Origin of the sequence: Flavobacterium sp. (assembly GCF_024642105.1) — a bacterium.
GTDB lineage: Bacteria > Bacteroidota > Bacteroidia > Flavobacteriales > Flavobacteriaceae > Flavobacterium.
The window spans coordinates 346,029-399,629 of the sequence record NZ_JAHEBT010000053.1; the positions used below are offsets into that span (position 1 = coordinate 346,029).

Sequence of the window (53,601 nt, forward strand, 5' to 3'; positions counted from 1 at the left end):
ATTTTAAATTAGCATACAAAATAAGAATCGATTCAAACCAACCTTTTACAATGTCAGAAGTATACATTGATGTTGTTGATGGAAGTGTGCTTAAAAGTATAAGTTTATTAAATGATATTGATACTCCTGCTACAGCTTCAACCATGTATAGCAATGCTCAAACTATAATAACAGACAGTTTCAATGGTGGTTATAGACTTAGAGATAATGGAAGAAAAATTGAGACATACAATGCTACAAATTCTTCAGCACTTACTCTTAATGGGTTTACTGGAGCTACAGATTTTACAAATTCCACAACTAATTGGGGAGGAACCCTTCAATTGAAGTCATTCACAATTGCATCAGCATCTCAAAGTTGGTGGTATACTCCAATTATTGATGAATTGCCTGAATTTTATATAAAAATCAAAAATGCCCAAGGAACGGTTGTATACACTTCCAATTATTTAAAAGATACTAATCCTACCATTACTTTTGACAATCTAAACATATTATTAGTAGAAACTCCATACACAGTAGAGCTTTGGGAATATGATGCTGTAGGGGGAGATGATTTTGGAGGTAACTTTTCTCTATCCAACTCTGTCGGTAACCAAAATTGGTCGATTGGTGGAAATAGTGGAAGTTATACTATAAATACACTAAACAATCCTGCATTGGATGTACACTGGGGAATGGAAAAAACCTATGATTTTTACCTTAATGTCTTTAATCGAAATAGTTTTGATGGAACAGGAGCATCAATAAAAAACTATTTAAACCCTCCACTGGATGTAATAAAATCTGCTAATAATAATGATACTGCGGGATTACCAAATAATGCATTTGCAGCACCGAGTCCGTATAATTTTATGGTATTTGGCTTGGGAGATGGAATTGTAATGAATCCTGTTGTTGGTCTTGATGTTGAAGGACATGAGTATTCTCATATGGTAATAGCCAATAGAAATCCTGCATTAGGAGGGCTTACTTATCAAGGAGAATCGGGGGCATTAAACGAATCCTTTGCAGATATTTTCGGCACATGTGTTGAATTTTATGCAAAACCAACCTCAGCAAACTGGAATATTGGAGAAGATGTTACTTTACCATCAGGTTCTTTTTTAAGGTCTATGTCAAATCCTAAATTAAGAGGACAACCTAATACTTATAATAGTTATAATGGATATTGGAAAAATCCCATTTGTGGTGACCCAAACCCAAAGAATGATAAGTGTGGTGTTCATACAAATAGTGGTGTTCAGAATTATTGGTTTTATTTGTTATCTCAAGGAGGAACTGGAACTAATGATTTAGGAAATGTATACTCTGTATCAGGAATTGGATTAAATAAGGCTCGCCAAATAGCTTACTTAAATTTAACCACTCATTTAGGTGGACAAAATGCAACTTATCAAGATGCTTACAATGGCTCTTTACTTGCAGCTCAACAGCTATTTGGAAATCCTTCTACTGAATACTCAGCGGTAAGACAAGCTTGGTATGCCGTTGGTATTGGTAATGACCCAAACAATTATTGTAGTGGTACTACAAAAGTTACCACGATTAATGGCACTATCTCTGATGGAAGTGGAACAGCGAATTATGGTAACAATGCCAATTGCAAATGGGTGATTGCTCCTGCTGGAGCAACAAAAATCACCTTAAACTTCACAGCATTTAATACTCAAGCTAATATTGATAAAGTATATGTATATAATGGTCCAGATGACACCTATCCATTATTAGTTACTTGGTGGGGTAATACTCTTCCTCCAACAATTAGTACAAGTGATGGTGTTGGTGCTATGTGTGTTAAATTTGTTTCAGATGCCTCAACTACTTCAAGTGGTTGGGCAGCAAATTATACTTCAACTATTACTACTCCAACTTGTAGTGGTATAACAACTTTATCAACACCAACAGGAACATTTGATGATGGTTCAGGTACTGCTAATTACACGAACAATCAACAATGCGCTTGGTATATTGCTCCTCCTTGTGCAACCAGTGTGACTTTGAATTTTTCAACCTTTAATACTGAATTGAATTATGACGGAATTGTTATATACGATAGTTTACAGGCAACTAATCAAATAGGAGTGTTTTCAGGAACAACTTTGCCTGCATCAATAACATCTAACACAGGCAAGATGTTGGTGGTGTTTGTTTCGGATTACGGAACAGTATCTCAAGGATTTACAGCAAACTACACATCAACGGGTTCTTCCTATTGTTCAGGAGTTACCACACTAAATACATCAGATTATGGAACAATAACCGATGGTAGTGGTGCAAACAACTACTGTAACAATATGAATTGTTCGTGGCTCATACAACCTCCACAAGCCAATACTGTAACGTTTAATTTTAAAGAGTTTAATTTAGAAAGTGCTTCTTCAGACGGAAAATCCATTTATGATGCGGTTGAAATTTATGATGGTTCAAACGATAGCGCACCCTTGTTAGGTAGATTTACTGGTTCATCTATACCAAATGCAGTTACCTCTACAGGAGGTAGTATGTACATTAAATTCTATTCTGATAATGAATTGAACTATTCAGGTTGGTCAGGGTATTATACTTCAACTCAAACTCCTTTTTGCAATGGAACTGCTACAATTCTAACCACTGCAACAGGAACTTTATCAGATGGTAGTGGTACTGACAAATATGCTAATAATTCCAATTGTGCTTGGCTCATCCAACCCACTAATGCCAAAACAGTTACTCTAAATTTCACTGCTTTTGATACAGAACTAAATTATGATGGGGTGATTATTTACGATGGAAGCAATAATACAGCTCCTATTTTAGGAAAATTCACAGGTACAACATTGCCTCCAGCAGTAACCTCTACAACAGGTAGTATGTATATTGAGTTTTTATCTGACGAGGCATTAAGATCGAATGGATGGTCAGCTAATTATACCTCAACAAAACCAAGCATTTATAATTTAGCTTCTACTAATTTCAAAATGCAGGTAGAATCAGCCAGTTGCATTGGTAAGAAAACTGGAAAAATATCCGCTACCATCACTAATACCAATTATGCGTATCAAGTAACCGTTACAGGGGTTAATAGCTACACCAATACTCAGACTGTTCCTGTCGGCACAAGTATTTGGAGCATTACAGGATTGGAGAAAGGGAAATATTCTATTTGCTTTGCCATAGCTTCCGAACCAACTCAAAAACAATGTTTTGATATTGAGGTTACCGAACCTGACCCTCTAAGCGTTTATGCCAAAGTAGATAACTCAACCGGGATTATCAATTTAGCTATGTTAGGAGCTAAAAATTACTCTGTAAATGTTAATGGCAAAACGACTACTGTAAGCGACAACAACTTTAGTACAGTACTTCCAATTGGGCTTAATACGATTAGTGTAACAACCGATAAAGACTGTCAAGGTATTTATCAGCAAGAAATTTTCATCTCAGAGAAAGCTTTTATTTATCCGAATCCAACCTTTGGAGTGTTGCATATTTTCGTTGGAGGAACAGAAGAAAATATTGCTATGAACTTAAATAATTTGTCAGGAGTAACAATCAAGAAAATGAACCTTACTGTTGGAGAAACAAGGGAAGTTACCGTTGATTTAGGTGGTGTTCCACAAGGAAGTTACATTATCACTATTAATTCTAAAACTGTAAGTCAATCCTTTAAAGTAATTAAGTTATGATGCAAAATAAACTAAAATATGGTTATTTGATTTTACTTTCTGCATTAGTACTTAGCTGTGGTGGTTCAGGCAACGAGCCTATTACTCCTGAGATTAAAGCACCTGATGTAGTGAGCTTAAATCTTCCATCAAACAATACAATTTGTGAAGATGGTACAAATATCACGACAACAACAAGCGATGTAGTTTTTACTTGGGCTGTAGCCAACAATACTGACAGTTATGAGTTAGCAATTACTAATTTAGTTACTAATGTCATTACTACCAAGACGGTTGCTGACCCAATAACAACAGCTACGGTTAATTTAACACGTGGACAGCCTTACAAATGGCAAATAACTTCAAAGAGTACAAAGACAACTAAAACAGGAGTTTCTTCTTCTAATAAGTTTTATTTAGCAGGAGCAGGTATTACCAGTTACCCTCCGTTTCCTGCAACGATAACTGCTCCAACATTCGGAGCAAGTGTTACACCTGTAAGCAACAAAATAACTTTATCGTGGACTGTTTCAGACCCTGATAGTTCGATTCTCACCTATGAAGTTTATATTGACACGGATGAGGCGAAAGTGAGAAGTTATACTACTCCAATTAGCTCATCAACAAACAGCTATAGCGCTACCGTAGAAAGCAATAAGACCTATTTTTGGTGTGTAAAGACCAGTGATGGTAGAAATATAAGTTACTCGTTGATTCACAACTTTAAAACTAATTAATTATGTTAACATTATTCGAAGGAGAGAAAATTGTTTCACAATCAAATGATAAATCTGTCACTCTAACAACTCATCGTATTTTATATAAAACAGCAGTATGGGGAAATACATATAATCAGAATATTGCATTAGAGCATATAACATCATGCGAAAACAAACATATTTCTTACGTTTTAATTATATTCTTAGCCATTGGAAGTATCTTATTTAGATTTAGTAATGGCTAATTAAATTGAAATATTTATAAATTTCATTTTATTAATTAATCTTATTTATTCCTTATAGTTCTATCATTATCCAATTTAATTAAGCCGATACAAATTATATTTTTTACTAATTATCCAACATTTATATAAACTATTTTATTTTTCAAATTCAGCACTTTTAATATCATCTTTGGCTAAACTATCGTAGTAGAGTTGTGTTAATTCAGACGTAAGAAAATCATCATTTAAAAGTTTTACAAATAGTTTTATTGAAACCTTTGTATCTAATTTAATTAATGTTTGGTCTTCATTATATCTAATTTTCCCTTGAAGCGCAGGATGTGTATTTGAAAAATGAATAATCTGCGCATTTGGAATATTATTTTGAATGACAGGAGAAAATTTAGCTATTTTTATAAGCTTTCTTGCAAAAGTAGTATTGTTGATTAATCCTACTAGGGAATCAATATTCTGCAAAATTGCTATTTCTCTGATTGCTTCAATACCCATAATAGCTTCTCTTTTTATTACATCTACAAAACCAAAAGATTTTTCAATAGTTTTTAAGTTTAGTATAATAACAGTATTATTTATCGATATTGCTTGAAATCCAGGGCTTATTCGTAAAAGATTATTGTTGAATTTTTCGAATCTTTCAGCTGACTTTATTAAAAAGAAGCTACCTCTACCTATAATTTCAACTGGAGATAGCTTTTTATATAGTGAAACTTGATGTTCTCCATTTCCTAGAACAATAATTAACGAATTAATGTGTATTATTGCTTCATCATTAAAATTGAACAGTTCAATATTATCATTACCTATAATTTCATTCAAATTTATCAACTCATCAGGCAATTCTAAATCATATTCATAAAAACATTTGCCTCGCTCGTCAGCAGTTGAAAGTGGTAATACAACATGTTCTCTCTCATTAACAATTAAGTTGGTAATACTATCCAAAAACATATTTTTAATACCTAATAAATCATTATCATCAATATCAAGTTTTCTAGGATTTTCATGGTTATTTAAAACTGCATATACAATCACTTGTATGTTAGCATTTGGCTGAAATAAAAAATTTAGATTATTGTTTAATTCTTGTTTATTCATTATTCACTTTTTTTGCGTAATAAATACGATCGTCTAATTTTATATATTTTATTTCATCAGAATTATCTAGTTTATCTAGAGTAATTAAAATTACATTGTTTCTTATATCATTGCGAACAAAACATCCTGATACCTTATATATTCTGAATTGTAGAATGGCTAATGACGGATTTGCATAAAACAAATCTGTTCTTATGTAGATAACACCCATAATAAAAAGCAGTATATAAAATACTATCAAATACCTTAAACTATTGAAATTGAAACAAATTAAAGGAACTATATATGTAGTTAAGAATGTAAGATGTTCATAATCTCTTTTCTCAATAGATATTATTTTAAAAGGTAACTCTGACGTACCTTTCACTTTATACAAAAAATCAAAGAATGAGATAGTTCCTATTATGATGAAAATAATACTCAGAAAAGCAACTATATTATTTTTGAATAAATTGCTAGTACCTATATATTCCCATTCTTTTTCAAAACAGAAAGGGATTTGAATGGTAATTATAAATGTCAAAAAAAACAATAACCAGAGAGACAAAAAATACAAACCAATTTTTCTTTTCATTTATTCAATAGTCTAAAATTCAAATTATATCAACAACAACAAAATTTATAAAACGAATTTAATTACTTAGTTCTAAACTAGTTTAATATAAATTCATATCTTAACAAATAAGGAGGATTTTGGATAAATAGTGTTAAATTATTATTGGGTACGAAGCTTAGAAAATAAAAACTAATTTGAAATTTAATATAATACCTCAAATTGGTACTTTTCCAAATTATTATTGCTACCTAAAAATAAAACTAATTTATTATTATTTTGTATTCTACAGTTTTATAGCCATTTAAAATGATAACATTTTAGGCGTTTTTCAAAGTTCTTAATCAACATCAACAATAATGACTATTTTTTTGAAGAATATTAAAAAAATTTTATGTGCAATTTTTTATTCTAGGTATCAAAAGAAAATCAGCAACATTACTACAATTTTTATATCGAGGACAAGTGATAAAAAAATTGATTTGAAATTTCATTTTTAGAAGCTCAATTTTGTATTATATTTCAGTGGCGATTAATCTATTATATATTGTTTAATTATTTAAAAAAATAATAATTTAACAACATATAATATAGATATTGTATTAAATAACAAAATTAATACACCAATAATATAAAACTTTCCAGGAATTTCTTTAAATAATGTTCCTTTCATTTTGTGTTTTTTAATTTCCTAGCTCTAATTGATTTTTTACCAAATTAAAATATTTCCCTTTTAAATTAATTAAATCATTATGTGTGCCTTTTTCTACAATACTTCCTTTTTCTAAAACAATAATTTGGTCTGAATTCATTACCGTACTCAAACGATGTGCAACCACTAATATAGTCTTCCCCTTAAAATATTTTTCGATATTTCCGACTATAATTTTTTCGTTTTCAGCATCTAATGAATTTGTTGCTTCATCAAAAAAAAGATAATCTGGATTTTTATAAATTGCCCTCGCAATCAATATTCTCTGTTTTTGTCCTTGACTAATTCCAATGCCTTCTTGTCCGATAAGCGTTTCATATTTCATAGGTAACTCTTCAATAAAAGATTTTATATTTGCATTTTCAACTGCCAAATGTAATTTATCTACATCATATTCTTCTTTTAACGAAATATTAAAAGCAATAGAATTAGAAAAAATAAAACTGTCTTGGAAAATTACCCCACATCTATTTCTCCAAATTTTATCTTCTATAGCCTCAATATTAATTTTATTCAAATTAACAAATCCTATTTGGGGCTTATAAAATTTTAAAAGTAATTTAATTAGGGTTGTTTTACCGCTTCCGCTTAAACCAACTATGGCAGTAGTAGTGCCTTTTTTAATTTTAAAATTTATATTATTTAATACATTTGTAACACCATTATAAGAAAACGACAAATCAATTAACTCAATATCACCATTATTAAAATTTCTTTCTTTTTCTTCTAAACTAGATTCTTCAGAAATATCATTAATTTCATTTAGCCGAGTTATACTAACCATTAATAATTGAAAATTTAAAACGCAGTTTATTAATTGTGCAATAGGAACATTTACGGCACCAATTACCAAAATTATTGACATCATTGCTCCTAACGATAAAACCCCATTTATTACAGACAAAGCAGAAAAAAATGTTATTAAAATTGAAGTAAAAAAAGATATAAATCGATAACTTTCATATCGCTGATTTAATTTGAGATTTTTTACATTAGTATTAAAAAGTTCTAATTGAATATTTTCCCATTCTTTTCTTTTTAAATCGTCTAGATTATTAAGTTTAATCTCTTGGAGTCCTGTTAATAATTCAATATTTTTAGTTTGTTCCTTTCCTAGTAATTTAAATTTTATTTTATCTAAAATTTTAATTCTTTCCAAAAAGTTAAAAATCCACATTAATTGCAATGTATTTCCAACAATGAATATAATAAAAATAGATTTAGAAAAGTATAAAAGAATTGAACTAAAAACAATTAGACTAAAAAAAGCAAATACACTTTTAAGCAAATCATCTGTCAAAAATTTTTCAATTCTTTTATGGTCATCGATTCTTTCAAGTAAATCTCCAATTGTTTTTGAGCAGAAAAATTGAATTGGCAAATTCATTAATTTCTTTAAGAAATCAGAGACTAAACTAAGACTTATTCTCGAGCTAATATATATAAACAACCATGACCTATAAAATTCATTAACTATTTTACTAACAAACAAAACTATTTGTCCCACTAAAATTAAATACAAAAAAGAAAAATTTTTAAATCGCACCCCCTTGTCTATAATTTTTTGTGTAAAAAAAGGGAAAACAAATTCAATTACAGACGATAATAAAAGAATAAATGTTAGCAAATAAACATGTTTTTTATAACTCAGTAAATACTGTAAAACATAAATGAAACTTTTTCTCCTCTTGAAAGTCTCTACTTCATGATGTTTGTAAAGTTCTTTTGTTGGTCTTAATAATAAAATTGCTCCTTTTCGTTTAAGACCTTTCCATCCATCCAAAAATTGTTTTTTGGTGTACACTAGCCTTCCGATACCTGGATCGCTCACGTATATTTTACTTCTAGTAATTTTATAAACAGTAATAAAGTGATTCTGACCCCAGAAAAATATAGCTGGTAAAATAACATTTCCTTCAATCTCGTCGAAATCAAGTTCAACAAATAAATTTTCAAATCCAATTTTTGACGAGAGCCTTTCTAATTCAGAAAACATTAATCCTTGTCTGGTAATATTACTTTCTTGGAAAATAATATTTCGACTCGAAATATTAACACCGTAATATTTACTGATTGTCCTAATACACGCAAGACCACAATCAGCACTATCTAATTGTTGAATAAAAGGGAATTTTTTAAATCTTAGTTTCATAATTAAATCTTCAAAGTTAACTGAAGGTTTTATTAGTTTAAAACTATTCTTTAACGTTAGAAAATAATTTATATTTATCATTTTTAAAAGACTCAAGTTTTGACGTATATTCAGGGTCAGTTATATCCGATAATTTTTTTTCAATAATTATTTTAGCATCTTCATAAGTTAATTTAGAAATCCCCGTTTCAATTTTCAATTCTATTGGCAAAGAATCAATTACAGCATTTTGGATATGTGTTATTAATCTTAATAAATCATCACAATATATTGTTGGATTGTTAAATCCATTTAATGAACTGTATCTGTGTGGCAAATAACCACCCCCACAAATTTCTTGAACAGGGCATGCTAAACATTTCCTTGGTAAATATTTTCCAGAATTATAATAGACGTCAATAAGTTCTGATTTGCTTATTTCATCTATTTCATGGGTATTTATATTAATACCATTTTTAGTAAATGAATCTCCACATGCTTTTAAAACGTCTACAGCTTCTAAATCTCCATTAGTTTCTAATACCAATACGTTGTTTTCACTTATCCCTAATGAATCTAAACTCTGGTTTTCCCCAATTATTTCCTTAATTATCATATCGAATAAACGAATTCTATAATTTTGCTTATCTTCAGAATACCATTTATTAAAAATTTCAATGTACCATTCTGCAGGGGATATGATATTATTAAAAACAGAGTCTTTAGTATCGTAGTTTGCATCTAATAGTAAAATCTCAACAGATTTTAAGTTTAAACTTTTAAAATGATTATAATATTCTATTGGATCTGATTGTAAATTCATAACTGACAGAATTCCAGTACTTAGATTGTTATTTTTTAAAACCTGTATACCATTGATAACCTTTTCATAAGTTCCATTTCCATTTTTATCAACCCTAAACTTATCATTTTCATTTTTTTCTCCATCTAAACTTACCCCAATATTTATATCGTATTTTTTAAACAATTTGCACCACTCATTATCAATAAGTATTGCATTAGTTTGAAGATAGAAAAAAACCTTAATTTTATTATCTTTTAAAATATTGAAATGATTTATGAAAATTTCAAACTCTGATTTATTCATCAGTAAGGGTTCTCCTCCGTGAATAATAATCCCTAGAGCATCTATTTTGTTTTCTAGTAAGTGTGAAAGTATTTTTTTTACAAAATTTTCTGTTGTTGTACTTTCAATAAATTTAGGTTGTAATTTGTAGGATAAGTCTCCAAGATTGTACATATAACAATAAGAGCAATTAATATTACAGCGACTTGCAATTTTTACTACAATTTTATCTATTTTCATTTATTTTCAGGATTTGTTTATGTAAAAAAATTAAACTAAAAAAAGAATTATTTTAATATAGAAACCGTCTAAAAATATTCTTCAGACGGTTTCAAATTAATTATTACGCTTGTGTCCAAATAGCCTTAGCGAAAGTTACCTGTGCAAAATCATCAGGGACGATACCCCCAGATAAAGACATATTAGCTACATCTAATGCAGCTTTTTTTAGCACCGGATTTTCAATTAAACTAATTGAATTTTCTAATGATTTTGAATCATTTTTGTTTAATTTAAATTTCATTTTATATTTATTTAAGATTAGTGACTATTCTTTTAGAGTCATAAAGTCAATATCGGACTCGCTTGCAAGCATTCTTTTAATATGTTTCACTCCTATTTAGTTCTTCTTTCTTCATCTTTATTACTAAATTCTCTTTTATCATCTTTAATTAACTTACCGAATTTATAAAGCACGGAAAACCTAATCTTTTGACTGTCGGGGTAGTCAAATTTTTCTTGTATAATATTATTTACATTATTACTAAAAACAATTGCACTAGTTTTAAAAATGTCACTTATGCTTATAGCTAGCTGTAATCGTTTGTCACACAATTCTTTTCTCAATCCAGCGTCAAATTTATAGTAAGCAGTTGTTTTATAGCTGTTTGATATAGATGCTGATTGGTAAATAAAATTGATTTCAGCTTTTAATGTTTTTAATTTGTTCAGATTAAAACTATTGAAACTTGAAAAATATACACTCCACATTTTAATCTGTGGAAGTGTTTCTTTCAAGATAGAATTTGTTTCAGAATAAGATATATCCAACCCATTATTACTTACCCATCCAGTAATTTTATTATAGGTAAAATTTTCAGATAATCCATAAGTCATATTTGAGAAAAAATTATACGGAATCGTATATTGATAATTTAACAAATTGTCAGTAATTGTTATTTGATCGATGCCTTTATTTATATAATTAAAGTACACTGAATTATATAAATTACCTTTTGTAAATGAGAACTCTAGATTGTTACTAAAATATGGTGATAGGTAAGGGTTTCCTACTGTATAATTTGTAGAGGTCGAGTAAATCCTGAACGGATTTAATAAATTATATGAAGGTCTTTCTATCCTTCTGCTGTAGTTCAATGAGAATACTGCTTCTTTTAAAGTATTATATGTCCAATAAAAAGTGGGAAATAATTCTGTATAATTATTCTTATAGACGCTATTTTGTTCTATTAATGTACTTGTATTATAAGTATTTTCTAATCTCAACCCTATTTGAATAGTCAACTTTTTTGACAATTCTTTACTTGCTGAAACATATAGTGCTTGATTATTTTCGTTGTAGAGAAAATGATTACTTTTATTGACATCCAACTTATATTGATTAGAAAGAATATCATAAAATAAGGTTTCATTATCATTTTTTGTAATAGATAACTTGCCCCCAAACGATAGCTTAGTCCAACTTAAAGGCACTGTAAAATCTATCTTTGATGAATAAATTTTAATATTTTGAATTCCGTTATTATAAGCTAGAAAAGAACGATTAGGCTTTAACTCTTCGTTTGAAAAAAAGGTATTTGTATTAAAATTGTTATTATTAGAATAATCATAATTAAAATAATCAAAATCGAAGGATAAATTTCTGCCCAAAGTATCAAGTTTAGTAACACTATGAAAATTCAATGAAGTTGTTATTCTATGAATATTTTTTAATGATGATGTTTTTATTATTGAATCCAAGTTGTTTTTAACACTAATTTTAGATTCATTAGTAGATTTTATATCAGATAAATTTTCGTTTCTATTATATTCTAAACCGACAATTGTATTAGATTTTATTTTATAATCTAATACAATTCTTTGTGAAATATTATCTCGTGAGTTTTTTACGTTATAAGTTTCATCCCATAAGTAATTAGGATAATAAATATTGTATTTCTGAATTGGAACAACAATTCCTTTTGAAAAATCAAAATTTGAAATAATTGTTAGTTTATTTTTTTGGTAATTTATAACTCCTCCAAAACCATTTGTTCCTTTTATTGCCTGAGTATATGATGTCTTTACATTTCCACTAAAATAATTTTTTTTTGCTTTTTTTAATACAATGTTTACCAAACCGCTATTTCCTTGGGCATCATATTTTGCAGGAGGAGAGCTAATAACTTCTATTTTAGAAATATTATCAAAAGAAATATTTTTAAGTAAATTAGTTAAATCTTCCCCTGATAGTTGAATTAATCTATCATCAATCATAACTCCAATTGTCGATTTACCAGCAATTGATATTGAATTCTCCTGTATTATTAAGCCTGGTGTTGCTTTCAATGCATCAATTGCATCACCACCAACTAGCGTGGAATATTCTGCATTAAAAACCAGCCTATCTACCTTTCTTTCTATGAGTTTCTTTTTACTTGTTACTACAACCTCATCTAATTGTTTTTTACTCACATCTGTTTTTAAAATACCTAAATCTAAATTTTTAGTCAAATTCATTTTTTGTCTCCATAAAATTTCCCCTAACTGTCTAACTTGTAAAATATATTCTCCTTTTTCTATAATTGATAAAAATTCACCATTGATATTAGTCAATTCACTTTTTACTGCAATAGAGTCTTTAGTTAAAACAAGTAGTTCAATAAGATTTAGAGGCTCATCTTTTTGATTCACAATTTTGCCTGTTAACTTTATTTGAGAAAACAAAGCAACTGGAATAAACATTAGTATTAGTATTACTAAACGAGAAATTTTATTCATCAATTATTGAATTTTAAATATATTTATATGAAAAGCTAATTTTGAGGTATTGTGTTTTTATAAAAAATCTATTAAATAATTAATAATATTATCTATAAATATTAGGTATAACTATACCTGGCATGAATAAATAAAAATTACTCATACCGAAAATATAAATAAGAAATTGATTACGTATACAGCAAAAACAACCTTTAACAAAAAAGGTTGTTTTTAAGTAAATCATGTTAAAATTTACTAGGTAAGTCTAAATAAATCCTTGCTTAATTGCTTCTTTTACCAGACTAGAGTCATCAGTAACCTCAAAAGTTTTTTTCATTCTGATGATACGCTTTTGGATTGCGCTTGTTGTCAGAAAGATAACCCCTTCTAACTCTTTTATTTTAAACCCTTTCGATAAATACAAAAGAATTTGTCGATTGTAATCTTCAACCATCAACTCTTTTTTCCATATTTCATTAATACAATTTTTTACAGTATTACTTAAATATGTGTTTCCATAAATTATCTCTATCACAGCTTGCTGTAATTTTTCAGGAGTAATATCGGTTTTTATTATAAACCCATCAGGCCTTACTTTCTTGTAAATTTCATATACAATAATAACTTCAGTATGAGCAGTAAGAATAATAACTTTACAATTAGGCATCTCTTTTCTAATAAAAATAGCCAAATCACTTCCAGACAGAATAGATTTTTCTTCGTAACTAGGTAACCCTTTATCGATTATAGCAATGTCAAAAAACTGTTTTTCTGAAATGCATCTTAAGATATTTTTGTAAGCTTCTTCACAATTATAAGCTTTAGTGAAAACAGGGTGATGTTCCCCGAAAGAGCCTCCAGTAAGAGAATTAACATATCCTTCTACAGTCATGGGGTGGTCATCTACAACAAATACATTCATTACAAACATTTTAACTTTAACAAAATATGTAGTTTTTCTACAAAAAAATAAATTAATTCTACTTTAAATTACAACTTATAATTCTTAGTAAAATGATATGCGTTTTTCTTTTCTCATTATTGACAATAATACCATAACTATTAAGAAAACTTTAGAACTATTCGAAAATTTTCCCAATTATTTTTGTGCTGGTGTTTTCAAAGATAATCAAACGGCCATAAATCAAATTATAAAATTAAAGCCGCAACTCATATTTATTGGAATTCCTTTTAAATCTAATGAAGGAGATTTATCCTTTACAACTATTACAGAGCTATTCCAATATGTAGACACAATGCCATATTTCATAGGATTAACATCATCTCCTAATTATGCACTTGAGGCAATCCAATCAGGATTTTCCGACTATATTCTAAAACCATTAAACCTACACCAATTAGGGAAAAGTCTATTTAAATTTGAAAAAAGAAACCCTTCTACATCTGTAGCTACTATTTGTATCAAATCTTATAGTGACTATCAATTTGTAGCATTACAGGACATCATTTACTTAAAGGCAGACAACAACACAACTGACATCCAAATGCATAATGGGAAAATCGTAAATGCTTATAAAACATTAAAACATTTTGAAATTACCTTGCCATTTTACTTTTTAAGGATTCATAAAAGTTATATCGTCAACATTAATCATGTTTCACGAATTCATTTGAGCAAATCAAAATGTTATATGAATTATAATGAAATACTACCATTTTCTTTGAACTATAGAGATAACATCGATGCTATAGTAAGAAAAATAAATATATAGTTTTTCTAAATCTGAAAAAAATCTAGATTTAATTTCCATATTCTGTTAAACAATAGATTTCACCCTCTACATATCCTATAAAACTATTGAAATAACGTTACTCACCAAAACCATCCTCTGATTTAATAATTTCTTGGCTTTTACTCGTTAATTTGTCATAGTTATAATTAAACAGAAGCTTCTAAATAATTATTGAGGATGGGGAAAATCTGCTTTTAGAAGTTTCATTCTCGGTAATTTAGAACGGTCAATTCCCGACTTTTCTTAAAAAAAGGTACCCCAATTTAGGATGAGTACCAGTGTAAACTATTCCCTAATTTTTAAACATTTTTTTTTATGAAAAAGCTACTAATTGTTATGTGCTGTATTTCAGCTATTACTCTAATGTCTTCATGTACCACGGATAGTATTGAAGATTTTAAAAACACAACTAATAAAAACATTTCAAAAGTTGTTATCGATTCGATTGGAAGACTAAATTCTATCGACCTTGGGATTGGAGATATCGATAAAGATAAAACCAAAACATAAAAATCATAATAATTAAACCAGACAATCAGTTTAAAAAACATTTTGTCTGGTTTTTAATCTTTATTTTTGATGAGATTTATAAATTTCTTGAAAATGAAATTAGTGATTGTTATGTTGACCAGTTTATTACTACTACTGGTTTCTTGTAAGAAAAATAAAATTGAAAATGAAAAAAGCAGTGATGTATTAACCTTTTTTAAAAAAACCGAACAGAAACCTTTAAAAGCTGATATTGAAGAAAAATACTTAGATACATTATGTCAAAAACTACAAAAACAACACAATGATTCTATAACAAGAAATATATACTTTAAAATTGCTTTTAAATTTTACAATCTTAACTCACTTGACAAATATCTAAATTTATCCCGAAAAATTAATAGTTTATCTGTAAAGGATAACGATAGTTCGCATATAGCAAAATCACTATACTATATAGGAGATTATTACGATGACAAGTCGAAATTAGACAGTGCTTTCAGTTACTATTCTCAATCTGAAAAAATATATAAAAAAATTAAGGATACATTAAACATAGGAAAAACAACACTTTATAAAGCAGGAATTCTATATGATGCAGGAAATTTCACAGAAAGCGAAATTGAGGCTGTCAAGGCTTTGAGATTACTTTCAAAAATTCATAATACTAGATTAGTATATGAATGTTACAACTTGATTGCAATTTCATTAAAAGAGTTAAATAATTATAAAAAGGCTTTAGAATATTTTGGTTTAGCCTTAAAACAATTAGAACAACTAGAAAGAGAAAACTATTCTGAGCAGAAAATTATAAAATCAAGAATATCCTGTTATAATAATATGGGTGCAGTCTATGAAAGACTTAAAAATTATCAATCAGGAATCTATTTGTATAATAAAGGATTACAAACAAAAGATTTGAAGTTAAATTACCCAAAATTGTATGCTATGTTGTTGAATAATCTCGGTTATTCAAAAATGAAATTAGGCATTAATAAAAATATTAAGAAATTATTGTTTGAGTCTTTAAGAATCAGAGATAGCCTCCAAATATTACCTGGTATTGTATCCAGTAAAATTAAAATTGGAGAATATTACCTAAATGAAAAAGATACCGTTAGAGCACTGAATTATATTAAAGAAGGATATATTTTATCTAAAAAAATTAATAGTAATTATGATATTTTATATTCTCTAAAATTATTAACTGAAAATGACTCTAAATACAAAACATTTTATTCTAATTTATACATTAAAGTTAATGATAGCATTCAAAATTTAGAAAGGAGAACTAGAAATAAATTTGCAAGAATTGCATACGAAACGGATCAAGTTGAAGAACAAAACGAGATATTATCAAAAAAGATTGTAGATGTATTTATAGGTTCGGGAATCATTGTTTTACTTCTAGGAGGCTTGCTATTAATATTTCGACTTAAATCTAAGAACCAAGAATTGATTTTTATAAAGGAACAACAAGAATCAAATGAAAAAATTTATCAATTAATGCTGTTTCAACACTCTGAACAAGAACAAGCTCGTAATGAGGAAAGAAATCGGATTTCAATGGAATTACACGACGGTATAGTAAATAGCATTTTTACCACTCGTTTTAACTTAATGCAATTGGATTCTAAAGCAATAGCAAAAAAAAACCAATTAGTTAATGAACTAGAGAAAGTAGAAAATGAAATTAGAAAGGTGTCTCACAATTTGCAACAAAATTTACTTTTTGAAGACAAAACATTGCCTGAAATTCTTGAAAATTTAATTGAGAGTCAAAAAAACGTATTCAACACAAAATTTTATTTATCTATTGATAAATATATTGATTGGTCATCAATCACAAATAATAACAAAATTCACATTTATCGAATAATCCAAGAAGCATTACAAAACAGCAATAAATATTCTAAAGCTGAAAAATGTTGTGTATTTATCTTTAAAACTGTAGATACAATAACTATCAGAATCTGGGATAATGGTATTGGGTTTAACTTAAAAAAAATAAAACAAGGTAATGGTTTAAAAAACATCCGAGAAAGAGCAAAAGCAATAAATGGGATGTGCAGATTTTATTCAAATGAAGTTAAAGGGACTACAATAGAAATTGTCTTCAAATAATTGCTTAATATACCTAACTACAAATTTTATAGTTTACATAAATAATTTTAAAAAACAACCTCAATTAGACTCATATCTCTTGAGTAAATTCTTTATAAATACTCTTCTACACTATTCCATATTCATTTTTGAAGTTATCAAATAATTAAATTATTTTTATTTTTTTAACATATTTTACAATTAAACTACATCCTTTGTTAAATGTTAAAAAATAAAATCAATTACTTGATATTATTGCTCTTAAATTTGATTATAAATTTATATTACTCTATTTCTAAAATTAAACTGTCATCTATTAACAAAAGACTTTGACTGACTAAACATTGAAATAATTTTAAAATAAAATCAAAATTTAAATCAAACTAAAGATTTTATACCAAATGAAATTACACAAATTAATAATTGAAAATTTTAGAGGCCTAAAAGGAAATCAAAACATAATAGAGTTTTGCGATTCTAATATTATTTTTTTAATTGGTCAGAATAATGTTGGTAAATCAACTTTTTTAAGAGCTTATGAATTTTTTGTTAATTCTTCTCAAAAAGCAAATCAGGAAGATTTTTATGATTACAATACTAATTTCCCAATAATAATTGAAGGATGGTTTTATAAAGAAGAAGAGGATGAGGGAGATATTAGCTTGCAAGGTACCGGAAAAACTAAAGAACCTGACTGGGTCAATAAATGGGTAGATAATAATAACATCGTTAAAGTACGGAAAAAATGGTCTGAATCTGGCGGGAATTTTGAAAAAGAAACCTTTTCTCCTCATGAGAATGAATGGATTCCAAACGGATTTGGAGGTATGGATACTTTATTCACAAAATATACTCCAACTCCAATTGCAATAAATGCAATGGAAACTTCAAATTCTCTTGAAGAAAAAGTAAATAAATTAATTCAGGATGATTTTTTAAAAAAAATTAAGTTAGAGTATGGAGAACTTTGTGATGAAATAACTTCTAAAATTAAAGAACTCCAATCGAATATTATTAGTTCGGAAACTGTTGAAAAATATAATGAAGATTTAAATGAGAATTTTCAAAAAATATTTTCAAATTTAACTTTAAAAATTCAGGCTAATAAAGAAGAAAATATTAAAATTGAAGATGCGTTTAAGAAAAATCACACAGTTACAGTAGAGAAAAATAATTCTACTCGAAAAGAAAGTTTTTTGCAAAATGGGCATGGGGTTATACGACAGGCTCTATATAATTTTATGACATTTCTTAAACAAAATAGAACAGGAATTAAAAAAGAATATATAATTCTTTACGAAGAACCGGAATTATTTCTACATCCTAAAGTAGCTTTCAAGTTAAGAGAAAGCCTATATGAACTTGCAGAGAATAGTCCATATCAAATTCTTTGTGCTACGCATTCGCCTTTAATGATTGATATTTCAAAACCACACTCTTCATTGTTAAGAGTTACAAAAGATGATAATGAAAATTCATTTACATTTCAAGTAGGTCAAAATTTGTTTGCTAAAGATGAAGACCAAAAGCAGCGAGTTCAAATGATTAATCGTTTCAATCCTCATATTTGTGAATCTTTTTATGTAGATAAAGTATTATTAGTAGAAGGAGACACCGAAACAATTGTCTATCGAGATTTGCTAAATAGATTTTACCCTGATAAAGAAGTATTTGTATTAAATACTGGCTCCAAAAACAACATTCCTTTCTTTCAAGAGGTACTTACTGCATTTCACATCGAACACTATATTATACATGATATTGACAATGAGTTCAGTGTAAATAATAATAGAAATCCAGCTTGGACTTTAAACCAAATAATTTGGGATAATGTTATTAAATCAAATTCAATTAAAAATGGATTGTCTAGAAGATATTTACACAACACAGATTTTGAAACAGCACATGGAATAAAATTATCAAATGGAAAAGATAAACCTTTAAAATCCTATCAATTTGTTAGTAGAATAGACGGCACTGAACCAAAACCAAATTGTTTAAAATGGTTAGACGATATTTTAGGTAAAAAAGAAATACTTCATGATATGGAATATATTCTAGGGAACCTACCTAATAATTGAATTAAATGATGAATAAAAATTATTTCAAAATTAAAATCTATTATCAAAACGCCCTTTCTTAAATAGGTATTCATAAAACAATCTATTTTTTAAGCATTATATTTATTCAGAAATATCTTTAAAGATAGCTTAGACTAGTTTTACAACATTTGTATAAATTGCGATGTTGGCACTTAAATTAAAAGTAATTACTTCCAACTAAAAACTGAAAAAAAATTCATAAAATGTGTGTTAATTATATATAAGTAAAAGTAATAACACAGTAGTGCTTTATATTATAGATTTAATGGAAATATTAAGAATATAAGCTCAGTTTTGTCTATTTTAAGTTAAAACAAATATTCCCTTTAACTATAAAAACAAAAGTTAAACTCCAAATCAAATTAGAAGATAATATATGTGATTATAAATTTGGATTGATATAAACATACTTAATCGACTATTAAGTTTAAACATCAAGATGGCATCAAAAATACTTAATTAAAAATATTATCAGGAAGTGTGAAATACAATCTAATAACAAAATGAAAAATATAAGAATAATAAGAGCAGAGATTAATGGAGATGTGTTTCCAATTTCACTAAAAGAGACAAAAAATCCTGAAAAAAATTTTTATACTATTGTAATTGGTAATAATGCAGCTGGAAAAAGTCGCCTACTTGTAAATATTCTTAATAATTTACGACAAGTTAGTAGGTCGTGTATCAAAGTTAGTGATGATACAAATTTCACAATTTAACATGTTGATAATCAATATTTAAATTGATTTATTTCAAACAAGGGGAGACTATATGTCTCTCTTTTTTTATTTTTTATTGTCTCTTAAAAACGCTAAAAATGGCTTTTTATACGTCCTCATGTACAAAGTTAGTGATACTAAAATTTGCCCTCATTGTACTGCTTCTACACTTATTAAAAATGGGTTTACTGCTAACCGAAAACAACAATTTTATTGTAAAACATGTACGAAACGGTGCATCGATTTTTATACAAATAATGGCTATGGTAAAGAAATCAATGCCCATATTGTAATGCTTATTAAAGAGGGTATGGGAATTAGAAGTATGGCTCGAGTTTTATGTATTTCTACCACCACTTTACTAAAACGCATATTGTTTATTGCCAAAGGAGTGCAATCGCCACCCATTTATTCTGGTCAAATCTATGAAGTAGACGAAATGAGGACTTTTTTTAAGGCATAAGGGCAAGGTAATTTGGATAGTATATGCTTTAGATAGAGTCAACAAAAATGTAATCAGTTTTGCTGTTGGTTCAAGAACCAAGAAAACACTCAATCAAGTTATTAAAACCGTAGTACTTTCCAATCCCAAGCGAATTTATACTGATGGGTTGATTCACTACAAATTTATAATTCACAACACTATTCATAAAGTCACCCGTTTTGGGACCAATAGGATTGAAAGAAAAAATCTGAGCCTCCGTACTCAATTAATACGCCTCAATAGAAGGTCAATTTGTTTCTCCAAAAGTTTGCTTGTACTCAGCGCAGTGCTAAGGATTTATTTTTGGTTGTGATAGTAACGATTTAAACCTAAACATTATTTATAAGATGAACTCTAACGTTTCTCGGCTAGACGCTGAAGTGAAGACAGCGAACTGATTATTTTCTGTTAAAGATAAACGTTTTTCGTGAACACGTTAAAACAAAAACCAACAATTGTGTGAAACGGCTGTTAGTGACTGGCTTTAATCTCCTGGGTCCTCATCATATTCTGCAATGAACAGTTGTACTTCAAATGGATTTATAACGACATCAATATTTTGAATTACTTGTTCGTCAATTATTGGGGTATTATCAATCAGAGTTTTAAATCTAGCATTAAGCCAACTTGAATCCCAAATTTGTATTGTTTGGTCATTAACTTTTCTGCAAAGATTTTCTTCGTAAACTTTAGCTCTATCGATTTTAATTGTCAAACGTTGGAGCCATATTTTGATATGTCCAGTATTTGGGATTTTTTCAAACTTGGCCATAATTGATTCAAGGATTGCTTCTCTTTTACTCGCATCATTTAAAATTGAAAAGAGTTTACTTAATATAGCCGAAGCTATTGGATAGGTTCTTGGGTTTTTATACATTATATCCACAAGAATGCTAATTAAAACAGGAACATGGTGAAGTTCTGCCAAACCTTTTATTCTGTCATAAAATTTTCCTAACGCCTTACTCAAACTTCCTGAATTAGGATGTTTTTCTGATAAATTGTGAATAATAAGTAAATGTTCTTGGATACTTTTACTTCCATTTTTCTGTGAAATCCAATAGAGCTTGTCTGGTTTTATTGAGTCTCGAACTACATTATTAGAAACTATAGTTTTAGATGCATTAAGCCGCATACCGAGTTCAATTAATATTTCCGTCAATATTTTGGTAATTAATTCAGCATCTTGAGGATTGTTAGAAAAAATACGATAATCATCACGGTAACGAATAATTTGATAGTCTTGAACGTGAGCAGGTATTCTATTTGTGAGCTCTAAATCGGCAAAGCCAAGAACAATTTCTGCTATAAAATCCATAACTACACTTCCTTGCGGAATACCATTTGTTTGTCCAAATGCCATTTCTCGGAGATGTTTATCAATTGAGTTTCCAATTAAAGTATGGTTGTTACGATTTGCAAGTAGTTTTGCAAATGGTTTTGTATGAATAGCCCAAGAAACAGAATGTGTATATATTGAACCATAACAATCTGTTATGTCTGTGTGTAAAACATATTCGTATTTAAGAGCAAGTTCGATAGAATGTTGTTCTATTGTTTGCCACCATTGAGTAACTGTTGTAGCTTTGTCTGATTGAACATCTTCTGATTCCAATGGAATGCTATAACATTTTATTTTTGGATTTGCATCAAATTGTGTAAACCTAGCCTTTATCAAATTCCAATTAGCTTCTTCGGTCATATTATGAACAAGAGAAACATATAATGCTGGATGTATTAATTGGAATGGTCGCCAAGCAAACTTCCCGTCTTTATTGTTTAAGAAAGAATAATTTACATTTTCAAAATCTGACGGATAAGTAGATTTTACCTGACCAGCTGGAGTTGTAAAAGTGCCTAAAAAATCAGATAATCTGCGTCCTGTCAATTGCGCAGAAACTTGATTAATTATGTTTTGAAAAACAAAGTATTGAGGTAAATCAAAATTGAAATAGCTTTCAGTTTTTAGAAAATACGCTCTTGCTTCAGTATTATTTAGTTCTAATATTCTTCTCATTGTTTTCTAATCGTGTGTGTTTTTGTGTTTCTTTAAAGCTTGCTACTAACGTCTTGCAGCTTAGCGAAGCTGCGGATTTAGAAGCCTAAATTTTCAATTTTGCCCAAAAGTTCAATAGAAGAACTTTGATCCAATTTAGTACTGTTCCCGCCATTTTGCCAAACTATTGTTGGCAGTAGTTATTTTATCAATTCTGACGCATCACTTTTATAACTTTGTAATGAATGTTTGAGAGTTTTTGATATTTGTTTTAAATCTTCTTTATGATTATCGTTTTGCATTTTGATTTCTCTGAAAAGTACGGATGTGTCTCTAAATTTTGGTAAGTGTTCAAGAATAAGCTGATTGTTAGTGTATTTTATTAAAACATTTTCAAGCACTTTTCTGATGAACTCATAAAAATAATTCAAATCAGTCTCGTCTTGTATATTATCATAGAAATCTTTAATGTAAGAATTCAACTTTTCTATATCAGCATACTCTAGTAAGTTAGGTTGTTTGGTAAACCAAGCGGTTAAATTCATCAAGTCATTTACTTGGAATTTAAATTTGGTTTTTCTTTCATAATCAAAATGTTGAGATTTTTCTACCATTGTCCAAAGTTGGTCTATTTGCATATTGAAATAATCAACTTCCGATGAGATATTGTTAAAGGTTTTAATTTTGCTTTCTCCAAAAATATTTATATATGAGAGAAAATAGTTTTCGTTTTTTAATAGTTTTTCTAATCTATTTAAACTTTTATTTGGAGAAAATCTTAATAATTGAAATTCAAGATTGTTTTTTTCGTAATTAGAAACCATTTCATCTAAGTTTGACGTAATTTTTTCTATGTGTCCAATAGAAGATTTGATAAGATTTGAAAAATGTCTTACTCGATTACTGTCTTCATCTTTACTTTTTTTCTTTTCCTTTTTTATTTCCGATTGGATTGTTAGGTAAAAAATTAGAAGTGCAGTTCCTGTTCCAATTAATGCACTAATAATATCTTTTAAAAAATCTTTTGCTGTTTCTATTTCACACATATGTTTTTATAATTACTGCCAAAAACCAAATATACGCATTGCGTCAATCTAAAATTAAAAACATGCGTACATTAATTTTTAATACGGTTGTATTTGAAGCATAATTAGTTTCTTATTAATAAAGTTCTATAAATATTATTTATTTGGCGCAATATTTTTTCTCGTGTATCAAAATTAGTGATACTAAAATTTGTCATTTGAAATAACGTTCATTTCTTGTTCTATGTCAAAACGATAACCTTCAGAAAATCAATGAGTTGGTTTAATTTTAAATTTATAGCGCTCACAAGTTGAACCAATGACCTTAAATTCAGTTTTAAGGTCATTGGTTGTTTTATATCGAACCGATAACCTTCAGAAAATCAATTGTTTGGTTCGATTTTAAGTCTATGTTGCCCACTAAGTTGAACCAATGACCCTAATTATTTTTAGGGTCATTTTTTTGCAAAAGTTTTAAATCTAATTTAAAAAAGTTCGAGATTACTCCTCTATTCTCCACTAAGTTGAACCAATGACCCTAATTATTTTTAGGGTCATTTTTTTGCAAAAGTTTTAAATCTAATTTAAAAAAGTTCGAGATTACTCCTCTATTCTCCACTAAGTCGAACCAATGACCCTAATTTTTTTTAGGGTCATTTTTTTTGCAAAAGTCTCAAATCTGAATTAAAATAGTTCGAGACAACTCCTCTCTGCTCCACTAAGTCGAACCAATGACCCTAACTTTTTTTAGGGTCATTTTTTTTGTAAAAGTTTCAAATCTGAATTAAAATAGTTCGAGACAACTCCTCTATTCTCCACTGAAACTATTTCAGAAAAAGCTAAAAGCCTGTAAATCCTATGATTTACAGGCTTTTTCATTTTGGCTACTATTCAAATTATGCATTAAATCACAATGTGTAGGTGATACAATTGGGAGACTTTGTACAGCGGAGAACATATAAAAAGCCATCATAAGCATTTTTAAGAAGTAATAAAAAAGAGCTCAAAAAAGCTCATTTTTATCAATTATTTATTCAATTTAACGACTAAAAAAAGGCGAAAAACAACTGATTTTCGCCTTTTTAAACTATCTTTTTACACCTTGACTATTAATCCAATTGTAATATTTTTTAGCATTCTGTTCATGTTCAGCTTGAGTCACTGCAAAATCGTGGTACCCAAAACGATCTACACTCGCACAGAAATAAATATAATTGTGTTTTTCTGGATTTAAAACCGCCTCTATTGCTGTAATGTCAGGCATCGCAATTGGACCTGGAGGTAGTCCCGCACTATAATAGGTATTATATGGAGAGGCTACTTGTAAATCTTTATTTAAAACTCTTTTTATTACTTGCGTAAAATCATTTGATTTCTTTTTCACCGCATAAATAACAGTAGGATCCGCTTGTAATAAAATCCCTTTATGCAAACGATTCAAATACACCCCAGCAATTCTAGGTCTTTCATCCTTTTTCACTGATTCTTTATGAACTATCGAAGCTAAAATTGTTGCATCAATTGGGGTTAAACCTTGTGCTTTGGCTTTTGCAACACGCTCTTCATTCCAAAAATTGCGGTATTCTTTAATCATTTTATCGCGAAACTTGATTGCCGTTGTGTTCCAATACAATTCATAGGTATTAGGAATAAACATCGTCAACACATTTTCTTCATTAAATCCATTTTCTTTTAAGAAAGTGGAGTCTTTAATAGCCTTTAATAACGAAATACTATCCGCTTCAATTTCAGAACTTATTCTTCCAGCAAAATCTTCTAATCGCTCCTGATTATTGAATGATAATTTCACTTCATTATTGATTCGTAAAGCGTTAATCAGTTCATTACTATTCATTCCTTTTTTGAATAGGAATTTACCTGGTTTCACATTATTAGGGTATTTCTTTTTATTCGCCACCGCATCAAATCGATCCGTATTTTCAACATACGGAGCTACTATTTTTTTAACTGCTTCATAATCTGAACCCGTTGGAACGTAAACATACACCTCATTTTCTTCAAATTTAGTATTGTCCGAAAATATTTGACGTACTAATATAAGTCCGTAAATCATTAGAGCTGAAATGACAACAATACTAACTGTAGTGATGATTTTTTTTATATTCAAAATTGTATTTTTTAAAATGAATGATTAACTAATTGATAAAGAGCCTCGTCTTTAAAGATTCCGTTGACTAACGCCCAATCTTTTTTAACGCCTATTTTTTCAAACCCAAATTTAGTAAAAAGTGCTATACTAGCCGTATTTTCTGTGGCAATATTTGCATACAATTGATGCAAATTCAAATTGTAAAAAGCATATTGAATTAGCAATTCTAAAGCTTCTGAACCGATATTTTGCTTTCTATTCTCAATAGATTGAATTACAATCCCGATTCCGGCTCTCCTATTTTGAGGATCGAAGTCAAACAAATCAATCAACCCTATGGCAGGAAAATCTTCGTCTTGACAAATCGCCAATCGCAATTGTTTGGCCTCATAAATATCTTGATGGGCATTTTCCAAATACTGCTTCACTAAAAACCGACTATAGGGTGTTTGTGTATTGCTGACTTCCCAAATACTTTGGTCGTTTTCCATTGCATAGACAAACTCCAAATCATTGGGTTCTAATGCGCGTAGATAGATAGTTTTGCCTGTAAGGGTTATCATTTGTTTGATTTATATCTCAATTGTTCCTTTAAAAACAAATTCGGCAGGCCCTTTTAAAAAGACATTGGTGTATTTTCCATCTTTTTTATCAAAGGAAACGGCTAATTTTCCGCCTTCAACATTCAAATTGATGGCATTCAAATTGGTTTGACCTGTAGCATTCATTGCAATCGCTACCGCAGTAGCACCTGTACCACAAGCTAAAGTTTCATCCTCTACCCCTCTTTCATAGGTTCGTAAAGAAAAAGTAGTATTGTCTATTTTTTTTACAAAATTAATATTACTTCCTTGTTGTCCATACAAAGCACCATAACGAATCGCCGCTCCGTTCTCTTTTACATTATAGTGTTCTAAATCCTCAACTAGTTGCACATGATGTGGAGAACCAGTATTCAAAAAAGAATATTCTGGTGTGTTATTGATTTCAGCAACATCAATCATTTGCAAAGAAACAATACCATCAGCAGCCACTGTAGCATAATGCAAGCCATCAGTAGCAATAAAAGTAGTTTCGTCTTGGATAACATTTAATTTTTTGGCGAAAGCCACCAAACAACGTCCTCCGTTACCACACATCGAACTCAAATTACCATCCGAGTTGTAATACACCATTCTGAAATCAGTATCTGTATCGCTATCCAATAAAATCAGTCCATCTGCTCCAATTCCAAAACGACGGTCGCATAAATGAGCTACTAATTGCGTGTTCTCTTTAGGGAAAGAATTCGAACGATTATCAATCATTACAAAATCGTTTCCTGTTCCTTGGTATTTATAAAATTCTAATTGCATTTTCTTGAATTATAAAACACAAAAGTACGAACTATTAATGAAATGTTAATCATTGTTAAAGAGCGTTAAACTGTTTTTTACAAAAGAATTTCTCTTTTAAATTTACCATCAATAATTTAAAAACGAAAATCATTATGAATCGCTTTTCAAATCTATTTTTAGTCTCCCTATTGAGTGGAGCTGTAACCTTAAGTGCTTACAAACTATTATTTGACCAAGATGGTTATTTTTCGAAAAACAAAGATGGACTAGTTACTGTTGCGGGTGATTATTATGGCAAACGAGTGGGATTCTCACCCGAAAATGTTGATTTCACTGAATCTGCCGAGAAGACTATCCACACGGTAGTCCACGTAAAAAATGTTTCTAGAAGAACTATTTCTAATCCTATTATGGAATTCTTTTATGGGTATGGTGGTAGCCAACAACAAGAGCAAATTGGGACTGGATCAGGGGTTATCATCTCCGAAGATGGTTATATTGTGACCAATAATCACGTGATTAAAGATGCTACCGAAATTGAAATCACGTTAAACAATAAAAAGTCATACAAAGCCAAACTCATTGGTACCGACTCCAAAATGGATATCGCTTTGCTAAAAATCAATGCCGATGAAAAATTACCCTATACGGCTTTCGCCAATTCTGATTCAGTAAAAATTGGAGAATGGGTTTTGGCAGTTGGAAATCCTTATAATTTGACCTCAACAGTAACGGCAGGAATTGTATCTGCCAAAGCGCGAAATCTAGACACCAGCGGCATCCAATCTTTTATTCAAACCGATGCTGCCGTTAATCCTGGAAATAGCGGTGGCGCCTTAGTAAACACACGAGGCGAATTAATTGGCATTAACACTATGATTAGCTCTCCAACCGGAAGTTATACTGGTTATTCATTTGCAGTTCCTTCTAATATTGCCAGAAAAATCATCGAAGATATTATGGAGTATGGTAATGTACAACGCGGAATTCTTGGTGTTGAAGGAGGTGAATTAAATTCAAAATCATCTAAAGAATTAGGCATTTCTCAAACCGAAGGCTTCTACGTTAATAGAGTAACCAAACGATCTGGGGCGGAAAAAGCAGGACTTCAAAAAGGAGATGTCATCATTAAACTAGACAATCAATCTGTATCAACTTTTGCTGATTTATCAGGTTATATCAACACGAAACGACCAAATGATAAAGTAGCGGTAACTATAATTAGAGAAGGTAAAAACAAAGTAGTACCTGTTATTTTAAGTAAAAACGAATATTTTAATACTGAGTTCAAAGGATTGGAATTAGAGAATATTGATGCGACTGATAAGAAACGATTCCGCCTTAATTATGGCGTTAAAATCAAAGCAATTACTAACGAGAATTTAAAACAATACGAAACGGAGCTTTTAGGGAATATCATTTTAAGTATTGACAATGTAAAAGCAACCGATATTGAAACCGTTTCGAAATTACTGAATAACAAAGAAGAGAGTCAAAGTATTCGCATTGAAATGATCAATCAAAATGGAGAAATTTTTAGAATAATTATTTAATTCACCTCGTTTTAAAACAACAGCCGTCTTGACAATTTAAGACGGCTTTTTTATTTAATGGGTATTACTGTCGTCGTCTTTACTTCCGAAATAATGAAAAAACTATTAATCAACGAAACTTCAGGTAAAACGGATAATTTCTGTTGATGAAAATGATGGTAACTATCCATATCGGGTAATACTACTTTGAGTAAATAATCAAAATTTCCTGAAACAAAATTACACTCTACCACTTCGGGCATATTCAAAATCGAAGCGTTAAATCCTTCAGATACATCATGCGTTTGCTTCACCAAAGTAACCTGACAATACACTGTAAGATGCATTCCTAGCTTCTTTTTATTTAAAATAGAAACATATTTTTCAATAATTCCCTCTTTTTCCAAACGTTTTACTCTATCATGAACTGGCGTCAATGATAAATTAATCTTATTCGAAATATCTTTCAGTGTTAAATGAGCATCTTCTTGTAGCAAACGAAGAATTTTTTTATCAATAGCATCAATAGTCATCATAATAGTCGAAATTAAATAAATTGAAAATGAATAAAGCGATTATTTTTCTTTCACCCTTCAAAAAACGAAACCTAAAAAGAAATAAATAATTTAAAAACACAAAATAAAAGAAATAATTTCTTAATTAAGCGTCATATTGCAATAATTTTTCCTTTATACATACATTTGTTACTGGATTTTAAGTCTAACTTTAAAACTACAATTCTATGATAATAGGTGTTCCAAAAGAAATTAAAAACAACGAAAATCGTGTAGCCTTAACTCCAGCGGGGGTGGCCGAATTCAAGAAACACGGACACGTAATTTATATTCAAACTAATGCAGGAGAGAACAGCGGTTTTAGCGATAGCGCTTACGAAAATGCTGGAGCGGTGATTTTACCAACAATTGAAGCGGTTTACGAAATTGCCGAAATGATTATTAAAGTAAAAGAGCCTATTGCATCTGAATATGCTTTGATTAAAAAAGACCAATTGGTATTTACCTATTTCCATTTTGCTTCTTCAGAAGCATTAACCAAAGCCATGATAGAAAGCGATGCGATTTGTTTGGCTTACGAAACCGTAGAAAAAACAGACCGTAGTTTGCCATTATTAGTACCCATGTCGGAAGTGGCAGGAAGAATGTCTATCCAAGAAGGTGCTAAATACCTAGAAAAACCAATGCAAGGAAAAGGGATTTTATTGGGCGGTGTTCCAGGAGTAAGTCCTGCTAAAGTAGTGGTTTTAGGCGGAGGAATTGTAGGAACGCAAGCGGCAAAAATGGCTGCAGGTTTTGGTGCCAAAGTAACGATTATGGATGTGAGTTTAGCTCGTTTACGCTATTTATCTGATATTATGCCAGCAAATGTAACTACCCTAATGTCTAATCATTACAACATTTGCGAAGCTATTGCTGATGCCGATTTAGTCATTGGAGCTGTTTTAATTCCAGGAGCCAAAGCACCTCATCTAATTACAAGAGATATGCTGAAGTTAATGAGTCCTGGAACAGTTGTAGTTGACGTAGCGGTGGATCAAGGTGGTTGTATTGAAACCTGTACACCAACCACACACGAAAATCCAACTTTCATCATTGACGGAATCGTTCACTATTGTGTAGCCAATATGCCAGGTGCAGTACCTTACACTTCTACTTTGGCTTTGACCAATGCTACTTTACCTTATGCGCTACAATTAGCCAATAAAGGTTGGAAAAAAGCTTGCAATGAAAACGAAGAATTGAAAAAAGGATTGAACATTGCCAATGGTAAGATTGTTTACAAAGGAGTTGCTGAAGCTTGGGGATTGCCTTTTGAAGAAGTAGCTACTATTTTATAAAATTTAATTCCCCCACATCATAAAAAAAGCCGTCTTGAAACAAGACGGCTTTTCTATTTATAAAAGTAACCTAATTATTCTTTAGGTTTCGTAGCATAATATATTGGAATTCCTGTCAACATAATCAACACTCCCCAACCACAAGTAGAAAATTTTGTAATTAATAACGAAACACATACTGCAGAAGCAATTACAATATACACCAATGGTAAAAAAGGATAACCAAAAGCTTTATACGGTCGCTCTACCTCAGGCATTTTTTTACGAAGAATAAAAATACCATAGATAGTTAGAATGTAAAATATTAAAACAATGATGATGACAAAATCCAATAAGTCTCCGTATTTTCCTGTCAAACATAAAAGCGAAGCCCAAACACATTGTACCCAAAGCGCCCATTCAGGTACACTTGCCGAATTCAAATTAGCTGCTTTTTTCAAGAACAAACCGTCTTTGGCCATTGTATAATAAACCCTTGCTCCCGCCATAATCAATCCGTTATTACAAGCAAACGTAGAAATCATAATCATTAAGGCAATAATGATAGTTCCCATATCTCCAAAAGTGTATTGAGAAGCCACTACTGCTACCCTATCCGATTTGGCTGTCGCAATTTCGTATAATGGAATTACTGCCAAATACATCAAATTAGTCAGGACATAAATGATAGTAACAATAAAAGTTCCAAGGAATAAACTCAAACCTACATTACGTTTAGGATTCTTAATTTCCCCTGCAATGAATGTAACCCCAACCCAAGCATCACTTGAAAATAACGAGCCTACCATAGCAGCTGAAATTCCAGTCAACAAAGCAGTTCCTCCAATAGGCAACCACGAACCCGTATCTGTATTAAACGAGCGAGTATTCCAAGCATCTGACCAATTGGCATTCCAAACTTCGGCTTTAGCAGCCAATAAAAACCCAAAAACAATCAACCCAAATAACGATAGAATCTTTATTACGGTTAAAACGGTTTGTAATGTTTTGCTGTTCTTTACCCCTCGACTATTTACATAAGTAAGTAATACAATTGTAATAATTGAAACGATTTGAGCTGCATTCAACTTAAAAGAACCTAACTCATATAAAATATTTTCATCACTTAAAGAAGGAATTAAATAGGCTGCAAATTTCGAAAAACCTACACCCACAGCAGCAATGGTACCCGTTTGAATAACTGCAAAGAAACTCCAGCCATACAAAAAGGCAATTAATTTATTATAGGCTTCTTTCAAATAGACATATTGCCCACCTGCTTTTGGAAACATGGCGCTCAATTCTCCATAACTCACTGCCGCAATCATGGTGATTATTCCTGAGATTAACCAAATTAAAGTCAACCATCCTGCCGAACCTACTTGTCTAGCAATATCAGCACTTACAATGAATATTCCAGAGCCAATCATAGATCCTACTACTAACATAGTACCATCTAACAATCCTAATTCTCGTTTAAAATCTCCTGGTTGATTTTCTTCCATAATTATTGGTTTTAGTTTTTGGTTGGTTAAAGATATACTTTTTTTTAAAACCGAGTTTTTGAAAGTAAAAGAAATAAACAATACCCTATTTAAAACAAAAAACTCCTCAAATGAGGAGTCTTGATTATTTTCTTATTGCTGTAACACCCGATTAATTTGGGTGAAATTTTTCTCGTAATATTTCTCTTTGGTAGACGAAATGATAACACCACTTTGCGTTGACGAATGTATGAATCGAATTTCTCCATCACACACTTCCACCACCATTCCCACGTGGTTAATTTGACTTCCTCCTCTTGTTTTGAAGAAAATCAGATCTCCTTTTTTAGCTTCTTTAGCCTCTATTTTTGTTCCAATTGTTGCCATTTCAACAGAAGATCTTGGCAATTTAATATCCAACGAACTAAATGTAGAGTACATCAAACCCGAACAGTCAAATCCATTTTTGGATGTACCACCCGAACGGTATCTCGAACCTAAATTATCCGATGCCATACGAATCAACTCATCTGCTAATTCTTCATTGGTGTTCCATTTTGCAATACTGCTAGCTATAGTAAGATTCTCTTTTTTTGCTACTGCATCAGTAATTTCTGCCGATACAAATTGAGTGTCAACAGTGACATCTTCTTGAATTGTTTTGGCTCCAGAGATGGTCAATTTAGCACCTACGTACAAATTCTTAACAATCGTTGGATTTTGATTTTCTAATTCTGCTACCGAAATACCGTACTTTTTAGCAATTCCGTATTTAGTTTCTTTTGAAAGTACCTCGTGAGTTACAGTCGCTATATTTTCTTCGACTGTTTCTTTTTTTATTGGGACAATTTCTTCTTTAGCTTTTTCTTTTAGCTCTATCTTTTTAGACGGCACCACCTCCACTTGTTTTACAACTGGAATAACGGCTGCAATTCCTTCTTTTACAGGAATCATAATTTTTTGACCCGCCTTAAGTGCTTCTTTTTCTAATATTGGATTGGCTTTATCCAAATCAGCCACTGAAATTCCATATTGTTTCGCTATCCCGAATTTTGTTTCAGAGGGTACTACTTCATGGATTGTTGTTCCTGTTTGTGGAGCAACTGGTAGTGGAATATTCTTTTCTTGTTTTTCTTTTAGAACAACTTCTTTTTTAGGTTCTAATTTGGGCGTTTCTTTCTTAGTTATTGAACCAAGATTTGAATTGACTTTGGTAGGAATCTTAATGTTTTGTCCTGCTTTCAAACCGGTTTCAGCTAATTCAGGATTAGCGTTATTGAGTTCTTCTAGAGAGATTTCATATTGTTTTGCAATACCAAACAAAGTTTCCTTTGGTTGTACTTCGTGTGTGTTTTCAACTAAAGCAACCTTTGATTCCGTTTTTGCTTTCATTCCTTTTGAAGTCTGACGTGGAATCAAAATAATAGATTCTAATTTCAGTGTTCGGCTACAATCTGGATTGAGTTCGTAAATAGCACTTGGATCTACTTTATATTTCTGGGCGATAGCAGTTATAGTTTCGCCTTTTTGTACGGTATGTTTTATCAGTTTTTCTTGAGAAAAAGCTGCTGAAAAGTTAATGAGCGATAAAATTAAAATTAGTTTGTAATACTTCATTCTGTTTTTAATTTTTAAACCCGATTTAATAATTCTAATGATTACTAAATTAAAGAAGCGATATGTAAATTATCATTTCTACAATAGAAAACGGGAATATTTCAAGAATTACAAAGATAGCCCTTTTTATGACTAAAAAAGTTAAAGCATTTATAAAATTAGTTCCAAAACAATATTTTAGAACTAAATTACCAATAGCCCTGATTGAAGTGCAAAGCCTTTTGAAATGAAATTGCCACAATTTTTTGAGAAAAAAGAGCGACTAAAAGAAGCTCCTTTTTGAACTAAAAAATGGCAATTTCATAAAAAAGCTTGAAACGAAAAGCAGGATTAGCTCCCGCAAACTAAATTATGCCTTGCCAGCCGCTATTAAATTTAAGGCTGAACCCGCGACAAACCATCCTATTTGCCCTGCATTATAGGTGTGATTAGCTAAGATAGTATCTTTGGTTCCATCAGCATGAACAAATTCTAAGGTTAGGGGTTTTGCTGGAGCAAATTCGGTTAAATCCATAAAGTTGATGGTGTCTCCTTCTTGAATTTTATCGTAATCAGCTTCATTAGCAAAAGTTAAGGCTAACATCCCTTGTTTTTTCAAATTGGTTTCGTGAATACGAGCAAATGATTTTACTAAAACGGCTTTTACACCCAAAAAACGTGGCTCCATGGCAGCATGTTCTCTTGAAGAGCCTTCGCCGTAATTATGATCTCCTACCACGATGGAAGGCACTCCAGCCGCTTTATAAGCACGAGCTACTGCTGGAACTGCATCATAAGCACCCGTCAACTCATTTTTAACTTTATTCACTTCTTGGTTGAATGCGTTTACAGCACCAATCAACATATTATTAGAAATATTGTCCAAATGACCTCGGAAACGCAACCAAGGTCCTGCCATTGAAATATGGTCTGTCGTACATTTTCCGAAAGCTTTGATTAACAATTTTGCACCCACAATATTTTTACCGTCCCAAGCTTCAAAAGGAGCTAACAATTGCAAACGGTCAGACGTTTCAGAAACCGCCACTTGTACCCCCGAACCATCTGCTGCAGGTGCTTGAAACCCTGCATCTTCTACATCAAATCCTCTTTTTGGCAATTCATCACCCGTTGGAGGGTTTAGTTTTACTGCTTCACCTTTATCATTCAACAACGTATCTGTAATTGGATTAAAATCCAAACGCCCTGAAATAGCTAAAGCTGCAACCATTTCTGGCGAAGTTACAAAAGCGTGTGTGTTTGGATTTCCATCGGCTCTTTTAGAGAAATTACGGTTGAACGAATGGACAATTGTATTTTTCTCTCCCTTCTCAGCTCCTGCTCTATCCCATTGTCCGATACACGGCCCACAAGCATTAGTAAAAACTTTGGTTCCCATTTTTTCAAACGTATCTATAATTCCATCTCTTTCGATAGTGAAACGGATTTGTTCTGAACCAGGGTTAATCCCAAATTCAGCAACTGGTTTGATCCCGTGTGCTACCGCTTGTTCTACAATAGAAGCAGCACGAGACATATCTTCATAAGAAGAGTTGGTACAAGAACCTATCAGACCCCACTCTACTTTTAGAGGCCAACCATTGGCTTCTGCCTCCGCTTTCATTTTAGAAACTGGAGTACCTCTATCTGGTGTAAATGGTCCGTTAATATGAGGTTCTAATTCAGATAAATTAATTTCAATTAATTGGTCAAAATACTGCTCTGGATTAGCATACACTTCAGAGTCTGCAGTCAGGTAATTTGCTACTTTATCAGCCGCATCAACCACCTCTTGACGTCCTGTTGCTGCTAAATATCTTCTCATCGAATCATCGTAACCAAAAGTAGAAGTCGTCGCTCCTATCTCGGCTCCCATATTACAAATAGTCCCTTTTCCTGTACAAGACATATTGATTGCACCTTCTCCAAAATATTCGACAACCGCTCCAGTTCCTCCTTTTACGGTAAGAATATCAGCTACTTTAAGAATCACGTCTTTTGGAGCAGTCCAGCCGTTCAATTTTCCCGTTAATTTAACTCCGATTAATTTGGGAAATTTCAACTCCCAAGACATTCCAGACATTACATCCACGGCATCTGCTCCACCTACTCCAATAGCTAGCATCCCTAATCCACCCGCATTTACGGTATGTGAATCGGTTCCAATCATCATTCCGCCAGGGAATGCGTAATTTTCTAAAACAATTTGGTGAATAATTCCAGAACCCGGTTTCCAAAAACCAATTCCGTATTTATTAGAAACTGAAGAAAGAAAGTCAAAAACTTCTTTAGATTGTGTGTTTGCTACCGCTAAATCCCATTTTGCACCAACTTTAGCCTGAATTAAGTGATCACAATGTACGGTAGTGGGAACAGCAACTTTGGATTTACCCGCATGCATGAATTGCAATAACGCCATTTGCGCCGTCGCATCTTGACAGGCCACCCTATCTGGGGCAAAATCTACATAATCAACACCTCTTGAAAAAGCTTGATTAGCAACTCCATCCCAAAGGTGGCTGTATAGAATTTTTTCTGTCAAACTAAGTGGACGACCTACTATCTCACGCGCTTTATCTACACGAGAAGCCATATTTTCGTACACTTTTTTAATCATTTCAATATCAAAAGCCATAAGAATTATTTTTAGATAGTTAGTATAAAAGTTTACTACTTACCAATTTACGAAAAAACGACCAGATACAAAACAAAAAAGCCTAAGTTTAACTTAGGCTTTCGTTTTTATAAAGAAATAGTGTACGTACTATCCCACTAACAATTTATGAGAAGGCGCAAACTTAGTTAAGTTAATACCTTCAACTGCTTGTTTATATTCCTCAATAGACGGTGTTCTACCTAAAATAGTTGATAAAACAACTACAGGTGTAGAAGATAGTAATGATTCTCCTTTTTTCTCTGCAGTGTCTTCCACCACTCTTCCTTGGAATAAACGAGTAGAGGTTGCCATAACGGTATCTCCTTTAGATGCTTTCTCTTGGTTACCCATACAAAGGTTACATCCTGGACGCTCTAAGTACAACATATTTTCATATTCTGTACGTGCCGCTGCTTTAGGTGCATTATCATCAAATTCAAAACCTGAATATTTTTGCAACACTTCCCAATCGCCTTCCGCTTTTAATTCATCAACAATGTTGTATGTTGGTGGAGCCACCACTAAAGGCGCTTTAAATTCCACTTTACCTTGTTGTTTTTCAATATTTTTAAGCATTTGAGCTAATATTTTCATATCGCCTTTATGCACCATACAAGAACCGATAAATCCTAAATCTACTTTTTTATCCCCTCCGTAAAAAGAAAGCGGTCTAATAGTATCGTGTGTGTATCGTTTGGAAACGTCTTTATTATTTACATCTGGATCTGCAATCATTGGTTCTGCAATCTGATCTAAATCAATCTCTACTTCTGCATAATATTTAGCATTAGCATCTGGTCTTAAAGCTGGTTTTTCACCTGATTTGATTTCAGCAATTCTCTTATTGGCTTTATCGATCAATCCTTTAAGGACTTGTTTGCTATTATCCATGCCTTTATCAATCATTATTTGGATTCTTCCTTTAGCAATTTCCAATGATTGAATCAAAGTTTCATCTTCTGAGATACAAATAGACGCTTTAGCTTTCATTTCAGCAGACCAATCTGTGAAAGTAAATGATTGATCAGCCGTTAATGTACCTATGTGTACTTCGATAATTCTACCTTGGAACACATTTTCGCCACCAAATTTATGTAGCATTTGCGCTTGAGTTGCATGAACCACATCACGGAAGTCCATATACTCTTTCATAGCCCCTTTGAAAGTTACCTTAACTGATTCAGGAATTGGCATAGAAGCCTCTCCTGTAGCTAAAGCCAATGCAACCGTACCAGAATCCGCACCAAAAGCTACTCCTTTAGACATTCTTGTATGAGAGTCACCACCAATAATGATAGCCCAATCATCAATTGTAATATCATTCAACACTTTGTGAATAACATCCGTCATAGCATGATATACTCCTTTTGGATCACGAGCTGTGATTAAACCAAAATCGTTCATGAATTTCATTAATTTTGGGATATTGGCTTGTGCCTTTTTGTCCCAAACTGAAGCGGTATGACATCCTGATTGGTACGCTCCATCAACGATTGGAGAAATTACTTTGGCAGCCATCGATTCTAATTCTTGAGCAGTCATTAAACCCGTTGTATCTTGCGACCCAACAATATTTACTTCTACACGAACATCTGAACCCGCATGCAATATTTTTCCTGGAGTTGTTCCAACAGCATTTCTATTGAATATTTTTTCAACTGCTGTAAGTCCTTGCCCTGCATGTGAAACTTCTTTTGAAGGAGCAAAAACCGTTGGAATATCAATTCCTAATACCTTACAAGCAAATGTTTGGATTTTTTTACCAAATACAATAGCATAAGAACCACCTGCTTTGATAAATTCCATTTTTTGTGGCGTGAATGATCTTGAAACATCAATCAATTCTTGATCACCGTTGTATAATTTTTTGGTTTTAGTGTTGATTGTCAAAACTGTTCCTGTTGCAACAGAATAAGCTTGTTCTAAAATAGGATCTCCATTTTCATCACGAACAAGAGTACCATTTCCATCTACTTTTTTAACCCAGTTTTTCAAATCAATTCCAATACCTCCCGTTACATCAACTGTAGTAAGGAAAATTGGAGAAATTCCATTCGTTCCACCAACAATTGGCGCAATATTTACAAACGGAATATAAGGGCTTGCTTGTTTACCAGTCCAAAGCGCTACGTTGTTCACTCCTGACATTCTAGAAGAACCAACACCCATAGTACCTTTTTCAGCAATTAACATCACGCTTTTATCAGGATGTTGCGCTTGAAGGGCTTTGATCTCTTCTTGTGCTTGAGGCGTAATCATACATTTACCGTGTAACTCACGGTCTGAACGCGAGTGCGCTTGATTTCCTGGAGACAATAAATCTGTAGAGATATCACCTTCACCAGCAATGAATGTAACTACTTTAATTTCTTCTGCTATTTCTGGTAATTTTGTAAAAAACTCCGCTTTAGCATAACTTTCTAAAATTTCTTTTGCAACTGGATTCCCATTAGTGTAAGCCTCTTGCAAACGTGCTGTATCAGCGTCATAAAGATACACTTGTGTTTTAAGTACATCTGAAGCTTGTTTTGCAATAGCTACATCACTTCCTAAAGCCAAATCAAGTAAAACTTCAATAGAAGTTCCTCCTTTCATGTGAGACAACAATTCCAAAGCAAAAGCCGGTGTGATTTCATTCACTATCTCTTTTCCAAGAATAATATCTTTTAAGAAATAGGCTTTTTTACCTGCGGCACTTGTAGTTCCCGGTAATGTATTATAAATAAAAAACGAAAGACATTCGTTTCTATTTGGGTTGTTAGTATCTTTGATTTGCGCTATAATTTCACTTAGTAATTCAGCGCTATCAATTGGTTTTGGATGCAATCCTTGACCTTTTCTTTCTTCAATTTCTTTAATGTATTCGTTATAAAGATTCATTGCATTATCAATAGCCATAGTATATTTGGGTATTTTTGTTTTTATGTCCAGCAAATTTAGAAATTAAAGCCGAGATTTAAAAATAATTTAATAAATCTAGTTCTATTGCCGATTATTATTATAAAATAATAAATCAGATTTAATTTTATTGCAAAAACAATAATTTAACCCAATAGATATTAAACAATTAACAAAATAATTGTTCATTTATCAAATCAAAAGAAGTGTTATTATAAAAGGAATTGAAACAATATCAATTTGCACAATTAGAGTAGTTTATCGATAATCATTTCTTCTGTAATGCCTTCGGCATCCGCTTTGTAGTTTTTAATGATTCGATGACGCAGAATCCCAATAGCAACCGCTTTAACATCTTCAATATCTGGAGAGAATTTTCCGTTAAAAGCAGCGTGGGCTTTGGCCGCTAAAATTAAATTTTGCGAAGCTCTTGGTCCAGCTCCCCAATCCAAATAGTTTTTCACAAAATCGTTTGACAACAGACTATCCGGACGTGTCTTTCCTACCAAAGCAACCGCATATTCAATCACATTATCTGCTACTGGAATGCGGCGAATTAAGTGCTGAAAATCGATAATTTCTTGAGCAGAAAATAGCGGTTCAATAACACTTTTTACATCCGAAGTGGTTTGTTTAACTACCTGAACTTCTTCTTCAAAAGTGGGGTATTCTAATTTAATAGCAAACATGAATCGGTCCAATTGCGCCTCTGGCAAAGGATAGGTCCCTTCTTGCTCGATGGGATTTTGAGTTGCCAATACAAAATACGGCAAGTTCAATTGGTATTGATGTCCTGCAATGGTTACCGCACGTTCTTGCATAGCTTCTAACAAAGCGGCTTGCGTCTTTGGCGGCGTTCTATTGATCTCATCAGCCAAGATGATGTTTGAAAAAACAGGCCCTTTTATAAATTTAAATTGTCTGTTTTCGTCCAAAATTTCGCTTCCTAAAATATCCGAAGGCATTAAATCTGGCGTGAACTGAATGCGTTTGAAATCCAACCCTAAGGCTTGTGCCAAAGTATTTACCATTAACGTTTTAGCCAATCCTGGAACACCTACCAATAAAGCGTGTCCGCCAGAGAAAATAGCCAACACAATTTGGTCAATCACAGCGTCTTGACCCACAATGATTTTAGCAATTTCTTTTTTTAGCGCGGTTCTTTTTTGAACTAAGTTATGTATAGCAGCTACATCAGACATTTTCGATTTCGTTTAAATGGAAAAGAGTTAGCAAAATGATTTTGATTTCATAAAGCTAACTCTTTTTTAATTTATTTTAAAAATTTATTTTTTCAACCAGTTGTTGGTAAAAACACAATCTCTGTATTCACCCACAATTTTAATATAAGTGTCTTTAATTTTTTCGTCAAACCATTTGGCAATCGCCTTGATTTGCTTTTCTTTCAAAGCCAAATCCTTGATTTTAGTATAATCTTTTGCATAATCAGCGGTATGCTCATTGATTCTGTTGGTTACTGTAACCAATTTGTATTGTTTTTTTCCTTCTTGAGGTTCTTCGGCAAAAGCAGATGAAACTTCATTTTCTTTCAAATTAGACACTTGCGCGTATAAACTTGGATCCATTTTAGTCAATTCAAAACGAGTATCTTGCGTTTTAGGATTGATTAAAGTTCCTCCATTGGTTCTTGTTTCTTTTTCGTCAGATAAAGTTCTTGCAGCTTCTGCAAATGTGATTTCCTTATCTATAATTCGTTTACGAATCAAATTGATTTTTTCTTTTGCTTCTTGCAACGATTCCTCAGTTACTTTAGGAGCCAATAAAATATGACGCAATTCTACCTCTTGCCCTTTTATCTTTTCTACATAAATAATGTGATAGCCAAAATCTGTTTCAAATGGCGCTGAGATTTCTCCTTCAGCCAAACTGAATGCCACATCCTTAAATTCTTTTACGAAAGGGGTTTTACGATTCATTTTGTAATACCCACCACTCGCTCTTGATCCTGGATCTTGTGAATACAGCACCGCTTTGGTAGCAAAACTAGAGCCTTCTTGAATTTCTTTTTTGAAACCATTCAAACGATCAATTACTTTTTGCTTGTCCGCATCTGAGATTTTAGGTTTTACCACAATTTGGGCTACTTCCATTTCGGCACCAAAAACAGGCAATTCGTCTTTTGGAATTTTCTTAAAGAAGTTACGCACTTCCTCAGGTGTAATTTGTACATCGTCTACAATTTTCTTTTGCATTTCGGATGTTAACTTATTTTCTTTTAAAATATCAAAGAAATAGGTTCTGAATTCTTCTTCGTTGTTTTTTTTATAGTACTCTACTATCTTATCCATAGAGCCTAATTGTTCAGTCATATAGTCCAAACGCTCATCCATCATTGCTTTCACTTCAGTGTCTGTAACCTTAACACTATCTTGTACGGCTTGGTGCGCATACAATTTGTCTTCCATTAGTTTGCCTAACATCTGACATCTTGAAATATCTTTTACAGAACCCCCTTGACTTGAAATCTCCAAATAAGCTTTGTCAATATCCGAATCCAAAATAATATAATCACCAACGGTAGCGATAACACCATCTACTTTCATTTTTTTAGACGAGTTTGTTTTTGGCGCTTCTTTTGTTGGTTGCTCTTTAATCACCTCTTGGGCAGTTAAAGTCACTACAGAAAAAAGAACCAAGAAAACAGAAAGCGCTTTCTTATTTACAAAAGAGGTAATCGATGGTAATTGAAATATCATTGTTTAATTTTTATTTTTTAGTACTTCTAAAACCCAATACTATTAGGATTTTAGTCATTGCAACTTGACATTCTCTCAAGTTAAACGCACTTCTATTACTAACTACAGAAGCCGAAATGTATTATTGCCAACAAAAATAACAATTCAATTAGAGAATACAAGTGAACTGAGTACTATTAACAAAAAATTATTAAGGATAAGACTGAATTATTAAAGAATAAAATACATACTTATAAAATAATTGAACCTTATGATATTATATATTAACCTGTTATTTTGGCAGAATCGTTGTTGCAGATAAAAAATCAAGTTTTTTGAACTTGCTTTTTACTAAACTATCAAATTGCGTTTTATCATCTGTAAAAGAAACAAGACCTTTATCAAAATGCCAAGTTCCAAGATAATTTAATGAATTTTTTGTTATTTCGAATGTAAATTGTTCTAATTCATTTTGATTTATTTGTCCTGATTTTATTTTAAGATCAAGATTATCAGTCATATCAATATTTTTAAAAATTGGTTCAGTAAAAAATTTACCCCCGTACCATGTACTTTTTGTCCACCAATAATTTAGTATTGCATATTTACCAGGTCTAATAAAATATATAAATATATTTTCTTTAGCCGATTTATAGGTAGGTTTAACCCTAAATGTAAAAACTTCTTTAGTCTCTAGATTTATTATTCGAATATCTTGCGGAAATCCACCGCTACTAAATCCAAGTCGCTGGATAAAATTTCCATATATAATTGCTTCATCGGAGGATATTGTATCTCCACTCTTGGCCTCGTTAAGCGTTATAAAATTTTGTCCCTGTGCAAAGATTGTCAATAAAAAGAAAAATGTAATTAAAAGATATTTCATTGTGTATAATTGTTTTTTAACGCTTTAAACTCGTCTATATACCTAAAAAAACTAATAGAGCAGTGATTAGATATTATATTTTATAAATTATAGATATTGCCACAACTCAAAAATATAAAAAATGTTGTACAAATTACCAAAAGCCTTTAAATATCAAAACAAGTAGGAATAACCCTAATCTGGTATTTAGCCCCCCTCGACTTCGTGAAAAATAGCATTCTTTTAAAGCTTCCAGCCTTTAAAAGGCTGGAAGCTTTAAATACGTATCCCAGAAAAACTTTTGGAATTAGTTATTTAGTGAAGTAAATAGTATTTTTGCACTCCATTATAGCAATTATGAGTTTTTTAGAAGAAATACAACGCAGGAGAACATTTGGAATTATTTCGCATCCCGATGCAGGGAAGACCACGCTAACCGAGAAATTACTTCTTTTTGGAGGGGCGATTCAGGAAGCGGGTGCCGTGAAAAACAACAAGATTAAGAAGGGCGCTACGTCTGACTTTATGGAAATTGAGCGCCAAAGAGGGATTTCGGTTTCGACTTCGGTTTTGGCATTCAATTACAAAGAGAAAAAAATCAATATTCTTGACACACCTGGTCACAAGGATTTTGCCGAGGATACGTTTCGAACTTTAACCGCCGTGGATAGCGTAATTGTAGTGATTGACGTTGCCAAAGGGGTCGAGGAACAAACTGAAAAATTAGTTTCGGTCTGTAGAATGCGAAACATTCCGATTATTGTTTTCATCAATAAATTAGACCGCGAAGGAAAAGATGCTTTTGACTTGATGGACGAAGTGGAGCAAAAATTGGGCTTGACGGTTACGCCTTTGAGTTTTCCAATTGGAATGGGGTATGATTTCCAAGGTATTTATAATTTATGGGAGCAAAACATCAACCTGTTTAGCGGAGATAGCCGTAAAAATATTGAAGAAACGATTGCTTTTTCGGACGTACAAAGTCCTGAATTAGAAAAAATAATTGGTCAAAAACCCGCAGATAAATTGCGTGAAGAATTGGAATTGATTGACGAAGTCTATCCTAAATTTGACCGACAAGACTATTTGGACGGAAAATTACAACCCGTGTTTTTTGGTTCGGCTTTGAATAATTTTGGGGTACGCGAATTGTTGGATTGCTTTGTAGCCATTGCGCCTTCGCCTCGACCTAAAGATTCAGAAACGCGTTTGGTTGATCCAAAAGAAGAAAAAATGTCAGGCTTTGTGTTCAAAATTCACGCGAATATGGATCCAAAACACCGCGACCGTTTGGCGTTTATCAAAATTGTTTCGGGAACTTTTGAACGCAACAAACCGTATTTCCACGTGCGTCAAAAAAAGAATTTAAAATTCTCGAGTCCCAATGCCTTTTTTGCTGAGAAAAAAGAAATTGTAGATATTTCGTATCCGGGTGATATTGTAGGATTGCACGATACGGGGAACTTCAAAATTGGCGATACGTTGACCGAAGGCGAAGTGATGAGCTTTAAAGGAATTCCGAGTTTCTCTCCAGAGCATTTCCGTTATATCAATAATGCCGACCCATTAAAAGCAAAACAACTAGACAAAGGGGTAGATCAATTGATGGACGAAGGGGTAGCGCAGTTGTTTACCCTAGAAATGAACAACCGTAAAATTATTGGAACTGTTGGAGCGCTTCAATACGAAGTAATTCAATACCGATTGGAACACGAATACGGTGCTAAATGTACCTATGAAAACTTCCCTGTCCATAAGGCGTGTTGGGTAAAACCCGATGATGCTAAAAGTGAAGAATTCAAAGAATTCAAACGCATTAAACAAAAGTTTTTGGCACACGACAAATACGGACAATTGGTTTTCTTAGCCGATTCGGATTTTACGATTCAAATGACGCAAAGCAAATACCCAAATGTGAAATTGTTTTTCACTTCGGAGTTTGAATAATTAGAAACTGAATTCGTATTCGTTTTCAACGACTTCTTTGCAGTTTTGAATGTCTAAAATTAAGTGGTCAATTTGCTCTTTGGTGACATTGGGCATACAAATAATATGAGAAATAGTTTCTTGTGTGGCCAATTGCCATTTGGAAATTATGGAATCGTGTACTTTTGGAAATACTATAGTAATCGCATTGGGATTTCTCCAAGCAGGAATCCCAATTGCATTCAATCGCTTTTCGCAATACGCAGCCACTTCAAGACTGTTTTGGAATCGTTGTCTCAACCCTTCCACTCCCATTCTTTTCAAAGCATACCACAAAAACAACGGACTGTGACCGTTTCTTGAACCGGTAATCGTGGTATCAAATGAACCGATATACGAAACTCCTTTGGCAATTCTATCGCGATTTGATTTTTTAGTAATAATTACCCCAGAAGGAATTGGCGAACCAATAAACTTGTGACCGCTAATAGCCACACTATCGGCTCCGTCTTTAAAATCAAAAGGTACTCTAGGTTCTACAAAGGCACCGTAACTTCCTGCAAGGGCGGCATCGCAATGAATGTAACTATCTTGAATGGCTAAACTTTTTAGAATGGATTTTATTCTAGCCACATCGTCCTTGGCTTCTTTCATCGTAGTACCATAATTCGCCAGCACAATAGCTGGTTTATCCCGATTGATTCGCAAAGTGTTTTCTAAATCGGTATAATCAATTTCTCCATTTTCTTGCGAACGAATCACAATACTTGGAATGTTTAACAAATGAATGTTCTTACGAATACTGTAATGCGTCGATTCTGAATAATACACCATTCCTTTAGGATACAGCTCTCTAGCCAAATACAAGCCATACAAATTGCTTTCAGAACCACCATTGGTAACGTAGCCCCAATAATCGTTTGGATCGGCTCTAAACAACTTGGCAAAAAATCCAACTACTTCTCTTTCGAGTTCGTGGGTTTTTACTTTATTAATGGAATTTTCAAAGGGGTCACCCACATTATTAATTGGGTATTTCAAAAACGGCATGATCTCCGAAAAATCAAAATCTTTTGATACTGGATACCCAATAGAATTCTCGTTAGAAAGGTCGATTAATTGTTCTAAATCTAGTATTCGTTGTTTGTCTGTATCGGTAAGAAAGGCTGAATGTAATTCCATTGTTTTTTTTGTAAATGTATATTTATTTTCAAAATTTTCTAAATAACAGAAATAATCAATAGTATAATTCTAAAAATAGATATATTAGCAGAATTATTTATTTGAAACCGGAATTACAAATTATCAAAACAATAAAAATATTTTAAAATGGATGCCATTGACAAACGAATTCTGATGGTTTTGCAAAACGATGCCAAAGCCAACATCAAAATGATTGCTGAAAAATCGGGCTTGTCGGTCTCGCCTACCTTTGCTAGAATTAAGAAACTAGAACAATTGGGGTACATCAAAAAATATGTTGCTCTTTTGGACGAAGTAAAAATTGGAAAATCAATTCAGGTCTTTTGCCAAGTCACCTTATCGATTCATTCCAAGGAAGTAATTGACAATTTCAAAAAGCAAATTGCAAAATTGCATGATGTGATGGGGTGTTACCATGTTTCTGGAAACTATGATTTTTTGTTGAAAATTGCCGTAAAAGATATGAATGAATACCAACAATTTGCAGTAGAAAAATTGTCAGTCATTGAAGGAATTTCCAATGTACAAAGCACCTTCGTTTTAGAGGAAATCAAAAACGAAGTAGTCCACAAACTACAATAAAAAAAGAGGCTCCATTTCTGGAGCCTCTTTGGTATTAAGCTTGTCCCGCAGGACCAAAATTCAATGGAATTGGAGCCTGTTCAGTGTCTTTGATTTCGCCATGAGCGACTTCAAAACGATGAATATTTTCTCCAATGGCTTTCAACAATCTCTTTGCATGTTGAGGCGTCAAAACAATTCTCGATTTTACTTTTGCTTTAGGAATGCCTGGCATAATGCTTACAAAATCTAAAACAAACTCAGAAGAAGAATGATTGATAATGGCCAAATTAGAATAAATTCCTTCGGCTGTTTGCTCATCCAACTCAATATTAATTTGGTCTTGTTGCTCTATCATAATAAAAAGAGTAAAAAAATCAAAGTCTGTATTGCTACAGACTTTGAAACTTTATATTTGAATTAATAAATATATTCTTCTTTGTTAGCCATCATTTCGTTGTAGTCTTCTTTAGATCCTACAATCGTGTGATCGTATTCTCTCATACCTGTACCAGCAGGAATTCTGTGACCTACAATAACATTTTCTTTCAACCCTTCTAAGTAATCTACTTTACCTGCTACAGCAGCTTCGTTTAATACTTTAGTAGTCTCTTGGAAAGAGGCTGCTGAAATGAATGATTTCGTTTGAAGAGATGCTCTAGTAATACCTTGAAGTACCGGAGTAGCCGTTGCTGTGATTACATCACGAGCTACAACTAAATTTTTATCCGTACGTTTCAATAATGAATTTTCATCGCGTAGTTGACGAGGCGTAATGATTTGACCTGGTTTCAAGACATCAGAATCTCCTGCATCTTCAACCACTTTCATTCCGTATAACTTGTCATTTTCTAAGATGAAATCTTTGGTATGAATCAATTGATCTTCTAAGAATAACGTATCTCCTGGATCTTGAACTCTTACTTTACGCATCATTTGACGAATCACTACTTCAAAGTGTTTGTCATTGATTTTTACCCCTTGTAAACGGTACACCTCTTGAATTTCGTTCACCAAGTACTGTTGAACAGCAGCTGGACCTTGAATTCTTAAGATATCGTCTGGAGTAATTGCACCATCTGACAAAGGAACACCCGCTCTTACAAAGTCATTTTCTTGAACTAAGATTTGACTTGATAATTTTACTAAGTATTTCTTCACTTCACCAAATTTAGATTCGATGATGATTTCACGATTACCACGTTTGATTTTTCCGAAAGAAACTACACCGTCGATTTCTGAAACTACCGCTGGGTTTGAAGGATTACGAGCTTCTAACAACTCTGTAATTCTTGGTAAACCTCCTGTAATATCTCCTGATTTAGAAGAACGACGAGGAATTTTCACCAATACTTTACCAGCTTTAATTTTCTCACCATCGTCAACCATCAAGTGGGCTCCTACTGGTAAGTTATACGAACGGATTAATTCATTGTCTTTACCGTAAACCAATAAAGTTGGAATTAATTTTTTGTTTCTTGCTTCAGAAATTACTTTTTCTTGGAAACCAGTTTGCTCATCGATTTCAACCATGAACGATTGTCCTTGCTCTAAATCTTCATAAGCAATTTTACCAGTAAACTCAGAAACAATAACTCCATTATATGGATCCCATTTACAGATTACTTCTCCTTTTGCAACTGACTGACCGTCTTTTACAAAAATACTAGAACCGTAAGGGATGTTATTTGTACTTAATAAAATACCTGTTTTTTCATCGATTAATTTCAATTCAGTAGAACGAGAAACAACGATATCCACTGCGTTTCCTTCGCTATCTTCTCCTTTAACTGTTTTTAAATCTTCGATTTCTAATTTTCCTGGGAAACGAGCAACAATGCTTGATTCTTCAGAAATACCTCCTGCAACCCCTCCAACGTGGAACGTACGAAGTGTCAACTGTGTACCAGGCTCTCCAATAGATTGAGCAGCGATAACACCAACTGCCTCACCTCTTTGAGTCATTTTTCCAGTAGCTAAGTTTCTACCGTAACATTTAGCACAAATTCCTTTTAATGCCTCACAAGTTAATGGAGAACGAACTTCTACTTTTTCAATTGGCGAAGCATCGATAGCTTTAACAATTGCTTCAGTAATTTGTTGTCCAGACGCTACTAATACTTCGTTATTTAAAGGATTAACAACATCTTGCAATGCTACACGTCCAAGGATTCTTTCGCCTAAAGATTCTACGATTTCTTCGTTTTTCTTCAAAGCTGAAACTTCAACACCTCTTAATGTACCACAATCTTCGATGTTTACAATAACGTCTTGAGAAACGTCATGTAATCTTCTTGTTAAGTATCCTGCATCCGCAGTTTTAAGAGCCGTATCCGCAAGACCTTTACGAGCACCGTGAGTAGAGATAAAGTACTCAAGGATAGAAAGACCTTCTTTAAAGTTAGACAAAATCGGGTTTTCAATAATTTCACCACCACCAGCAGTCGATTTTTTAGGCTTAGCCATCAAACCACGCATACCAGTTAACTGACGAATTTGTTCTTTAGATCCCCTTGCTCCAGAATCAAGCATCATATACACTGAGTTGAAACCTTGTTGGTCTTCTCTAATGTTTTTCATTGCTGCTTCAGTCAATTGAGCATTGGTTGATGTCCACACGTCAATAACTTGGTTGTAACGTTCGTTATTGGTGATAAGACCCATGTTATAGTTAGCAGAAATACCTTCAACTTGCTCTCTAGCGTCTGCAATTAATTTTGTTTTTTGCTCTGGAATTCTAATATCACCTAATGAGAATGACAAACCACCTTTGAAGGCAAATTTATACCCCATATCTTTCATATTATCTAAGAAAGCGGCTGTTGTAGGTACATCAGTAACACTTAAAATGTGACCGATAATATCTCTTAAGTTTTTCTTAGTTAATACATCATTGATGTATCCAGCAGCTTCAGGAACCACTTCATTAAACAATACACGACCTGCAGTAGTTTGGATTATTTTGTAAACCAACTCTCCATTTTCGTTAAAATCTTTTGCTCTAATTTTCACACGAGCATTCAATTCTAATTGTCCTTCGTTTAATGCAATGTTTACCTCTTCAGCAGAATAGAAAGTCAAATCTTGACCTAAAATTTTATGCTCAGGAGTTGATAAACGTTCTTTGGTCATATAATATAGACCCAAAACCATGTCCTGAGAAGGTACCGTAATAGGCGCTCCATTAGCAGGGTTCAAGATATTGTGAGAAGCTAACATTAATAATTGTGCTTCCAAAATTGCCTCTGGTCCTAATGGCAAGTGAACTGCCATCTGGTCACCATCAAAATCCGCGTTGAAAGCCGTACACACTAAAGGGTGCAATTGGATTGCTTTTCCTTCAATTAATTTTGGCTGGAACGCTTGGATACCTAAACGGTGCAAAGTAGGAGCACGATTCAGTAATACTGGGTGTCCTTTAATTACATTTTCAAGGATATCCCAAACTACAGGCTCTTTTTTATCAATTATTTTTTTAGCTGATTTAACTGTTTTTACAATACCTCTTTCAATCAACTTACGGATTACAAAAGGTTTGTATAATTCAGATGCCATATCTTTTGGGATACCACATTCGAATAATTTCAACTCAGGTCCAACAACAATTACCGAACGAGCAGAATAATCCACACGTTTTCCAAGTAAGTTTTGACGGAAACGTCCTTGCTTACCTTTTAATGAATCAGATAATGATTTTAATGGTCTGTTTGATTCTGTTTTTACTGCAGATGCTTTACGAGTATTATCGAAAAGTGAATCTACAGATTCTTGCAACATACGTTTTTCGTTTCTCAAGATTACTTCAGGAGCTTTAATCTCCATCAATCTTTTCAAACGGTTGTTACGTATAATTACACGACGGTATAAATCATTCAAATCAGAAGTAGCAAAACGACCTCCATCTAGTGGCACAAGCGGACGTAATTCTGGTGGAATAACAGGAACTACTTTCATAATCATCCACTCAGGACGATTCTCACGGTTCAAGTTAGACTCACGGAAAGACTCTACTACTTGTAATCTTTTTAACGCTTCTGTTTTACGTTGTTTAGACGTTTCGTTGTTAGCACTATGGCGTAAACTGTATGATAACTCATCTAAGTCGATACGTGCTAATAAATCCATAATACACTCTGCTCCCATTTTGGCAACAAATTTATTTGGATCAAAATCGTCTAAATATTGATTGTCAGCAGGAAGTGTATCTAAAATATTCAAATACTCTTCTTCTGTCAAGAAATCTAATCTTTGTAATGATTCTCCTTCTGCATTTTTGGCAATACCGGCTTGGATTACTACGTATCTTTCGTAGTAAATGATCATATCTAATTTCTTAGATGGCAATCCAAGGATATATCCAATTTTGTTTGGAAGAGAACGGAAATACCAAATATGAGCAATTGGCACAACAAGGTTGATGTGTCCTACTCTATCTCTACGTACTTTTTTCTCGGTAACTTCTACACCACAACGGTCACAAATAATTCCTTTGTAACGAATTCTTTTGTATTTTCCACAAGCACATTCAAAATCCTTAACAGGACCAAAAATTCTTTCACAGAAAAGACCGTCACGCTCTGGTTTGTGCGTTCTGTAGTTGATTGTTTCAGGCTTTAATACTTCACCTCTTGATTCTTTTAAGATAGATTCAGGAGAAGCAAGTCCTATCGAAATCTTGTCAAACCTTTTAACTTGGTTTTTATCTTTATTATTTCTATTATTCATCATAGTTTTTACTATTGATTTATTTGCAATTAAAAAATTGATTTTAGATTTATGATTTACTTTTATTTTGCAATTGTATTACTCCATAAAGAATAAACCATTCAGCTAATACCTCGAATTACTTCTCTAAACTTCAAACTATTTTTGAAGTGCTAGTTATAAAAACCTAAAGGCTTCAATAAAAAATCGGAACGGTTTACGGGTATAAATCCTTAAAAACTTATTATAAATAAGTATTCAGTTCCAAAAAAAATTGGAACTGAATACAGCATTCTTTTTTATTCTTCTAATCTAATATCTAAACCAAGACCTTTCAACTCATGCATTAATACATTGAATGATTCTGGCAATCCTGGTTCTGGCATAGACTCTCCCTTAACGATTGCTTCGTAAGATTTAGCTCTACCAATAACATCATCAGATTTAACAGTCAAGATTTCTCTAAGTGTACTTGATGCTCCATAAGCCTCAAGAGCCCAAACCTCCATCTCTCCAAAACGTTGACCTCCAAATTGAGCTTTACCTCCAAGTGGTTGTTGTGTAATCAACGAGTATGGTCCGATAGAACGTGCGTGCATTTTATCATCTACCATGTGTCCTAATTTCAACATATAGATAACACCCACTGTTGCAGCTTGGTGGAAACGTTCTCCAGTACCTCCATCATAAAGATGTGTATGTCCAAAACGTGGCACACCTGCTTCATCTGTCAATTCATTGATTTCGTCTAAAGAAGCACCATCAAAAATTGGAGTAGCAAATTTTCTACCCAAGTTCATTCCAGCCCATCCTAAAACAGTTTCATAAATCTGACCAATGTTCATACGAGATGGTACCCCAAGTGGATTCAATACGATATCTACTGGTGTTCCGTCTTCCAAGAAAGGCATATCTTCATGACGAACGATACGAGCAACAATACCTTTGTTACCGTGACGTCCCGCCATTTTATCCCCAACTTTTAACTTACGTTTTTTAGCGATATATACTTTCGCTAATTTCAAGATTCCTGATGGCAATTCATCTCCAACAGTAATGGTGAATTTTTCTCTACGTAAAGCTCCTTGTAAATCGTTCAATTTAATTTTATAGTTATGAATCAAATCATTAACCATTTTATTAGTTGCATCATCAGCAACCCATTGACCTTTACTTAAGTGTGCAAAATCTTCAACAGCGTACAACATTTTTTGAGTGTATTTTTTACCTTTTGGTAAAACTTCTTCACCCAAATCATTCATTACACCTTGAGAGGTTTTTCCGTTTACGATTAAGAATAATTTCTCTACTAATTTATCTTTTAATTCAACAAATTTAGTTTCGAATTCCAATTCAAGCGCTGTTAAAGCATCTTTATCTTGGGTTCTCTTACGTTTATCTTTTACCGCTCTTGCGAATAATTTTTTATCTAAAACTACACCGTGTAAAGAAGGAGACGCTTTTAATGAAGCATCTTTTACATCACCTGCTTTATCCCCGAAGATAGCACGAAGCAATTTCTCTTCTGGAGTAGGATCTGATTCTCCTTTTGGCGTAATTTTTCCGATAAGAATGTCACCAGGTTTAACCTCGGCTCCAATTCTAATCATACCGTTTTCATCCAAATCTTTAGTAGCTTCTTCAGAAACGTTAGGAATATCATTCGTTAACTCTTCATTACCTAATTTAGTATCTCTCACTTCTAATGAATAATCATCAACGTGAATAGAGGTAAAGATATCGTCACGAACTACTTTCTCAGAAATTACAATCGCATCCTCAAAGTTGTACCCTTTCCAAGGCATGAAGGCTACTTTTAGGTTTCTACCTAAAGCTAACTCTCCATTTTGAGTGGCATATCCTTCAGATAAAACTTGACCTGGAACCACTCTATCTCCTTTTCTTACGATAGGTTTCAAGTTAATGCTTGTTCCTTGGTTGGTTTTTCTAAATTTAATTAGGTTGTATGTTTTCTCATCAGTATCAAAACTTACCATACGTTCTTCTTCAGTACGGTCGTATTTAATAGTAATGATATTAGCATCAACGTATTCAACTGTTCCGTGTCCTTCAGCATTAATTAATACTCTAGAATCCGAAGCTACTTGACGCTCTAAACCAGTTCCAACAATTGGAGCTTCTGGACGAATCAATGGTACTGCTTGACGCATCATGTTTGATCCCATCAACGCACGGTTCGCATCATCATGTTCCAAGAAAGGAATCAATGAAGCCGAAATCGATGCAATTTGGTTAGGAGCAACGTCAGTATAATGAACATTAGATGGTTCAATTACAGGGAAATCACCTTCTTGACGTGCAATTACGTTATCAGCAGTAATTTTTCCTGAATTAT

At 32.2% G+C, this 53,601-nt stretch carries 38 protein-coding genes (1 of these 38 cut by a window edge); 14 read left to right on the top strand and 24 right to left on the bottom strand.

The window, feature by feature from the left end; genetic code table 11:
* The 3 genes in view from Q0L65_RS09840 to Q0L65_RS09850 are tightly spaced (at most 2 nt apart) and all read left to right on the top strand, a layout consistent with a single transcriptional unit that may run on beyond the window.
* Positions 1-3,668: the 3' portion of a CUB domain-containing protein gene (locus Q0L65_RS09840; protein WP_296685827.1), read on the top strand. 640 nt of this gene lie to the left of the window's left edge; 3,668 of the gene's 4,308 nt are visible here — the last part of the coding sequence; its start codon lies beyond the left edge, outside the window; the stop codon is at positions 3,666-3,668.
* Entirely contained in the window at positions 3,665-4,384 is a 720-nt protein-coding gene (locus Q0L65_RS09845; RefSeq protein WP_296685829.1) for a hypothetical protein, read from the top strand. The genes Q0L65_RS09840 and Q0L65_RS09845 overlap by 4 nt, the downstream gene beginning before the upstream one ends.
* A 2-nt stretch (positions 4,385-4,386) precedes the next feature.
* Complete coding sequence (locus Q0L65_RS09850) at positions 4,387-4,611, top strand: hypothetical protein (protein WP_296685830.1); 225 nt, start codon at positions 4,387-4,389, stop codon at positions 4,609-4,611.
* Between the two features lie 135 nt (positions 4,612-4,746).
* Here the strand turns inward: Q0L65_RS09850 and kwaB are convergent, their stop codons facing one another.
* The 7 genes from kwaB to Q0L65_RS09885 form a co-directional block, all read right to left on the bottom strand.
* Entirely contained in the window at positions 4,747-5,706 is a 960-nt protein-coding gene (gene kwaB, locus Q0L65_RS09855; protein ID WP_296685833.1) for an anti-phage protein KwaB, read from the bottom strand.
* Complete coding sequence (gene kwaA, locus Q0L65_RS09860) at positions 5,699-6,280, bottom strand: anti-phage protein KwaA (RefSeq protein WP_296685834.1); 582 nt, start codon at positions 6,278-6,280, stop codon at positions 5,699-5,701. Before kwaA ends, kwaB begins: the two co-directional genes overlap by 8 nt.
* A 662-nt stretch (positions 6,281-6,942) precedes the next feature.
* Positions 6,943-9,204, bottom strand: a complete 2,262-nt coding sequence (locus Q0L65_RS09865) for a peptidase domain-containing ABC transporter (protein WP_296685836.1) — start codon at positions 9,202-9,204, stop codon at positions 6,943-6,945.
* Positions 9,167-10,429 carry a radical SAM protein gene (locus Q0L65_RS09870; RefSeq protein WP_296685838.1) on the bottom strand — a complete coding sequence of 421 codons (1,263 nt, stop codon included), beginning with the start codon at positions 10,427-10,429 and terminating at the stop codon, positions 9,167-9,169. The genes Q0L65_RS09865 and Q0L65_RS09870 overlap by 38 nt, the downstream gene beginning before the upstream one ends.
* Positions 10,430-10,532: 103 nt before the next feature.
* On the bottom strand, positions 10,533-10,712 hold the full coding sequence (locus tag Q0L65_RS09875) for a hypothetical protein (RefSeq protein ID WP_296685840.1): 180 nt from the start codon (positions 10,710-10,712) through the stop codon (positions 10,533-10,535).
* 92 nt (positions 10,713-10,804) lie between these two features.
* Positions 10,805-13,189, bottom strand: a complete 2,385-nt coding sequence (locus Q0L65_RS09880) for an outer membrane beta-barrel family protein (protein ID WP_296685841.1) — start codon at positions 13,187-13,189, stop codon at positions 10,805-10,807.
* 247 nt (positions 13,190-13,436) lie between these two features.
* Complete coding sequence (locus Q0L65_RS09885) at positions 13,437-14,093, bottom strand: response regulator (RefSeq protein WP_296685843.1); 657 nt, start codon at positions 14,091-14,093, stop codon at positions 13,437-13,439.
* Between the two features lie 97 nt (positions 14,094-14,190).
* On the opposite strand from Q0L65_RS09885, the gene Q0L65_RS09890 reads away from it, so the two are divergent.
* The 7 genes from Q0L65_RS09890 (at position 14,191) to Q0L65_RS09920 (ending at position 21,135) form a co-directional block, all read left to right on the top strand.
* The gene (locus tag Q0L65_RS09890; RefSeq protein ID WP_296685846.1) at positions 14,191-14,904 is read left to right on the top strand and encodes a LytTR family transcriptional regulator DNA-binding domain-containing protein; all 714 of its coding nucleotides are present in this window, start codon (positions 14,191-14,193) and stop codon (positions 14,902-14,904) included.
* A gap of 336 nt (positions 14,905-15,240) precedes the next feature.
* Complete coding sequence (locus Q0L65_RS09895; RefSeq protein ID WP_296685848.1) at positions 15,241-15,435, top strand: hypothetical protein; 195 nt, start codon at positions 15,241-15,243, stop codon at positions 15,433-15,435.
* 93 nt (positions 15,436-15,528) lie between these two features.
* The gene (locus Q0L65_RS09900) at positions 15,529-17,538 is read left to right on the top strand and encodes a tetratricopeptide repeat-containing sensor histidine kinase (protein ID WP_296685850.1); all 2,010 of its coding nucleotides are present in this window, start codon (positions 15,529-15,531) and stop codon (positions 17,536-17,538) included.
* Between the two features lie 380 nt (positions 17,539-17,918).
* On the top strand, positions 17,919-19,598 hold the full coding sequence (locus tag Q0L65_RS09905) for an AAA family ATPase (protein ID WP_296685852.1): 1,680 nt from the start codon (positions 17,919-17,921) through the stop codon (positions 19,596-19,598).
* A 524-nt stretch (positions 19,599-20,122) separates the two neighbouring features.
* Positions 20,123-20,338, top strand: a complete 216-nt coding sequence (locus tag Q0L65_RS09910) for a hypothetical protein (protein WP_296685854.1) — start codon at positions 20,123-20,125, stop codon at positions 20,336-20,338.
* A gap of 118 nt (positions 20,339-20,456) precedes the next feature.
* Positions 20,457-20,801, top strand: a complete 345-nt coding sequence (locus Q0L65_RS09915) for a hypothetical protein (protein WP_296685856.1) — start codon at positions 20,457-20,459, stop codon at positions 20,799-20,801.
* Positions 20,802-20,853: 52 nt separating this feature from the next.
* Positions 20,854-21,135 (top strand): IS1 family transposase, encoded by a 282-nt coding sequence (locus Q0L65_RS09920; RefSeq protein ID WP_296685916.1) that lies wholly within the window; start codon positions 20,854-20,856, stop codon positions 21,133-21,135.
* A 171-nt stretch (positions 21,136-21,306) separates the two neighbouring features.
* Here the strand turns inward: Q0L65_RS09920 and Q0L65_RS09925 are convergent, their stop codons facing one another.
* The 5 genes from Q0L65_RS09925 to dapF form a co-directional block, all read right to left on the bottom strand.
* Complete coding sequence (locus Q0L65_RS09925; RefSeq protein ID WP_296685858.1) at positions 21,307-22,839, bottom strand: RNA-directed DNA polymerase; 1,533 nt, start codon at positions 22,837-22,839, stop codon at positions 21,307-21,309.
* A gap of 179 nt (positions 22,840-23,018) precedes the next feature.
* Positions 23,019-23,864, bottom strand: coding sequence for a hypothetical protein (locus tag Q0L65_RS09930; RefSeq protein ID WP_296685860.1), 846 nt, complete (start codon positions 23,862-23,864; stop codon positions 23,019-23,021).
* 1,066 nt (positions 23,865-24,930) lie between these two features.
* Positions 24,931-25,971: an endolytic transglycosylase MltG gene (gene mltG / locus Q0L65_RS09935; RefSeq protein ID WP_296685862.1), complete on the bottom strand. Its 1,041-nt coding sequence runs from the start codon at positions 25,969-25,971 to the stop codon at positions 24,931-24,933.
* 11 nt (positions 25,972-25,982) lie between these two features.
* The gene (locus Q0L65_RS09940) at positions 25,983-26,516 is read right to left on the bottom strand and encodes a GNAT family N-acetyltransferase (protein WP_296685865.1); all 534 of its coding nucleotides are present in this window, start codon (positions 26,514-26,516) and stop codon (positions 25,983-25,985) included.
* Between the two features lie 9 nt (positions 26,517-26,525).
* On the bottom strand, positions 26,526-27,308 hold the full coding sequence (dapF, locus tag Q0L65_RS09945; protein ID WP_296685866.1) for a diaminopimelate epimerase: 783 nt from the start codon (positions 27,306-27,308) through the stop codon (positions 26,526-26,528).
* A gap of 134 nt (positions 27,309-27,442) precedes the next feature.
* On the opposite strand from dapF, the gene Q0L65_RS09950 reads away from it, so the two are divergent.
* On the top strand, positions 27,443-28,843 hold the full coding sequence (locus tag Q0L65_RS09950; protein WP_296685869.1) for a Do family serine endopeptidase: 1,401 nt from the start codon (positions 27,443-27,445) through the stop codon (positions 28,841-28,843).
* Positions 28,844-28,893: 50 nt separating this feature from the next.
* Here Q0L65_RS09950 and Q0L65_RS09955 read toward each other — a convergent pair whose 3' ends face one another.
* A complete protein-coding gene (locus Q0L65_RS09955; protein ID WP_296685871.1) occupies positions 28,894-29,358 on the bottom strand; it encodes an Lrp/AsnC family transcriptional regulator in 465 nt (154 codons plus the stop codon).
* Positions 29,359-29,564: 206 nt separating this feature from the next.
* Here Q0L65_RS09955 and ald point away from each other — a divergent pair, with 206 nt between their 5' ends.
* Positions 29,565-30,677 carry an alanine dehydrogenase gene (gene ald, locus Q0L65_RS09960; RefSeq protein WP_296685875.1) on the top strand — a complete coding sequence of 371 codons (1,113 nt, stop codon included), beginning with the start codon at positions 29,565-29,567 and terminating at the stop codon, positions 30,675-30,677.
* A 74-nt stretch (positions 30,678-30,751) separates the two neighbouring features.
* Here ald and Q0L65_RS09965 read toward each other — a convergent pair whose 3' ends face one another.
* From Q0L65_RS09965 to Q0L65_RS09995, 7 genes are all read right to left on the bottom strand, one after another.
* Positions 30,752-32,161 (bottom strand): amino acid permease, encoded by a 1,410-nt coding sequence (locus tag Q0L65_RS09965; RefSeq protein ID WP_296685877.1) that lies wholly within the window; start codon positions 32,159-32,161, stop codon positions 30,752-30,754.
* Positions 32,162-32,293: 132 nt separating this feature from the next.
* Positions 32,294-33,757 (bottom strand): peptidoglycan endopeptidase, encoded by a 1,464-nt coding sequence (locus Q0L65_RS09970; protein WP_296685880.1) that lies wholly within the window; start codon positions 33,755-33,757, stop codon positions 32,294-32,296.
* A 349-nt stretch (positions 33,758-34,106) separates the two neighbouring features.
* Positions 34,107-36,371: an aconitate hydratase gene (locus Q0L65_RS09975; RefSeq protein ID WP_296685882.1), complete on the bottom strand. Its 2,265-nt coding sequence runs from the start codon at positions 36,369-36,371 to the stop codon at positions 34,107-34,109.
* A 129-nt stretch (positions 36,372-36,500) separates the two neighbouring features.
* Positions 36,501-39,272 carry a bifunctional aconitate hydratase 2/2-methylisocitrate dehydratase gene (locus tag Q0L65_RS09980; protein ID WP_296685919.1) on the bottom strand — a complete coding sequence of 924 codons (2,772 nt, stop codon included), beginning with the start codon at positions 39,270-39,272 and terminating at the stop codon, positions 36,501-36,503.
* Between the two features lie 266 nt (positions 39,273-39,538).
* Complete coding sequence (locus Q0L65_RS09985) at positions 39,539-40,492, bottom strand: MoxR family ATPase (protein ID WP_296685884.1); 954 nt, start codon at positions 40,490-40,492, stop codon at positions 39,539-39,541.
* 84 nt (positions 40,493-40,576) lie between these two features.
* Entirely contained in the window at positions 40,577-42,007 is a 1,431-nt protein-coding gene (locus Q0L65_RS09990) for a peptidylprolyl isomerase (protein ID WP_296685886.1), read from the bottom strand.
* 271 nt (positions 42,008-42,278) lie between these two features.
* On the bottom strand, positions 42,279-42,872 hold the full coding sequence (locus Q0L65_RS09995; RefSeq protein WP_296685889.1) for a hypothetical protein: 594 nt from the start codon (positions 42,870-42,872) through the stop codon (positions 42,279-42,281).
* A 336-nt stretch (positions 42,873-43,208) separates the two neighbouring features.
* On the opposite strand from Q0L65_RS09995, the gene Q0L65_RS10000 reads away from it, so the two are divergent.
* Entirely contained in the window at positions 43,209-44,798 is a 1,590-nt protein-coding gene (locus Q0L65_RS10000) for a peptide chain release factor 3 (protein ID WP_296685891.1), read from the top strand.
* Here Q0L65_RS10000 and Q0L65_RS10005 read toward each other — a convergent pair whose 3' ends face one another.
* Positions 44,799-45,959, bottom strand: a complete 1,161-nt coding sequence (locus tag Q0L65_RS10005) for a histidine decarboxylase (protein ID WP_296685894.1) — start codon at positions 45,957-45,959, stop codon at positions 44,799-44,801.
* A gap of 147 nt (positions 45,960-46,106) precedes the next feature.
* Between Q0L65_RS10005 and Q0L65_RS10010 the strand changes: the two genes are divergently transcribed.
* Positions 46,107-46,562 carry an Lrp/AsnC family transcriptional regulator gene (locus tag Q0L65_RS10010; RefSeq protein WP_296685897.1) on the top strand — a complete coding sequence of 152 codons (456 nt, stop codon included), beginning with the start codon at positions 46,107-46,109 and terminating at the stop codon, positions 46,560-46,562.
* Positions 46,563-46,596: 34 nt separating this feature from the next.
* Here Q0L65_RS10010 and Q0L65_RS10015 read toward each other — a convergent pair whose 3' ends face one another.
* The 3 genes from Q0L65_RS10015 to rpoB all read right to left on the bottom strand — a co-directional run.
* Entirely contained in the window at positions 46,597-46,899 is a 303-nt protein-coding gene (locus Q0L65_RS10015) for a DUF3467 domain-containing protein (RefSeq protein WP_296685900.1), read from the bottom strand.
* 62 nt (positions 46,900-46,961) lie between these two features.
* Positions 46,962-51,269, bottom strand: a complete 4,308-nt coding sequence (gene rpoC, locus Q0L65_RS10020; RefSeq protein WP_296685902.1) for a DNA-directed RNA polymerase subunit beta' — start codon at positions 51,267-51,269, stop codon at positions 46,962-46,964.
* 275 nt (positions 51,270-51,544) lie between these two features.
* A partial coding sequence (gene rpoB / locus Q0L65_RS10025; protein WP_296685905.1) for a DNA-directed RNA polymerase subunit beta occupies positions 51,545-53,601 on the bottom strand: 2,057 nt, incomplete at its 5' end.

What these genes read in the sequence shown, in the direction of transcription:
- Q0L65_RS09870 (WP_296685838.1), bottom strand. Translation starts at nt 10,429, where the DNA reads ATGAAAATAGATAAAATTGTAGTAAAAATTGCAAGTCGCTGTAATATT.
- Q0L65_RS09865 (WP_296685836.1), bottom strand. Translation starts at nt 9,204, where the DNA reads ATGATAAATATAAATTATTTTCTAACGTTAAAGAATAGTTTTAAACTA.
- Q0L65_RS09970 (WP_296685880.1), bottom strand. Translation starts at nt 33,757, where the DNA reads ATGAAGTATTACAAACTAATTTTAATTTTATCGCTCATTAACTTTTCA.
- Q0L65_RS10000 (WP_296685891.1), top strand. Translation starts at nt 43,209, where the DNA reads ATGAGTTTTTTAGAAGAAATACAACGCAGGAGAACATTTGGAATTATT.
- rpoC (WP_296685902.1), bottom strand. Translation starts at nt 51,269, where the DNA reads ATGATGAATAATAGAAATAATAAAGATAAAAACCAAGTTAAAAGGTTT.
- dapF (WP_296685866.1), bottom strand. Translation starts at nt 27,308, where the DNA reads ATGCAATTAGAATTTTATAAATACCAAGGAACAGGAAACGATTTTGTA.
- Q0L65_RS09900 (WP_296685850.1), top strand. Translation starts at nt 15,529, where the DNA reads ATGAAATTAGTGATTGTTATGTTGACCAGTTTATTACTACTACTGGTT.
- Q0L65_RS09950 (WP_296685869.1), top strand. Translation starts at nt 27,443, where the DNA reads ATGAATCGCTTTTCAAATCTATTTTTAGTCTCCCTATTGAGTGGAGCT.
- Q0L65_RS10010 (WP_296685897.1), top strand. Translation starts at nt 46,107, where the DNA reads ATGGATGCCATTGACAAACGAATTCTGATGGTTTTGCAAAACGATGCC.
- Q0L65_RS09910 (WP_296685854.1), top strand. Translation starts at nt 20,123, where the DNA reads ATGAAAAATATAAGAATAATAAGAGCAGAGATTAATGGAGATGTGTTT.
- Q0L65_RS09895 (WP_296685848.1), top strand. Translation starts at nt 15,241, where the DNA reads ATGAAAAAGCTACTAATTGTTATGTGCTGTATTTCAGCTATTACTCTA.
- Q0L65_RS09925 (WP_296685858.1), bottom strand. Translation starts at nt 22,839, where the DNA reads ATGAGAAGAATATTAGAACTAAATAATACTGAAGCAAGAGCGTATTTT.
- Q0L65_RS09915 (WP_296685856.1), top strand. Translation starts at nt 20,457, where the DNA reads ATGTACAAAGTTAGTGATACTAAAATTTGCCCTCATTGTACTGCTTCT.
- kwaA (WP_296685834.1), bottom strand. Translation starts at nt 6,280, where the DNA reads ATGAAAAGAAAAATTGGTTTGTATTTTTTGTCTCTCTGGTTATTGTTT.
- Q0L65_RS09930 (WP_296685860.1), bottom strand. Translation starts at nt 23,864, where the DNA reads ATGTGTGAAATAGAAACAGCAAAAGATTTTTTAAAAGATATTATTAGT.
- Q0L65_RS09965 (WP_296685877.1), bottom strand. Translation starts at nt 32,161, where the DNA reads ATGGAAGAAAATCAACCAGGAGATTTTAAACGAGAATTAGGATTGTTA.
- Q0L65_RS09975 (WP_296685882.1), bottom strand. Translation starts at nt 36,371, where the DNA reads ATGGCTTTTGATATTGAAATGATTAAAAAAGTGTACGAAAATATGGCT.
- Q0L65_RS10005 (WP_296685894.1), bottom strand. Translation starts at nt 45,959, where the DNA reads ATGGAATTACATTCAGCCTTTCTTACCGATACAGACAAACAACGAATA.
- Q0L65_RS10015 (WP_296685900.1), bottom strand. Translation starts at nt 46,899, where the DNA reads ATGATAGAGCAACAAGACCAAATTAATATTGAGTTGGATGAGCAAACA.
- Q0L65_RS09845 (WP_296685829.1), top strand. Translation starts at nt 3,665, where the DNA reads ATGATGCAAAATAAACTAAAATATGGTTATTTGATTTTACTTTCTGCA.
- Q0L65_RS09905 (WP_296685852.1), top strand. Translation starts at nt 17,919, where the DNA reads ATGAAATTACACAAATTAATAATTGAAAATTTTAGAGGCCTAAAAGGA.
- Q0L65_RS09955 (WP_296685871.1), bottom strand. Translation starts at nt 29,358, where the DNA reads ATGATGACTATTGATGCTATTGATAAAAAAATTCTTCGTTTGCTACAA.
- Q0L65_RS09940 (WP_296685865.1), bottom strand. Translation starts at nt 26,516, where the DNA reads ATGATAACCCTTACAGGCAAAACTATCTATCTACGCGCATTAGAACCC.
- ald (WP_296685875.1), top strand. Translation starts at nt 29,565, where the DNA reads ATGATAATAGGTGTTCCAAAAGAAATTAAAAACAACGAAAATCGTGTA.
- kwaB (WP_296685833.1), bottom strand. Translation starts at nt 5,706, where the DNA reads ATGAATAAACAAGAATTAAACAATAATCTAAATTTTTTATTTCAGCCA.
- Q0L65_RS09875 (WP_296685840.1), bottom strand. Translation starts at nt 10,712, where the DNA reads ATGAAATTTAAATTAAACAAAAATGATTCAAAATCATTAGAAAATTCA.
- Q0L65_RS09850 (WP_296685830.1), top strand. Translation starts at nt 4,387, where the DNA reads ATGTTAACATTATTCGAAGGAGAGAAAATTGTTTCACAATCAAATGAT.
- Q0L65_RS09995 (WP_296685889.1), bottom strand. Translation starts at nt 42,872, where the DNA reads ATGAAATATCTTTTAATTACATTTTTCTTTTTATTGACAATCTTTGCA.
- Q0L65_RS09885 (WP_296685843.1), bottom strand. Translation starts at nt 14,093, where the DNA reads ATGAATGTATTTGTTGTAGATGACCACCCCATGACTGTAGAAGGATAT.
- Q0L65_RS09980 (WP_296685919.1), bottom strand. Translation starts at nt 39,272, where the DNA reads ATGAATCTTTATAACGAATACATTAAAGAAATTGAAGAAAGAAAAGGT.
- Q0L65_RS09880 (WP_296685841.1), bottom strand. Translation starts at nt 13,189, where the DNA reads ATGAATAAAATTTCTCGTTTAGTAATACTAATACTAATGTTTATTCCA.
- Q0L65_RS09990 (WP_296685886.1), bottom strand. Translation starts at nt 42,007, where the DNA reads ATGATATTTCAATTACCATCGATTACCTCTTTTGTAAATAAGAAAGCG.
- Q0L65_RS09985 (WP_296685884.1), bottom strand. Translation starts at nt 40,492, where the DNA reads ATGTCTGATGTAGCTGCTATACATAACTTAGTTCAAAAAAGAACCGCG.
- Q0L65_RS09890 (WP_296685846.1), top strand. Translation starts at nt 14,191, where the DNA reads ATGCGTTTTTCTTTTCTCATTATTGACAATAATACCATAACTATTAAG.